The organism is Streptomyces olivochromogenes (genome assembly GCF_001514115.1).
GTDB classification, from domain to species: domain Bacteria; phylum Actinomycetota; class Actinomycetes; order Streptomycetales; family Streptomycetaceae; genus Streptomyces; species Streptomyces olivochromogenes.
The window spans coordinates 419,425-477,095 of the sequence record NZ_KQ948454.1; the positions used below are offsets into that span (position 1 = coordinate 419,425).

Sequence of the window (57,671 nt, forward strand, 5' to 3'; positions counted from 1 at the left end):
GGCGGGGGTGAGCGGGGTTGGGGGGTGGGGTGTTTCTCGCCCCCGCCGCCCCTACCCGTCCCATCCCCGGGGGCTCCGCCCCCGACCCCCCGGCGGGGCTCCGCCCCTGCACCCCGTCAGGGGCGCTGCCCCTGCCCCCCCGCGGGGCGGAGCAGCCCGCACCCACCCACAGACGTCGCCTCTGACCCCCACGGGGCTCCGCCCGCGTACCCCCACCACAAGCAGCGCCTCTGACCCCCACGGGGTCCGCCCCCGCACCCCCACCACAAGCAGCGCCTCTGACCCACACGAGGTCCGCCCCCGCACCCCCACCACAGGCGGCTCCTGTGGCCCCCGCGGGAGCCCGCCCCACACGCCACAGGGGCGCAGCCCCGAACCCCGACCGGGCTCGGCCCCCAACCCAGCGGGGCTCCGCCGCCGAACCTCACCACGCGCGTACCCCCAGCCCCCGCAGGACTCCACCCCCGCCAAGCGCCCTCCCCCACGGACCCCTCCCCCTGCGCCCTGGTCCCTGCCCCCGCTCCCCACCACCAGCCCGAAATCCCCACCCCCTAAACCCCACCCCGGAGCCAAAAGTGCGCCCCCCGCATTCCCCCATCCCCCTCCCTCTGATTCCCCTTGGTCGGGGGCAGGTGGGTCCGAATGCTGGGATGCTGTGGGCTGATGCATGAGCGGGGACGCGGCCGGCGTGGGTCGGGGAATGGTGTGGGGGGCCGGGAATCGTGGAGGACAGGGTGCGGGTGGTCATCGCCGAGGATTCAGTGCTGCTCAGGGAGGGCCTGACCCGGTTGTTGACCGACCGCGGGCACGACGTCGTGGCCGGTGTCGGAGACGGCGACGCGCTGATCAAGACCATCACCGACCTGGCGGCGCAGGGCTCGCTGCCGGACGTCGTGGTCGCCGACGTACGAATGCCGCCGACGCACACCGACGAGGGCGTGAAGGCGGCCGTGCAGCTGCGCAAGCAGCACCCGGGGGTGGGGGTGCTGGTGCTGTCGCAGTACGTGGAGGAGCGCTACGCCACCGAACTGCTGGCCGGTTCGACCCGTGGCGTCGGCTACCTGCTCAAGGACCGCGTCGCGGAGGTGCGCGAGTTCGTGGACGCGGTGGTGCGGGTGGCCCAGGGGGGTACCGCTCTGGACCCGGAGGTGGTCGCGCAGCTGCTCGGGCGCAGTCGTAAGCAGGACGTACTGGCCGGGCTCACGCCGCGGGAGCGGGAGGTCCTAGGACTTATGGCCGAGGGACGCACCAACTCGGCGATCGCGCGGCAGCTCGTGGTGAGTGACGGAGCGGTCGAGAAACACGTCAGCAATATCTTCCTGAAACTCGGACTTTCCCCGAGCGACGGCGATCATCGGCGTGTTCTCGCGGTCCTCACCTATCTGAACTCCTGAGGGACTGACACTGGGTCAGCCGAACGCACTGGTTCAGCCGAACGGAATCACCCTCGAAGGACAGGGGGCCCGACACGGCACCAGAGCGGCGCGAGACCGGCACGAGAACCAAAGGATGAGGTAGAAGCGTCTTCCAGAGGAGCGTCGGGGGCGAGTAAGTCATGACAAGTCAGGGCGTCGAACCATCTCAAAATGGTGTCCATCATGCGAACGGCCGAGGGAAGGCGACCCTTACAGACGTAGGGTTGATCCCGGGAAGGCCTGCGGGAAGGCCGCTCCCAGACAGCCGCCTCGAAGGAGGTCCAGTTAAGTGACCAGCCAGGTCAGTAGCCCAGCGGAGCAGGCCGACGAAGCCGTCGTAGGAGAACAGCGCAAACCGGCGGGGGCAAAGGAAACACGCCGGCTCAACCGGGTGATCATCCGATTCGCGGGTGACTCCGGTGATGGAATGCAACTCACCGGCGACCGCTTCACCTCCGAGACGGCGTCCTTCGGCAATGATCTTTCGACGCTGCCGAACTTCCCCGCCGAAATCCGAGCGCCCGCAGGCACCCTGCCGGGCGTTTCTTCATTTCAGCTGCATTTCGCTGACCATGACATCCTCACGCCCGGTGACGCGCCGAATGTGCTGGTGGCCATGAATCCGGCGGCGCTCAAGGCGAACATCGGTGATGTGCCGCGCGGCGCGGAGATCATCGTCAACACGGACGAGTTCACGAAGCGGGCGATGGCGAAGGTCGGTTACGCGGCCAGCCCGCTGGAGGACGGTTCGCTGGACGGGTACGCCGTCCATCCGGTCCCGCTGACGACGATGACGGTCGAGGCGCTCAAGGAGTTCGAGCTGTCCCGCAAGGAGGCCGAGCGCAGCAAGAACATGTTCGCGCTGGGCCTGCTGTCCTGGATGTACCACCGGCCCACCGAGGGCACCGAGAAGTTCCTGAAGTCGAAGTTCGCGAAGAAGCCCGAGATCGCCGCCGCCAACATCGCCGCGTTCCGGGCGGGCTGGAACTTCGGCGAGACGACCGAGGACTTCGCGGTCTCCTACGAGGTCGCCCCGGCCGCCAAGACCTTCCCGACCGGCACCTACCGCAACATCTCCGGGAACCTGGCCCTGTCGTACGGCCTGATCGCCGCCTCCAAACAGGCGGATCTGCCCCTCTACCTGGGCTCCTACCCGATCACCCCGGCCTCCGACATCCTGCACGAGCTCAGCAAGCACAAGAACTTCGGAGTGCGCACCTTCCAGGCCGAGGACGAGATCGCGGGCATCGGCGCGGCCCTGGGCGCAGCCTTCGGCGGCTCCCTCGCCGTCACCACCACCTCCGGGCCGGGCGTGGCGCTGAAGTCGGAGACCATCGGGCTCGCGGTCTCCCTCGAACTGCCACTGCTGGTCATCGACATCCAGCGCGGCGGGCCTTCCACGGGGCTGCCGACGAAGACGGAGCAGGCGGACCTGCTCCAGGCGATGTACGGGCGCAACGGAGAGGCCCCGGTCCCGGTGGTCGCCCCGTGCACGCCGGCCGACTGCTTCGACGCCGCCCTGGAAGCCGCCCGGATCGCCCTCACCTACCGCACCCCCGTCCTGCTCCTCTCCGACGGCTACCTGGCCAACGGCTCCGAGCCGTGGCGGATCCCGGAGGTCGACGGACTTCCGGACCTGCGGGTGCAGTTCGCACAGGGTCCGAACCACACCCTGGACGACGGCACCGAGGTGTTCTGGCCGTACAAGCGCGACCCGGGGACCCTGGCCCGCCCGTGGGCCATCCCCGGCACGCCCGGCCTGGAACACCGCATCGGCGGCATCGAGAAGCAGGACGGCACGGGCAACATCTCCTACGACCCCGCCAACCACGACTTCATGGTCCGCACCCGCCAGGCGAAGATCGACGGCATCGACGTACCTGACATCGAGGTCGACGACCCCTCCGGCGAGGCCAACACCCTGGTTCTGGGCTGGGGTTCGACGTACGGACCCATCACCGCGGCGGTACGGCGGCTGCGGGCGGCCGGGGAGAACATCGCGCAGGCCCATCTGCGCCACCTCAACCCCTTCCCCCGGAATCTCGGCGCGGTGCTGGGGCGTTACGAGAAGGTGGTGATCCCTGAGATGAACCTCGGCCAGCTCGCCACGCTCGTCCGGGCGAAGTACCTGGTCGACGCGCACTCCTACAACCAGGTCAACGGCATGCCGTTCAAGGCCGAACAGCTCGCCACGGCGCTCAAGGAGGCCATCGATGGCTGAGACGACCACAGGAAGCGCGGACACGATCGAGGCCCTCACCCTGGTGCCCAAGGCCGAGGCCAGGCAGTCCATGAAGGACTTCAAGTCCGATCAGGAAGTGCGCTGGTGCCCCGGCTGCGGTGACTACGCGGTCCTGGCCGCCGTACAGGGCTTCATGCCCGAGCTCGGCCTCGCCAAGGAGAACATCGTCTTCGTGTCGGGCATCGGCTGCTCGTCCCGCTTCCCGTACTACATGAACACCTACGGGATGCACTCCATCCATGGCCGCGCGCCCGCCATCGCGACGGGCCTCGCCTCCAGCAGGCGGGACCTGAGCGTGTGGGTGGTCACCGGTGACGGGGACGCCCTCTCCATCGGCGGCAACCATCTGATCCACGCGCTGCGCCGCAACGTGAACCTGAAGATCCTGCTGTTCAACAACCGGATCTACGGCCTCACCAAGGGGCAGTACTCGCCGACCTCCGAGGTCGGCAAGATCACCAAGTCGACGCCGATGGGCTCGCTGGACGCGCCCTTCAACCCGGTGTCCCTGGCCATCGGCGCGGAGGCGTCCTTCGTGGCCCGGACCGTGGACTCCGACCGCAAGCACCTCACCGACGTACTGCGGCAGGCCGCCGCCCACCCGGGCACGGCACTGGTGGAGATCTACCAGAACTGCAACATCTTCAACGACGGCGCCTTCGAGGTCCTCAAGGACAAGCAGCAGGCCGAGGAGGCGGTGATCCGTCTCGAACACGGGCAGCAGATCCGCTTCGGCGCGGACCGCGCCAAGGGTGTCGTACGGGATCAGCTGACCGGTGACCTGAAGGTCGTCACCGTCACCCCGGAGAACGAGGCACAGATTCTGGTCCACGACGCCCACTCCGCGTCCCCGACCACGGCCTTCGCGCTCTCCCGGCTGGCCGACCCGGACACCCTGCACCACACCCCGATCGGCGTCCTGCGCTCCGTGGAGCGGCCGGTCTACGACACCCAGATGGCCGACCAGCTGGACACAGCCATCGAACAGAACGGCAAGGGCGACCTCGCCTCACTCCTCGCGGGCGGGGACACCTGGACGGTCGTCGGCTGAGCGAGCCGACCGTCCGAGGCGTTCTTCGAGGCGTTCTTCGAGGCGTTCTTCGAGGCGTTCAAGAAGTTCCAGGGGCCCGGGTGGCAGACGCCCGGGCCTCGTCGTATGCGTGGCGGGACCTCTCCACGTCGTCCATCCGGTCCTTGGTCCAGACGGCCAGCGTGCGCACCTGCTCGGCGGCCTCGCGGCCCAGTTCGGTGAGCGAGTAGTCGACGCGGGGCGGGATCACGGGCTTCGCGTCACGGTGGACAAGACCGTCGCGCTCCAGGGTCTGGAGGGTCTGGGTGAGCATCTTCTCGCTGACCCGGCCGATCGCCCGGCGCAGCTCGCTGAAGCGGTAGGGGCGGTCGAGGAGCTCGATCAGCACGAGCACGCCCCAGCGGCTGGTGACGTGCTCCAGGACGAGGCGGTACGGGCACATCGCCTCGCCCGTGTCGTACTTGGAGACGGCCGCGGGCCTGGAGACGGCCGGGGGCTTGGACGCGGCCGGGGTGTCGGTGGATACCTCTGTACTTACTCCCATGCCAGTACCTTACTTCAAAGTGGGTACTTTCGCAGAGTTAGCGCACCTCCTAGGGTTAGTGACAGACCTACCCCACAAGGAGCCAAGCCATGAGCATCGTCGTCACCGGAGCCACCGGACACCTCGGCCGCCACGTCATCGAGGGACTGCTGGAGAAGGTTCCGGCCGACCAGATCACCGCCGTCGTCCGCGACGCGGACAAGGCCGCCGGCTTCGCGGCCCGCGGCGTGAAGATCGCGGTCGCCAACTACAACGAGCCCGAGACCTTCGGGCCCCTCTTCGCCGCCGGCGACAAGGTGCTGCTCATCTCCGGCAACGAGTTCGACAAGGGCCGCGTGGCCCAGCACCAGGTCGTCCTGGACGCCACCAAGGCCGCCGGGGTCGCGCTCTTCGCGTACACCAGCGCGCCGGGCACCCTCACCGCCGCCCTCGCCGACGACCACAAGGGCACCGAGAAGGCGATCCTGGAGTCGGGTGTGCCCTACGCCCTGCTGCGCAACGGCTGGTACAACGAGAACTACACCGAGAACCTCGCCCCGGTCCTCGAGTACGGCGCCGTCACCCAGGCCGCCGGCGACGGCAAGGTCGCCTCCGCCGCCCGCGCCGACTACGCGGCCGCCGCCGTGGCCGTACTGACCGGCGAGGGCCACGAGAACAAGACGTACGAGCTGAGCGGCGACACCGCGTGGAGCTTCGCCGAGTACGCCGCCCTGGTGGCCGAGCGGTCCGGCAAGGAGATCGTCTACAACGCCGTCTCCGTCGAGGCGCTCACCGGCATCCTGACCGGCGCCGGACTGCCCGGCCCCCTCGCCGCGATCCTGGCGGGCGTCGACGCGTCCATCGAGAAGGGCGAGCTCGCGGGCACCAGCGGTGACCTGTCCCGGCTGACCGGCCGCCCGACCACGCCGGTCGCCGAGTCGATCGCGGCGGCGCTGAAGGGCTGACTCCCCCTCGGGCCCCGGCGCCGTCGCCCTCCGAACCTCCGCCTGTCATGACCGTATAGCGATACGGGCATGACAGGCGGGGGCGCTCGGCGCTACCTTCTTGGAGGCTGCGCGGGAGCAGCTGTGCGAGAGGGAGGGCCGGTGGCCGTGCAGCAGGCGAAGAATTCGATGGGTGCGACCGGCTCGACGGGTTCCAGTGGCCCCGTCGGCTCCGCGAGTTCCAGTGGCCCCGTCGGCTCGACGGATTCCCGGATATCCAAGGCCGAGCAGCGCATCGGACTGTTGAACGGCTTCGCCGCGTACGGAATGTGGGGGCTCGTTCCCCTCTTCTGGCCGCTGCTGAAGCCGGCCGGAGCCCTCGAGATCCTCGCCCACCGGATGGTGTGGTCCCTCGCCGTGGTCGGCGTCGCCCTGCTGGTCATGCGGCGCTGGGCCTGGCTCGGCGAACTGCTGCGACAGCCGCGCAAGCTGGCGCTGATCAGCGTCGCGGCGGCCGTCATCACGGTCAACTGGGGCGTCTACATCTGGGCCGTGAACAGCGAGCACGTCGTCGAGGCGTCCCTCGGCTACTTCATCAACCCGCTCGTCACCATCGCCATGGGCGTCCTGCTGCTGAAGGAACGGCTGCGCCCCCTGCAGTGGACGGCGGTCGGCGTCGGCTTCTCCGCGGTGCTCGTCCTCGCCATCGGGTACGGCCGGCCGCCGTGGATCTCCCTCACCCTCGCCTTCTCCTTCGCCACGTACGGGCTGGTGAAGAAGAAGGTCAACCTCGGCGGGATCGAGTCGCTCGCCGCCGAGACGGCGATCCAGTTCCTGCCCGCGCTCGCCTATCTGCTGTGGCTGGGTTCGAGCGGGAGCGCGACCTTCGGCACGGAGGGCGCGGGGCACGCGACGTTGCTCGCGGCGACGGGCGTCGTCACGGCACTTCCGCTGGTGTGCTTCGGCGCGGCCGCGATACGGGTGCCGTTGTCCACGCTGGGGCTGTTGCAGTACCTCGCCCCGGTGTTCCAGTTCCTGCTCGGCATCCTCTACTTCCACGAGGCCATGCCGCCGGAGCGGTGGGCCGGGTTCGCGCTGGTCTGGCTCGCGCTGTCGCTGCTCACCTTCGACGCGCTGCGGACCGCGCGGCGGGCGGCTCGGGCGCTCAGGGCCGGGGCGGTCGCGAGTGCCGTCGCCGGCGCGCGGGGCGCCGCCGCCGTGGAGGCCAAGTCGTAGAGAGTTGTTCGACGGCACGTGCGCAAATCCGTTGCACCTCTCATCAGGCAACCACTATGAGTGGCTGTATGACGCCTACGCCCGTGCACTGGAAGCTGGTCATCGACGCCACCGACCCGCACGCCCAAGCCGACTTCTGGGCCGCCGCCCTCGGTTACGAGGTCGAGGACAACAGCGCGCTCGTCGAACGACTGCTGGGCCTCGGTGCCCTGCCTGCCGAGGCCACCGTCGGCTTCCACGGCCGCCCGGCCTTCCGGGACCTGATCGCCGTACGGCATCCCGACGACCCGTACGACAAGGAGCGCGGCATCGGGCTGGGACGACGCCTGCTCTTCCAGCGCGTCCCCGAGCCGAAGACCGTCAAGAACCGGCTCCACCTCGATCTGCACCCGGGCGAGGGCCGACGCGCGGACGAGGTCGCCCGGTTGGAGGGGCTGGGCGCGGAGGCGCTGCGGCACGTGAAGGAACCGGCCGGCGAGTGGGTGGTGATGGCCGACCCGGAGGGGAACGAGTTCTGCGTGCAGTGAGCGTGCGTGCAGTGAGCGTGCGGGCTGCGAGCGTCACCCACCCCGGCGGCCCGGGTTCGCTATGCGAACCAGCCTGACCGGATTGCGCTCTTGACGGAACGTCAGCCTCAGAAACACCATCAGGCACCTCATTCCCACAAGGAATCCGGAGCCCCCCACATGAAGCTCTCCGTTCCCGGGCGTGCCGCCGGCGTCGTCGTCGCGGCCGTCACGCTCCTCACCACCGGCGCGATAACCGGCGCGGCGCCCGCCCCCACCGCCGCGGCCGCCGCACCCGACATCCCCGTGGCCAACGTCAAGTCCCATCTCGCACAGCTGCAGTCCATCGCCACCGCCAACGGCGGCAACCGCGCACACGGCCGCACCGGCTACAAGGCCTCCATCGACTATGTGAAGGCGAAGCTGGACGCGGCCGGATTCACCACGACCCTCCAGCAGTTCACGTCCTCCGGCCGCACCGGGTACAACCTGATCGCCGACTGGCCGGGCGGCGACGCCAACCAGGTCGTCATGGCGGGCTCGCACCTCGACAGCGTGACCGCGGGACCCGGCATCAACGACAACGGTTCCGGGTCCGCCGCGATCCTGGAGACCGCGCTCGCCGTCTCCCGGGCTCAGTACCAGCCCACCAAGCACCTGCGGTTCGCCTGGTGGGGCGCTGAGGAGCTGGGGATGGTCGGCTCGAAGTACTACGTGAACAACCTGTCCTCCGCGAACCGGGCGAAGATCAGCGACTACCTGAACTTCGACATGATCGGCTCACCGAACCCCGGCTACTTCGTCTACGACGACGACCCCACGATCGAGAAGACCTTCAAGGACTACTTCGCGGGCGTCGGCATCGCCACGGAGCCGGAGACCGAGGGCGACGGCCGCTCGGACCACTCCCCCTTCAAGAACGTGGGCATCCCGGTCGGCGGTCTCTTCAGCGGCGCCGACTACATCAAGACGGCCGCCCAGGCCACCAAGTGGGGCGGCACCTCCGGCCAGGCCTTCGACCGCTGCTACCACGCCTCCTGCGACACGGCGTCCAACATCGACGACACGGCCCTGAACCGGAACGCGGACGCGCTGGCGTACGCCGTGTGGACGCTGTCCTCCTAGGACTCCTGAGCTCCTGGCCCGCTGAGGCCCCCCTAGGCCCCCCTAGGGCCCACTGAGGCTCCCAGGGCCCACTGAGGCTCCTGGGGCTCACTGGGGCTCCTCGTTCTCCCAGCCCTCCTAGGGGGTGTACGGGTTGTCCGCCAGGGAGCGGGCCCGGGCCCGGTCCGCGAGGCGGGTCATGCGAGTGCGGGCCGACTCGAGCTGTTCGAGGTCGTCGGCGGCGGGGCCGCCGTCGGCGACGAGCTCGGTCCACAGCGTGATCAGGTCCTGCCCCAGGTTCAGCCCCTGCAAGGGGTCGCGCACGGCGCGCCAGGCCGCGGCGGCGCTCTGTACGTTGCCGTACGCGGCCTCGGGGTCCTGGTGCCGCCTGCGGACCCGGGCGAGGTCGAGGGACAGGTGGAACGCCCGGAGCGGGTCACCGGCCAAATAGGCGATGTACGAGGTCAGCTCGCGCAGCCGCAGCACCTCCGGGTGCTCGGGGCCCAGTGACCGCGACGCGTCCGCGCCGACCCGCTCCGCCATCCCCGTGGCCTCTTCGATGCGGCCCATCTTCACGGCCTCGTTGATCCGCGCCACGGGCTCCACGAGGAACGCCGCGCCCTCCGTCTCCTGAACCGGTGCCAGCACGGACTCGGCGACGGCGTCGAAGCCGCGCGCGGGCGTGGGCTTCGGTTCCGGCTCCGGCTCGGGGTCCATGACGGACATGGCCTCCATCGCGGGGGCCGGACGCTCAGGAGTCAGCCCCACGGGCGGCGGGCCGAACTCGCCCGTCGGAGCCACCGCTACGCCGGGGGTGGCGTCCCGCGTCGGCTCCGGCAGCGCCCGCAGCACATGCGTCGCCGCGGCCCCGGGCAGGGGCTGAGGCTCCGACACCGGCACCCGCGGCGCCGCGGGCATCGCGGGAGGGGCCGCGGGCATCGCGGGAGGGGTTGCCGACGCCCCGGGCACCTCGGCCGGCGGCCCCACCCGTACGGGCTCGCCCGTGTAACGGCTCGACCCGTCCCCGTACACCTCCAGCGGTACGACGAAGCCGATCCGCTCGTCGTGGATGGTGGCGAGGACGGAGTGACCGGCGGCGAGGGCGAGTCGGTGGAGGTGGTTCAGGACGGCGGCCTGGACGGTCTGGCCGTGCACGACGCCGACCGGCACACCACCGACCGTGACGCCGCCCCCGCTTTCCCCCGCGGGCGCGGTGACCCACACCTCCAACGGGCCGGCGCCGGGGCCGACCGCCGAGCGCTGCCGCTTGGATTCCCGCTTCTGTTCGCGGCTGAGTCGAGACATCGCTTCCCTCACTCGGGTCGTACTTCCATGCGTCGACCTTGCCTCAAGATCCCGTCAGGTACATACAGTCAAGTCTCTCGGCTCACCACCGCTGCATGCGTCACTACGGCGTCACAGCCTCGTAAGAGTGGCCGACAACGCCGACAACGACCGAGGAGAGTGGTCAGGTGACGCAGGGGAGCATGCGGCAGGGAGCGGAAGGGCCCGAGATCTGGCTCCGCGGGCCCGTCGCCGACACGGTGGAACCCACTCGGTGGCCCGAACCCGCCGGGGACGAACCCGACCACCTCGACGTCGGGCCACGGCGGTACGCCTGGGTCGCGACGCACGGCGGGGCCGGCACCACCACGCTCGCCGCGGTCTTCGGCGGCCATGACGCCGGGCGGAACTGGCCCCGGCCCGACCAGGGAGAACCGGGGTCGGTGCTCCTCGTCGGGCGTACGCACGCGGCGGGACTGGACGCCGTCTCGCACACCCTGGACACCTTCCGCCGGGGTGAGGCGCCCCCGGGTCTCGACCTCGACGCCGTGGTACTGGTCGCGGACGCACCCGGGCGGCTGCCCCGCCCGCTCGCCCAGCGCGTCAAGGTGATCGATTCGATGATCGACGTGTATCAGGTGCCGTGGATCCCGGCGTGGCGCATCGGCGACCTCACCTCGGCGCCGCCCCGCGAGACGGCCGCGCTGGCCCGGCTGACGGGCGCCGCGCGTCTGCCCTGAACCCCGGCCCCGGCAGAACCCCGGTAGAACCCCGGCGGCCGACAGCCCGCAGTCGGCGTCCGGCGTCCGCCATCCCCGTCTCTCGGCATGGACGTCGCATGCGTATGCATATATTGTGCACGCATGCAGTTGCGGGTCGTGGCGTTCCGCGACCCGTCGCACACGCACCCAGGGGGACCCATGAGCCGTCACTTCCTGTTCCTGCTCGGCAGCAGCCGCCCCGACGGCAACACCGAGCTGCTGGCCCGTCGGGCCGCCGAACAGTTGCCCGCGGATGTCGAGCAGCGCTGGCTGAGCCTCGCCGAGCACCCGCTGCCCGACTTCGTGGACCTGCGGCGCGACAGCGACCACGTACACCCGGCCGCCGGGAGCAATCCGGCGCTGCTGCTCGACGCCACCCTGGCGGCCACCGACATCGTGATCGCCTCGCCGCTGTACTGGTACTCGGTGTCCGGCCTCACCAAGCGCTACCTGGACTACTGGTCGGGCTGGCTGCGCATGCCCGGCGTCGACTTCAAGGCCAGGATGGCGGGGCGCACCCTCTGGGGCGTCACCGCACTGGCGCACGAGGAGGAAGAGGTCGCCGACCCGCTGATCGGCACTCTCCACCACTCGGCCGCGTACCTGGGCATGCGTTTCGGCGGGGTCCTGCTCGGCAACGGCAGCAAGCCCGGTGACGTACTGAAGGACACGGCAGCGCTGGCGCAAGCGAAGACGTTCTTCGCAGGGGAGGCACCGCTCGCCCGCTACCCCTACGAGAAGCAGGTCACCGACGGCGCGCGCGACACGCAGGGCGTGGCAGCCGCGCGTTGACGGCTACGCGGTGATGTCCTTCGCCGTGAACCGCGCCCAGGCCGCCGAGCCGAACACCGCCGCGTACAGGCCCTGGAGCCCGAGGTTGCGGACCAGGTCGTCCCAGTACACCGGGTCGCGCATGAGGTCGGCGAAGGACAGCCAGTAGTGGGAGAAGAAGTACGGCTGGAGGGCGTGGAGCTGGGGGATCTGGTCGAGGATCTGGATGGTGATGAGGAGGCCGACCGTCGTCGCCATCGCCGCGATGCCGCTGTTGGTCAGCGTCGAGACGAACAGGCCGAGGGCCGCGACGCCGATCAGTGACGCGGCGACGACCAGCGCGATGAGGAACGCCCGTCCGAGCCCCTCGGTGAAGCTGATCCGGGTCCCGGAGATCGTCGTCAGCTCGCCCAGGGGGAAGAGCAACGCGCCGACCGTGAGCGCCGAGAGCGCCACCACCAGGGTCGCGACCAGGCAGAACGTCATGGTCGTCGCGTACTTGGTGAGCAGCAGGCGGGTACGGCCCGCGGGCGCGACCAGCAGGTAGCGCAGCGTCCCCGCGTTCGCCTCGCCCGCGATCGCGTCGCCCGCGATGACGCCGATGGCCATCGGCAGGAAGAAGGGGAGGGTCGCGGCGAGCGCCGTGAACACCAGGAACAGGCCGTTGTTGGTGATCTGCGAGATGAACGCCGGTCCTTCGCCGCCGCCACCGCCCGCCGTCGAGCCGTCACGTGTCTCGATCTTGATCGCGATGCCGATGAGGATCGGCACGGCCGCGAGCACGGCGAGCAGCGCGATGGTCCGCCAGCGCCGGAAGGTGGTGAGGAGCTCGCTGCGGAAGAGTCCGAAGGTCCACAGGGGGCTCGGTTTCCGTATCGCCGTGTCCTCGACGCGTACCGCCTCGGCCCCGGCCTCAGCCCGCGACATCGAACCCCTCCCCCGTCAGCGCCACGAACGCGTCCTCCAGTGAGGCCCGTTCGACGCCGAAGCCGCGGACGCGGACGCCCGCCGTGACCAACGCGGCGTTCAGTTCGGCGAGTTCGCGGTCCGGAGGTTCGGCACTCACGCCTGTCTCCGTCACGACGAGATCCGCGACTCCCTGTTCCTTCAGTACGCGCGCCGCGTCCCCGGGGTCCGGGGTGGTCACGACCAGCCGCCCCCGCGCCCCCGCCGCGAGCTCCGCCACCGGGCCCTGGGTGATCAGCCGGCCCTGTGCCATCACGGCGGCGTGCGTGCACACCTGCTCGATCTCGTCGAGCAGGTGTGAGGAGAGGAAGACGGTCGTGCCGTCCGAGGCCAGCTCCCGCACGAGGGAACGGATCTCGCGCATGCCCTGCGGGTCGAGGCCGTTGGTCGGCTCGTCCAGGACGAGCAGGCGGCGGGGCTGGAGCAGCGCGGCCGCGAGCCCGAGCCGCTGCTTCATGCCGAGCGAGTACGCCTTCGCCTTCTTGCCCGCGGCCGCGGTGAGTCCGACCCGGTCGAGGGCGGCCGCGACGCGGGTACGCCGGGTGCGCGGGTCGGCGGTCGGGTCGGCGGCGTCGTACCGGAGGAGGTTGTCGCGGCCGGAGAGGAAGCCGTACAGCGCGGGGCCCTCGATGAGGGCGCCCACGTGCGGGAGCACGGCGCGGGTGGCGCGGGGCATGGGCTGCCCCAGCACACGCGCCGTGCCCGAGGTCGGCTCGATCAGGCCCATCAGCATGCGGATGGTGGTGGTCTTGCCCGAGCCGTTGGGTCCGAGGAAGCCGAAGACGCTGCCCGCCGGAACGGTCAGATCGAGGCCGTCCACGGCGAGCTGTCCGCCGCGGAAGCGCTTGGTGAGCGCCCGGGTGGCGATCACCGTGCCCTCGGCGGACGCGCTGGCGGTGCCCGCCACAGACGGGTCCGTACCCTCGGCGGACCGCTCCTCCATGGGCTCCCTCGTTTCGGCTTCGTCCCTACGTCGGTTCCGTACCTCAGTTCCGTACGTCAGTTCCGTACGTACGGTACTCAGTGGGCCTCGTTGGCCGCCTTCACCAGCGCGTCCTTGGTGACCGCACCGGCGTACACCTTGCCGTCGTCCGTGATCAGCGCGTTGACCAGGCGGGTCGAGAAGACCGTGCCCGAGCCGAACTTGCCCTTGACGTGGTCGCCGAGGGAGTTCAGGAACCCGGAGACGTCGCCGCCCTGGGACGACGAACCGGAGGGTATGCCCTGGCCGCCCGTGTCGAACTCCGCGATGGTGCTCCAGCCCTCGCCGATGGTCTTCAGACCGTCGAGCCCCTTGCCGAGGTCATCGCGGCTCGGAGCGGACTCCGGGGCCTTGGTGCCCTTGGTGTCCTCGCCGTCCTTGCCCTCGGTGACCTTCGCACCCTTCGGCGGGGTGAAGTCGAAGGTCGAGGCGGCCGGCTTGGCGAAGGCGACCTGGGTGAACCCGGCGTCCACGACGGCCGCGCCGCCGCTCTTCGGGACCAGCGTGAACTTCAGCGGCACCCCGGTCTTCGCGTCCACCGCGACAGTGATCGCGCCGACCGTGGAACCGGACTGCTTCGGCTTGATCAGCAGCTTGTAGGCGTCACGGCCCGCGACCTGCGCCGTGCCGTCGACCGTCACGGAAGTCGTGTCGTCGACCGACTTCAGGGCCTCGTCGGCGAGCTCCTTGGGCGTCGTCGGGACGTCCTTCGGGGCCTTCTCCCGGCCCTTTTCGGCTGCGGGGGCCGTCGAGTGGTACACCTCGTTCGACTTGCTGTCGTACGCCCACACGTCGTTGCCGTTGTGGATGATGCTGTACTCGGCGGCGTTCTCCAGGACGGAGACCTTGGCCTTGTCCGGGCCGTCGGCCGCGACGCGCACCGTGTGCGTGCCGGAGGCCAGCTCCATGAGCTTGGACTGCGGGTCGGCGGAGGAACCGTCGGACCCGTTGGCAGCGCCGGACAGCATGCCGCTCTCCAGGCCGCCCAGGCTGGGCAGTCCAAGATCGGTGCTGACCTTGACTGTGCCGGACAGCTGCTGGACGTCCGACTTGGCGATCTTCTCGATGAGCTGCTCTGCGGTGATCTTCGGCAGGCTGGGGTCGCCGGAGTCGGCGAGCGCCGGGACGAGCCCGATGGTCGCGGCCGCCACCCCCACCACTGCGACCGGAACGACGTAACGAGCCGCCTTGCGCCGGCCGGTGCGGACGTCGTCGGCCTCGTCGGGCAGACCTTCCGCCCCGGCGGTCCTGTCGGATTCGTACGGTGCCATGTGTGCCTTACCTCCGTCGTCGGCGGCGGCCTACCGTCCTCACTTCTCCACCCCTATAGCCGCCATTCTCACCCGAACCGGTGAGGAGTGGTGTTCTCAATCTGACCAAATCGGCCGACGAGAAGCGTCAGACCCCGGACTCAACTCCACGTAGTCCTGCGGTATGACATGAGAAGGCGGTGGCTCCCCCGACCCGTAGGGGTTGGGGAAACCACCGCCTGGGCCTCACTGAGCCCCGGTACCCGTCAGCGCTGCACGAACACGTAGTCCGCCTGGTAGGGCACGCCCACGATCGCGCCCGGCGAGCAGGAGCCGGCCGGGGCGACGCCGCCCACGGTGTTGAGCCGCAGGATCTCCTGCGTGTCGGCCAGCAGACCGCGGTGCTTGCCGGACTGTGTGGCCTTGAGGTCCAGCTCGGCGATGTTCTTGTCGCCGTTCGGAGTCTTGGAGATCACCGCTCCGGTGACCGCACTGCGGTCGGGCGCGACCCACTGCGGCGTACCGGAGTTGGGCTTCACGAACGTATGCACGATATTGCCACCAAGCAGCGCCGCGACGTCACGCTGAGCGAAGGCGTAGCCACCGCCCTCGGCGGGCTTGCACTCGTAGATCTGCTTGCCCTTGACCACGGACGCCTGGAAGTTGCCGAGGGCGTCACGGAAGTCGAAGGAGCCGGTGACCTTGTGGAGCTGGCCGCGGACGGCTCCACCCGGGAACTCGGCGGTGTGCAGATTGGCGTAGAACGCTCCCGGGTCGTTCTTCAGCCGCTGCAGCAGGGCGGCGTCCTTCACCTTCACGGTGCCGACCACGTGGTGACCCTTGATCCTGCCGAGCAGCTCGGTGAAGTCGATCTTGATGCCGCCGTTGGTGCCCTTGGCGCCCTGGTGGATGTGGAGCATGGTCGGCCTGCCGGTGCCGCGCCAGGTCACGGCGACGGACACCTTGTCCCCCTTGACCTTGATGAACTCCAGCGCCGCACCGTCCTTGTCGCCGACGGCGGGGCCGCCCTGGACGGGCACCTCGTTGGCGCCACGGAGGCTGGTGGCGAGGATGGCGCCGCTGCCGCCGACGACTCCGCTCTGCGCGACGATGGTCTGGTCGCCGTGCGTCGAGTGGCTCATGCCGCCGTGGTCACTGTGGTGGCCGCCGCCTGCGGCGACCGCCGGGATGACGGCGGCTGCGACACCGGCCGCGGCTGCCACCGCGACACCGGCCATGACCAGGCCCTTGCGGCGCGCGTCCGACATGGTCTTGAACGTGACGTTCGATTCCATGATTCTTTTTTCTCCCCGTAATGCAGCCGACGCCCCCTGCGTCAGCTTCTGCCCGGGAGTACGGACCGATTCCTATCCTGGACTCAATCCAACAATGTGACGTGCGTCACGACGGGGAGCGCCTACGTCGGGACCCGGGGAGGGCGCACGCCGACACCTGAGGAGGGCCGCACGCCGACACCTGAGGAGGGCGTACGTAGGCACCCGAGGAGGGCGTACGTCAGCACCCGAGGAGGGCGTACGCCGGTGGCTCGCTCCGGGCGCCTATCCGGCCCGGTGCACGACCGCGTCCACCAGCTCCATGAGCGCCGCCTTCGCATCGCACTCGCGGAGCGGGACGAGCGCGGCGCGGGCCTCCTCCGCGTACCGCACGGTGTCACGGCGGGCCTGCTCCAGCGCCGGATGCGCCCGCAGCAGAGCCAGCGCCTCCGCGTGCCGGTCGTCGTCCGTGAGGTCGGAGTCGAGCAGCTCGCACAGCGCGATGTCCTCGGCGAGACCGAGCCGCTCCGCCCGCTCACGCAGTCGCAGCACCGGCAGCGTGGCGATGCCCTCGCGCAGGTCCGTACCCGGCGTCTTCCCGGACTCGTGCGAGTCGGAGGCGATGTCCAGCACATCGTCCGCGAGCTGGAAGGCGACACCCAGCCGCTCCCCGTACTGCGTCAGCACGTCCACGACCGTCTCGTCGGCGCCCGACATCATCGCGCCGAACCGGCACGCCACGGCGACCAGCGAGCCGGTCTTGCCGCCGAGCACGTCGAGGTAGTGGTCGACCGGGTCGCGTCCGTCGCGCGGCCCCGCCGTCTCCAGGATCTGTCCGGTGACGAGCCGCTCGAACGCCTCGGCCTGGATACGGACGGCCTCGGGCCCGAGGTCGGCCAGGGTGTGGGACGCGCGCGCGAAGAGGAAGTCGCCGGTGAGAACGGCGACCGAGTTGCCCCAGCGGGTGTTCGCGCTGGGCACGCCGCGCCGCGCGTCGGCCTCGTCCATCACGTCGTCGTGGTACAGGGTGGCGAGATGGGTCAGTTCGACGACCACGGCCGAGGGCACGACACCCGGCGCGTAGGGGTCACCGAACTGCGCGGCGAGCATCACGAGCAGCGGACGGAACCGCTTTCCGCCGGCGCGCAGCAGGTGCTGCGCGGCCTCTGTGATGAAGGGGACCTCGCTCTTGGTGACTTCGAGCAAGCCCTCCTCCACAGCCGTCAATCCGGCCTGGACATCGGCTTCGAGAGCCTGGTCCCGCACGCTCAGCCCGAACGGCCCGACGACGGTCACGAGAGGTTCTCCTGTCTGCTGACGATCACATGGCGAACTCGGTCGATCATTCGGTCGATGACACGGTTTGTCGATGTGTCGCTGCCATCACTCAAGTCAGCGTATCCGGTCACGTTTCGATCACCACGAGCGCCCACCGTCCCCACTGCCGACTTCCTCCCGACTTCCCTCTCCCCCGCCATCCGATGTCCCCCGAGCGGCAGACAGTCCCACACCCGGGCGGTACTGGATCACGGACGGTATGTTCTTGATCGCTCGATATGACCTGATATAAGACGTATTGACTGCTCAGACGGGGATCTGTGGGTCCCTCTCCCGGACGGCACCCGCCTGCACGCGCGTGTGTGGCGCGCGCTGGCCTACGCGCCCGTCCCCGCGCTCCTCGAATATCTCCCGGACCGGCTCACCGACAGGACCGCGCCACGCGACTGGCAGCGCCACCCCTGGTACGCGGGTCACGGCTACGCCTCCGTCCGGGTGGATGCCCGCGGTCACGGCGACTCGGAGGGCGTGCCGGCGGACCCGTACGGGGAGAGTGAGCGGGCCGACGGGGTGGAAGTGATCCACTGGCTGGCGGACCGGCCCTGGTGCAGCGGCGCGGTGGGCATGTTCGGCATCTCCCGGGGCGGCTTCACCTCCCTTCGGATCGCGGCCCTCGCGCCCGAACCGCTCAAGGCGATCGTCGCGGTCTGTTCGACCGACGATCCCTGTGACAACGACGGGCACCGCACGGGAGGTTCCGTCCTCGCCGTCGAGACGCACGCCCGGGCGGCCACGGCGCTCGCCGACGTCGCCCGTCCCGCCGGATCCGGCGCACGTGGCCAGGTGATGTGGTGCGACATGTGGGTGAAGCGCCTGCTGGAGACGGTGGAGCCGTTCATCCATACGTGGCTGTCCCACCCGACACGGGACGAGTACCGGCAACACGCCGGTGTGCGCGAGGACGGGGGATGAGGACGGGGGATACGGAGGGATCCGGGCCGCCGCGCTTGCGGTGGGCGGTGGCACGACCCGTACCGCGACACGGTGCTGCGTCTGGTCGAGAGCCTTCCCGCCGACCGCGTGCGCGGCCTGATCGGCCCCTGGTGCCACCAGTACCCGGACCGGGGCCTGCCACCGGGCCCGGCGATCGGCTTCCTCCAGGAGACGCCGAGGTGGTGGGACCGCTGGCTCAGGCCGACCGTTACGAGCGTCGCCGAGTCCGAGTCCGAGTCCAGCCCCGGCCCTGATCCCGATCCCGAGCCCGACGCGATCGGCCATCCCGACCTCGGTGTGCTCAATCCCGACCTCGGCGTGATCAACAATCCCGGCCCCGACGCGACGACCGATCCTGACCCCGGCGTGAACGGCGATCCAGGGCCCGGCGTGAACGGCCATCCGGACCCCGGTATGAACGACGATCCGGACCCCGGTGTGAACAACGATCCGGACCCCGGCGTGCGCAACCGTGACGTCATGGCGCAGCCCCTCCTGCGCTCCTACGTCATGGCCCCCCGGCGACGACGTACCCGTCCCTCCCCGGCCGCTGGGCGGGCGACACCGCCTGGCCCTCCCCCTCCGTGACCCCGATCGCGTACGCGACGCGGGGCGCACCGGTGCTGGTGTGCTCCCCTCAGCACACGGGCGTGGACGCGGGCCGTTTCCGACCCGTCGGGAACGACGCGGACCTGCCGTCGAACCAGCGGGAGGAGGTCGCGAGGTCGGCCTGCTTCGAGTTCGACGTCCCGGGGGAGACCTGGATCCTGGGGTGCCCCGGGGTCCTCCTGCGTCTGACGTCCCACTCCCCCTGGGGCCAGGTGATCGCCCGGGTGTGCGACGTCGCTGCCGACGGTTCCTCGACGCTGGTGACCCGGGGTGCTCTGAACCTGTCAGCGCGCTACGGCCCCGACCGGGCGGTCTCCTGGAAACCGGGCTCTACGGAGGACGTGGTTTTCGACATGACCGCCCTCGGCTACGCATTCCCCTCCGGCCACCGCATCCGGCTCTCCCTGTCCTGCGCCTACTGGTCGTGGATCTGGCCCCAGCCGGGCTCGGCGGCGGGGTTCGTCCTGGACCCGGCGGGCAGTTCGCTCGAACTTCCGGTGCGAGCAAGGGAGTCGGACCCGAGGATCACCTTCGAGGAGCCGGAGCGGTCCGAACCCCTGGGAGTGACGTCCCCGGCCACCCTGGACGAGCCCCGCCCCGAACGCCTGGTCGTCCGAGACGTGGCGAGGGGCGAGTGGCGCCTGGAGGCCGACCCTCACCAGGACGCCACCCGTGTTTACCCGGACGGCCTCGAATGCACGGAGGACGCCCCGGACACGTACACCATCGACGAATCGGACCCGCTTTCCGCCCGTACCCGCTCGACGAGGTCGATCCGTCCGCACCGCCCGGAGCCGCCCTGGGACGCCCGGGACGAGACACGCTCCGAACTCGGCTGCGACGCCCGGGAGTTCATCACCGCGAACGAGCTGATCTGCAAGGACGGCAACGAGGTGGTCTTCCATCGGACGCGGGAGAGAAGAATCCCCCGGACGGCGGACTGGAGTCCCGGCGGCGGCATGGGCAACCCTGAGGAGCATGGCGCGGACCGGTGAGTTCCTGATGGCCCTGGACGAGGGGATGCTCGCGTACTTCCGCGAGATGGCCGACGAGATGGTCGCGCGTTTCGGGATCCCCCGGGCCGAGGCGGTGGCGAGGATCAACAGGGCTTACGCGGGGCAGGAGTTCGAGCCTTACCCAGACCTTATGTGCCACGAACTCCCCGAATACTGGGCCTACGGCCTCTACTTCAAGCCCAACGCCGGCCGGCTCCCCGACGACGACCCCGACACGGACCTGTCCGCGTGGGAGGTCCGCCCGGCTCCGCCCGCGGGCTCACCGGCCTGGACACTCGAAGCATGATGTCCGATTTGCCGCCAGTGCCGCTTTATTTCTGCTTGGTCGCGTGAATTGGGTCACGCCCATGTCGGGTGGACTCTTTATCCCCTCTTGACGACTCCCCCTTTGCATAAGGCAAGTTGAGCGTCACGTTCCGGATTAATCGGGCATTTTCACCCTCGGATCTCCCAGGTGAAAGCGATCTACACCGGGAAATGAGGGCTTGTTCCGGACATGTGCTCTCGCATACGTTCACGTCAATCCGGACGGACCGCCCAATCCTGCCGCCGACCGGAATAACCCAGCCACCCACACACACGCACGGCAGGAGCGGGGGACCCAGGTAAGCCGCCGAACCGGACACCGGAACGGCTAGGGGTGAAGTCGCACACACCGTGCGGCCGGGCAGCTCCCGCCCGAACCCGACAGCTCACTTCGCAGGCGCCGGAGAGGAATTCGCCATGTCCGCACGAGGCAAGCACCGCAGCTTCAAGATCCACGGCATGCTCACTCGGGGCATCCTCGCCGCGGGAATGGGCGGAGTCGCACTCGCCCTTCCGCTCGTGAGCGCGACCTGCGCGCAGGCCGCCACGGCCACCACCACTGATGTCCAGCTCATCACGTACAAGGTGGTCGCGGGCGACACCCTGGCCAAGATCGCGCAGAAGTACCCCAAGAGCGGCGGCGCGGCGAAGCTGTACGCCGCCAACCGCGCGGTCATAGGCCCCGACCCGACGACGCTCCGGCCGGGCCTCACCCTGACCGTAGGCACCAGAACCGTCCAAACCCCCACCAAGGCGACCCCGGCGAAGACGGCGCCCACCAGCTCGAAGACGTACGCGAACAACCTCGACGGTTGGATCAAGCACTCGCTGGACATCATGGCCCGCAACAAGATCCCCGGCACCTACAACGGCATCCACCGCAACGTCATGCGCGAGTCCTCCGGCAACCCCCTGGCCATCAACAACTGGGACTCCAACGCCAAGGCCGGCATCCCCTCCAAGGGCCTGCTCCAGGTCATCGACCCGACGTTCAAGGCCTACCACGTGCCGGGCACGTCGATGAACCCCTACGACCCGGTCGCGAACATCACGGCGGCCTGCAACTACGCGGCGGCGAAGTACGGCTCGATCGACAACGTCAACGGGGCCTACTGACAGGGCTGGTGGGGCTGGTTGGGCCGGTAGGGCTGGTACGCCTGCCAGGACTGATGCGGCTGATACGGCTGATGAGGTCGGAGAGACTCGGAGAGCCCCCGGGACCCACCGGGCTCTCCGGACTCCCGGAACCGATTCGACCGGCACGGGAACAGCCGCTCCAGCACCACCGCGATCCCGTCCTCCTCGTTCGACAGCGTCACCTCGTCGGCCATCGCCTTCAGCTCCGGATGTGCGTTGGCCATGGCGACCCCCCGGGCGGCCCAGTCGAACATGGGGATGTCGTTGGGCATGTCGCCGAAGGCGATGGTGGCGGCCGGAGTGAGACCGAGGTGGTCGGCGGCGAGCGCCAGACCGGTCGCCTTGGTCACGCCGCATGGCTGGAGTTCGACGGTCCCGGGTCCCGACATGGTGACGGTGGCCAGCGAGCCCACCACTCCCCGGGCCGCCGAGGCCAACTCGTCGTCGGACAGTGACGGATGGCGGAGCAACACCTTGCTGATCGGCTCCGTCCACAGGTCGTCACGGTGACGCACCCGCACCGCCGGAAGCGTCGGATGCGGCATCACGTACCCCGGCTCGATGAGCGTCAGCCCGTCCACGCCGTCCTGGTCCACCGCGGCGTAGAGCAGCCCGACTTCCGCCTCGATCTTGCCGAGCGCGGTCTCCGCGAGTTCCCTGTCCAGGGTCACCGACCACAGCAGCCGGTCCGTCGCCGCGTCGTACAGCTGCGCCCCCTGCCCGCACACCGCCAGTCCCGCGCCGCCGAGTTCGTCGAGCAGCGGTCGTACTCTCGGCGCCGGGCGCCCCGTCACGACCAGGTGCCGGGCACCCGCCTCGGCCACCCTCTCCAACGCGGCCCGAGACCGGTCGGAGAGGGTGTCGTCGCCGCGGAGCAGCGTTCCGTCCAGGTCAGTGGCGATAAGTGAATATGCAGTCGGAGCGGCCATGATCCGAAGAATACGGATCGAACGACTCATCGGCCCGGCGTGAACCGGACGACGTCCGGTATCCCGTCAGCAACGCCGTTGACCGTACGGGCCGTACTGGGCGTACAAAGTGCACTTCGGCCCCTGTCCACCGAATCGGGCGGTACGAAAAGACTCCGAGCGGAATGTCACTCCAGAGGATGACGCGGCAGCGGTGACTGTGGCCGCCCGAGCCCAACACGAGCTCCGACGCGGCGGGTTGGACCCGCCCACGGCGTGGCCCACCAGTCACCGACCCCTCCGACCGCACGGACCCCGGTCACCTCATCCGTGCGCGCCCGCCAAGTGCTTGGCCAGCCGCGGCGAAGCGAACTCCGTACCGCACACGAACCGCATCACCGGCCCGTACGAAGCCGCCGCCGGCAACCCCGTGAAGTACAGCCCGGGCACCGAGGAGCAGTACCCCGCACCGAGCTTGGGAGTACCGCGGCTCACCGCGAGTGCCGTGCGCAACTCGTGCCCCAGGAAGTCCATCGCGGCGATGTCGACGCGATAACCGGTCGCCGCGATGACATGGTCGGCGGCGAGCTCCTCGCCCCGGCCGCCCAGGGTCTGCACGGAGAGGACCGGACGCCCGTCGGAGACGTCGGCGCGAACGATCCCGGACACCTCACTGACCTCGACCTTGCCCTCGAAGCGGTCGCGCAGCCACCACGCCCCGAGGGGGCCGAGCACCCGGCGGACCAGGTAGTGCCGGGCCTCGGCGGGCAGATAGCGGTAGGGGTGCGGGTAGTAGCTGAGCGCCCACAGGGACCAGGCGCGGCCGAAGGGCGACTCGGGACGCAGCTTCGGCTGCTTCCAGGGCGGTGCGCCGAAGGCGACCCTGCCCCGCCCCCGGGACACCACCCGGACCTGCGCCCCCGCCTCCGCCGCGAGCGCCGCCGTCTCCAGCGCGGACTGGCCCGCGCCGACGACGATCAGTTCCTTGCCGGAGAACCGGGCGAGGTCGTGGTGCTGGGAGCTGTGCGAGACGAGGCCGGTGGGTGTGGGTCCATCCGCCGCCGCGCCGCCGAGCTCGGGTGGCAGATGGGCGAGTCCGTACAGTCCCGTGGCCACGACGACCGCCCGCGCCGTGAACGACTCCCCCGAGTCCAGCTTGAGTTCGAAGCCCTCGCTGCCCCGGCGGTCGACCGACACCACCCGCACCCGCTCCAGCTCGGGCACCAACTTCTGCTGGAACCACTCGCCGTACGCGATGAACGTCTCGACCGGAATGATGTCCTCGTCCGTGACGAGCCGGCGGATCCCCGCCGCATCGCAGTAGTCGGCGATCGTGTGGCCGGGCTGCGGGGCGTCGAGGCTGGACGCGACCGGGGTCGACTTGAGGAGCATCCCCTCGGGCATGTGGTCACGCCAACTCACCATGGGCTCGCCGAACACACGCACCGGGATGCCACGCGCCCGCAGATGAGCGGCGGTGGACAGGCCGAACGGGCCGGCACCGATGACTGCTACCGGATAAATCACGAAGTCCCTCCCCAGGACGTACTTTCGTCACTTCGTGGTCGTACTGGTGCTGCCGCCACGGCGGTTGGTCCGCCACAGCTGATACAGATGCCTCGCGCCCGGCCGCACGAAGCGCGCGAGCATCGTGAAGAACGGCCGCAGGTCGTCACCCGCGAGCCAGGCCAGCTCCGTACCGCTCGCGCGAGTCGGCGCGTGCGGGGTCGTGTAGCCGCTGCGCCGGTAGGCGAGCAGGGCCGGCAGGTCGATGTTCTCCACGATGTACCGATGACCGGCCCGCTGTTCCCCTTCGGGAACGGTGCGCCCGGTCAGGTCGAGATGCATGGCCCGGACGACGTCGATCCCCGACTCGTTCTCGAAGAGCCGGAACTGCGCGCCCATCCGGGGGTTGAAGTCGAGGAGTTTGTACTGTCCGTCGCGCCGGTCGAAGCGCAGATCGAGGTCGATGACGCCGCTGAAGCCGATCTGTTTGATGAAACGCGCGGCGAGGTCCGCGAGTTCCGGATTGTCGACGACGTACGCGTTCGCCGTCATTCCCGCGTGCGGCGGCCAGGAGCGGACCTTCACGCCCGTGAACATCGCGAGCGGCGTCGAGTCCGCGTCGAAGTACGCGTGCACGATCCAGTCCTCCGCCTCCTCCCTGGGCAGGTACTCCTGGAGGATCACGCCCGGCTGATCACCCCAGTCCCGGGCGAGTGACAGCAGCCCCTCCCGGGTCGCGATCCTCGTCGTCCCGTTCACCGCCGGCTGGCTGCGACGTACGAACGCCTCCCGGTTCTTGGCGACGATCGGAAACCGGGCGTTCTCGGCGAACGCCACGATCTCCTCGTACGACTGAGGAAAGGCCGCCGCCGGACTGGGGATGCCGTGCTCCACGCAGAGTTCGTGCAGGCCCTGCTTGCTGGCGAGGCGCCGGGGCAGTTTGGCGTCCACCCGGGGGAAGAGGAACCGCTCCCCCAACTCCTCCTGGTGTTCGGCGATCAGGACGGCCGCCTCCTCGTCCGTCGGGACGAGCACCGTCGGCCGCCCGATGCGAGCCCCGATCCGCAGCAACCCCTCGACGAGAAGCTCCGGCTCCTCCGTCCCCGTCGTCGGCCAGACAAAGGCACGGCGCAGATAACGCGAGGCCGCGGCAGGCGTGTAACGGTCCTCGGTGATCGCATACATCGGTATGCCGAGGCGGCCCAGACTTCGGATGGCGCCCACACCGCCGTGGTGCAGCGGATAGTCGCCAAACTTCACGATCAGGCCCGGAACGTTCCGATCGGCGTCGACCGGCACTCCGCTGACGCTCCCGGCCACGGGTCCCCCCACGTGTCCCCCCTACGGACCGGACCCACCCCGTCCATGTCCCCAAAGGACGCTAAGCCGGAACTACCGCGTCCGACAAGGCCTATTCGGACATTGCGAACTCTTTAGGCACTGTCGAGGCAACTCTTCGGATACCGCCCCGGCGACTCACGACAACTCGCGGCAACTCTGCGGGCACTGCCACAGCACGTCACTCCCCCGTAACCTGTGCCGCGACCACACGGAGCACGTGAAACACCCACACATGCACCGCGCGGATCACACGGCCAAGACAGTCACACGGACCACACAGCGCGCACGACCACGAAAGCGAGGCACCACCCGATGCCCCCCTTCGATGTCCCCGAGGGCGATCCCTTCGGCCCGCACAACCTCCCCTACGGCGTCTTCTCCCGGGCCGGAGCGTCCGAGCGGAGCGTCGGCGTCCGGCTCGGCGACCACGTCCTCGACGCGGGAGCGACCGCCCGGGCACTCGGCTCCCCGTACGCCGGACTGCTCGCGCAGCCCACCCTGAACCCGCTGCTCGCCGCCGGCCGCACGGCCTGGTCCGACGTACGCCGCGCACTCACCGCCTGGGTGACGGTCCCGGCCCACCGGGAGACCATCGCGCCCCTCCTGCACCCCCTCTCCGAGGTGACCCTGCACCTCCCCTTCGAGGTCGCGGACTACGTCGACTTCTACGCCTCCGAGAACCACGCCCGGAACGTCGGACAGATCTTCCGCCCCGACGCCACCGACTCCCTCACCCCCAACTGGAAGCACCTGCCGATCGGTTACCACGGTCGCTCCGGCACGGTCGTGGTGTCGGGCACGGAGGTGGTCCGCCCCTCGGGCCAGCGCAAGGCCCCTTCCGACACCGCCCCCGTCTTCGGCCCCTCCGTCCGGCTCGACATCGAGGCGGAGGTCGGCTTCGTCGTCGGCGCACCCTCGACCAGGGGCACGCCCGTCCCGCTCTCCTCCTTCCGCGACCACGTCTTCGGCCTCTGCCTCCTCAACGACTGGTCGGCGCGCGACATCCAGGCCTGGGAGTACGTCCCTCTCGGCCCCTTCCTCGGCAAGTCCTTCGCCACCTCGGTGTCCGCCTGGATCACCCCGCTCGACGCCCTGGACGACGCACGGGTCGCGCCCCCGGCCCGCACGCACCCCCTCCTCCCCTACCTGGACGACTCCGAGGACGAGCCCGGCGGCTACGACCTCCGTATCTCCGTCGCCGTCAACGGCCACGTCGTCTCCGAACCCCCCTTCTCCACCATGTACTGGACGGCCGCCCAGCAACTGGCCCACATGACGGTCAACGGAGCCTCTCTGCGCACCGGCGACCTGTACGGCTCGGGAACGGTCAGCGGCCCCTCCGAGCACGAGCGCGGCTCCCTCCTGGAACTCACCTGGAACGGCCGCGACACCCTCGACCTCCCCGACGGCAAGCGGGCCTTCCTGGAGGACGGCGACGAGGTCACCCTGACTGCCTGGGCCCCGGGCCCCGGCGGCACGCGGGTGGGACTGGGCGAGGTGAGGGGCCGCATCACCCCGGCACCCAACCCCTCCTGACTCCGGGAGGTCCGGGGGGGGGTGGGGGCGGAGCCCCTGGATGGGACGGGTAGGGGCGGCGGGGGCGGAGACCCCTACCCGTCGGCCCCACGCGCCCGCACCCCCACACCCCCAAGACACCCCCGCCCCACACCGCGCCCCCACGGGTGGCAGAACTCCCCTCCTCCCGACCAAAGCCGCAGGCCAACCCCCGACCCTCACCATCGACAGGTGGCGCAACACTCCAGCAACACCACCGGCCGCACCCCGTCGGTATGGTCCGTCGCATGCCCACCGAACGCGTCCGAGAACACGCCGGCCCCGGCGCGACCACCGTCGCCGCCCACCGGCGTCGGCTGCGCGCGGACCGGGCGAGGCAACTCGCCGACCTGCTCCGCCACCAGGTGCTGACCGGCGGTTTCCCGGACGGCACCCTGCCGCACGAGGCCGCCCTCGGCACCGACTACCGCGCCTCGCGCAACACCGTCCGCCAGGCCCTGGACCTGCTCCGCGCGGAGGGCCTGGTGGAACGCCTTCCCGGCGTCGGCACCGTCGTCGTCGCCCAGAAGTACCCGCACGGACTCGACCGGCTGATGGGACTCGCGGAAACCCTGCGCGAACACGGCCAGGTCACCAACGAGGTCCGCACGGTCGGCCCCGTGGCCGCGCCCACCCCCGTGGCCGACCGCCTCCGTATCGCCCCCGGCGCCGACGTCCTCTACATCGAACGCCTCCGCCGCCTCGACGGACTCCCCCTCTCGCTCGACCTCACCTACATCCCGCTCGACCTCGGCTCCGCCCTGCTCGGCGCCGACCTGGAGAACACCGATGTCTTCCGTCTCCTGGAAGCCATCGCCGGCCAGCCGCTGGGGCACGCCGAGATCACCCTGGAGGCGGTCAACTCCGACGCACACTCGGCGGCCGTCCTGCAAGCACCCCGCGGTGCGGCCCTCCTCATGCTGGAGCGGCTCACTCACCTCGCCGACGGCCGCCCCGTGGACCTGGAGTTCATCCGCTTCCGCGGCGACCGCATCACGATGAGCGGCCAGCTCCGCCGCGCGCTCTGACGCCTCTCTTCACCACGTCACCGTCACCCCCCTTCCGCACCGCGCCCCTCACCACAGCTCCCTTTCACCCCAGCTCCCTTCACCACCGCGCCCCCTCACCGCCGCCGCGCCCCTCCACCCCTTCATCGTTTCGAAGGGTCCTTCCGGTTCATCCCACGCACGACTTTTCTGGAGACAGCCATGCCCTTGGCGCCCCAGCGGGCCGACGTGCCCGTGACCATCGACGAGTCGAAGTGCATCGACGGCTGCACGCTCTGCATGGACATGTGCCCGTTGGACTCCCTCGCCATCGACGAGAGCAACGGCAAGGCGTACATGCACGTCGACGAGTGCTGGTACTGCGGCCCCTGCGCGGCCCGCTGCCCCACCGGGGCCGTCACGGTCAACATGCCCTACCTCCTCCGGTGAGAGGACCGAACTCCCATGAAACTCAAGGCATTCGCCGCCCTGGCCACGGCCGCCCTCGTGCTTCCTCTCACCGCCTGCGGCAGCGGCACCACGACCGGTTCCGGCTCCACGGTCACTATCACGGTCGGCTACCAGTCCAAGACCATCAACACCGTCACGGCGGGAACCCTGCTTCGTTCCCTCGGCTCCTTCGAGAGGGAGCTCAAGGCCCTCGGGGACGGCACGACGTACAAGGTGAACTGGCAGGACTACGCGACCGGCGCCCCCATCACCGCCCAGATGACCGCCGGGAAGATCGACATCGGCTCGATGGGCGACTTCCCACTGCTGATCAACGCGGCCCGCGGCAAACAGCTCGGCCGCCCCACCCGCCTCGTCTCCGTCACCGGCTACAACCTCCGAGGCGGCCTCAACACCATCGTCACGGCACCGGACTCGAAACTCGCCGCCCTCGACGACCTACGGGGCAAGAAGGTGTCGACCAGCATCGGTTCGGCGGCCGACGGCACCCTCGTACGAGCTCTGCAGCGCGCCGGAATCGACCCGGACAAGGGCATCCAGAAGCTCAACCAGCAGCCCGCGGTGGGCGCCTCGGCCCTCTCCGCGGGCAGCACCGACGCGCTCTCGCAGTTCGTCGCCTGGCCCGGCCTGCTCGCCTTCCAGGGCAAGGCGAAGGCCCTGTACGACGGCGCCGCGCTCGATCTGCCGACCTTCCACGGCGTCACCGCCCGCGAGGACTTCGCGACGAAGCGCCCGGCCGTGCTGGAGGCCTTCCTCCGGGCGCAGTCGGAGGCGACGACCTACCTGCACGACCACCCACTGGCCGCCGCCCAGGAGGTCGCGAAGGCGACCGATCTGCCCGCCGAGGTCGTCTACCTCTACAACGGCGCTCACGGCATCGCCGCCTTCGACCCGGCCCTCAAGCCCCGACTGATCTCCGCGCTGAAGAAGGACGTCTCCGTCCTGAAGTCGGCGAAGCTCGTGGGCGACGTCGACGTGGACGCCTTCGTCGACGACCAGTACGTGAAGCGCGCCCTCGGCCCGACCGCGTACGCCGATCAGCTCGCCGCGTCACCTCCACCGGCCGCGAGCGAGGTGTGGCCCAAGGGCGCCTCCTCGACCCGTACCTTCGCCTCCCCCTCCGCTCTCCTCCACTACGTGTCCTCCCACCGCGACACCGTCCGCGCCGCGTACGTCCCCGACGCCACGACCGGCACCCCGTGGTTCGCCGACCGGGCGGTGTGGGTGGCCGACGGCAACGACCTGCGCCCCTTCGTCACGGCGGCGACAGCCCAGGCGTACCTCGCCGGCCACCTGGGCGCGCACACGATCTCGTACGCCTCCGCGCTGGAGCGGGCGTCATGACCCGGTATCTCGTCAGGGCCGCGTCGCTCGCCGCGGCCCTGACCGCCTGGCAGCTGCTGACCAGCCTGAACATCGACCTCTGGCTGCGCTTCTCGCAGTTCCCCACCGTCGCCGACGTGGCCCGTGCCTTCGGTGACCGGCTCGGCGGCCACGACTACTGGACGGACCTCACCGACAGCCTCACCCGGATCCTCACCGGCTTCCTGCTGGCGGCCGTCCTGGGGGTGGCCACGGGCGTGCTCGTGGCCCGCTCGCGCCTCGCCGAGGACCTGCTCGGCCCGCTGGTGGAGGTGCTCAGGCCGATCCCCGCGATCGCGCTCGTCCCGGTCGCGATCCTCCTCTTCCCCAGCAACGAACAGGGCATCGTCTTCATCACCTGCGCCGCCGCCTTCTTCCCGGTCCTGGTCTCCACCCGGCACGCGGTTCGGGCCCTGGTCCCCGTGTGGGAGGAAGCGGTGCGCACCATGGGCGGCGGCCGATGGCGGATCCTCGGCTCGGTCGTCCTGCCCGGCGCCCTCCCCGGGATCTTCGGCGGCCTCTCGGTCGGCATCGGCGTCTCGTGGATCTGTGTGATCTCCGCCGAGATGATCTCCGGCCAGTACGGCGTCGGCTACCGCACCTGGCAGGACTACACCGTCGTCGACTATCCCGGTGTCTTCGTCGGCATGGTCACGATCGGTGTGCTGGGCTGGGTCACCTCCACGGCCGTCGAGCGCGTGGGGCGATGGCTCACCCGGTGGCTGCCACGCACCGAGTACGTCGCCGGGGCGCGCCTGCGCAGCGCCCCCGCCCCGGTCCCGTCCGTCCCAGAACCTGTCCGCGAGGAGGGGGTGCGCGATGAGCACCTCGTCTGAGACCGGGACGCCCGTCGCCGCGCGCGGCACCCGGCTGTCCCTCACCCGCGCCTCGCTCGGCCGCCCCGGCGCCCCCGTCATCGAAGGCGTCGACCTGGACATCACCCCCGGCGAGATCCTCACCGTCGTCGGCCCCTCCGGCTGCGGCAAGTCGACCCTCCTGCGCACCCTCGCCGGGCTGCTGCCCGCACTCGCCGGAACCATCACCCAGGACGGTCGTCCCCTGGCAGGCCCAGGTGCCGACCGGGCACTCGTCTTCCAGGAAGATGCCCTCCTTCCCTGGCGCACCCTGCGCGCCAACGTCGAACTCCCGCTGGCCATCAAGGGCTCGTCCCGCACCGAGCGACGCGCGCAGGCCTCGGCCTGGCTCGCCCGCGTCGGACTCGCCGACCGCGAAAGGCAGTTGCCGCACCGCGTCTCCGGCGGCCAGCGCCAGCGCGTCCAACTGGCCCGCGCCCTCGCCGGAGCACCCCGCGCCGTCCTCATGGACGAACCCTTCGGCGCCCTCGACGCCCAGACCCGCGCCGGCATGCAGGACCTCCTCGTCGAGGTACTGCACGGCACCGGAGCGACCGTCGTCTTCGTCACCCACGACGTGGACGAGGCGCTGTTCCTGGGCGACCGGGTCGCACTCCTCGGCTCCGGGCACCCGGCCGACGACGGCGGTCCCGGCAGCCCCGGCCGGCTTCTCGCCGTACGTGAAGTACCGCGCCCGCGTGATCGCTCCGCACTCGACGACCCGGCGCGGCTCACCCTGCGCCGCGAGGTCCTCACGTCCCTCAGCACCTGAAAGGCACCCTCGTGGACACCCCCGTCGACACTCCCGTGGAGATCCCCGCGCTCGCGGACGCCGAAGAGCTGTCCTGCGACGTCCTCGTCATCGGCGGCGGCACGGCCGGCACCATGGCGGCGCTCACCGCCGCCGAGCACGGGGCCGATGTCCTCCTCCTGGAGAAGGCGCACGTCCGCCACTCCGGCGCTCTCGCCATGGGCATGGACGGCGTCAACAACGCGGTCATCCCCGGCCGCGCCGAGCCCGACGACTACGTCGCCGAGATCACCCGCGCCAACGACGGCATAGTCGACCAGTCCACCGTCCGCCAGACCGCGACCCGCGGCTTCGCGATGGTGCAGCGCCTGGAGTCGTACGGCGTGAAGTTCGAAAAGGACGAGCACGGCGAGTACGCGGTCCGCCAGGTGCACCGCTCCGGCTCGTACGTGCTGCCGATGCCCGAGGGCAAGGACGTCAAGAAGGTCCTCTACCGGCAGTTGCGGCGCCGCGAGATGCGCGAGCGCATCCGCATCGAGAACCGGGTCATGCCGGTACGGGTCCTCACGGCGGAGGGGCGTGCGGTGGGTGCCGCGGGCTTCAACACCCGCACCGGGCGGTTCGTCTCCGTACGTGCCGGGGCGGTGATCCTCGCGACCGGCGCCTGCGGCCGCCTCGGCCTGCCCGCATCGGGCTACCTCTACGGCACGTACGAGAACCCCACCAACGCCGGTGACGGCTACGCCATGGCCTACCACGCCGGGGCCGAACTCACCGGCATCGAGTGCTTCCAGATCAACCCACTGATCAAGGACTACAACGGTCCCGCCTGCGCCTACGTCGCCAACCCCTTCGGCGGCTACCAGGTCAACCGGCACGGCGAACGCTTCGTCGACTCCGACTACTGGTCGGGCCAGATGATGGCCGAGTTCGCCGCCGAGATCGCCTCGGACCGGGGCCCGGTGTACCTCAAGCTCAGCCACCTCCCCGAGGAGTCGATCAGCGCCCTCGAGTCCATTCTGCACACCACCGAACGCCCCACGCGCGGTACCTTCCACGCCGGTCGCGGCCACGACTACCGCACCCATGACATCGAGATGCACATCTCCGAGATCGGCCTGTGCGGCGGCCACTCCGCTTCGGGCGTACGGGTCGACGACCACGCCCGTACGACCGTGCCCCGTCTGTACGCCGCCGGGGACCTGGCCTGTGTCCCCCACAACTACATGATCGGCGCGTTCGTCTTCGGCGACCTCGCGGGAGCGGACGCCGCCCAGTACAAGCCCTACGAGGGCGAGTTGCCGCAGGACCAGCTGCGCGACGCACACAAACTGGTGTACCGCCCGCTGCACCACCCGGACGGCCCCCCGCAGTCCCAGGTCGAGTACAAACTCCGCCGCTTCGTGAACGACTACGTGGCGCCGCCGAAGTCCGGCGCCCGGCTCTCCCTCGCCCTGGAGGCGTTCGAGCGGATGCGTGCGGACATCGCGGAGATGGGTGCCCGCACCCCGCACGAGCTGATGCGATGCGCCGAGGTCACGTTCATCCGCGACTGCGCGGAGATGGCGGCCCGCGCCTCCCTGGCCCGCACCGAGTCCCGCTGGGGCCTGTACCACGACCGCACGGACCATCCAGCGCGCGACGACGACTCCTGGTTCCACCACCTCGACCTGCACAAGTCCCCCTCCGGCTCCATGGAGTTCACGGCCCGTCCCGTGGCCCCCTATCTCGTCCCGGTTCCCGACTTCGCCCCGACGGGCGGCGCCTCCCGACACCTCGGCGAGGTCCACCCGGAGGCGGTCGCCACCGCGGGGGCACGGGACGCCGCGCCGGTGTCCTCGGCGCGCCCTTCCGGCACGGTCCCCGTCACCGATCCCGACCGCAGGGGACCCGACCGCACCGGCGCCGGCACCTCGCCCCGCCTCCTCGAACTACTCGCCCTCACGGAGCAGGAGCCCGAACTCACCGCGCTGCTGCCCTACTTGGACGATCCGTCCCCCGCTGTCCGACGCTCGGCCGTCGACGTCCTCACCGAGACCGTGCCGCCCGGCACCGGTCCCGCCCTCGCCGCCGCACTCCGGGACCCGCACGGCGACGTACGGGCCACCGCCGCGGCCTCGCTGCGCGAGCTGGTGGAGGCCCTGCCGGCCGAGCCGGACCTGCGCGAGGGCCTCGCCGCCGCCCTCGCCGAGGACGATCCCGTCGTACGCGCCGCCGCCCTGGACGTCCTGCGCGCGCTGCGCCTGGGCGACGCAAAACTGTTCGCGGACGCCCTCGCCGATCCCGAAACCGCGGTCCGCGTCGAGGCCGTGCGCGCCCTGGTCTCCGTCGACGCCGCGGAGCCCCTGAGCCGGGCCGCGGCCGACCCCTCCCGCGAGGTCCGCGTCACGGTGGCCAAGGCCCTCGCCAACGTGACCCCGGGAAAGCTCGTCGCTGATGCCCTCGACCGGCTCACGACGGACCCGGACGCCCTGGTCCGGGCAGCGGCCTTCGCGACGCTGGCCGTCACCGGCTGCTCGACGTCCCTGGCCGTGCGTGCCGTCGCCGCCCAGGCCGATCCCGCCTGGCAGGTCCGCTCCGGCGCCGCGACCGCGCTGTCGGCCGCCGAGGCCCGGGTCGCCGTCCCGGCGCTCGCCCGGGCCCTGGAAGACCCGAACGCCGACGTCCGCAAGGCGGCGGTCCTGGCCCTCGTACGGCACTCCGCGATCGACGAGAACGCCCACGCGGCCCTGGCCACGGCCACCGCGGACTCCGACGCGGACGTCAGGGCGTACGCGTCACGGGCCCTGTGACCACGGGGCTGAGCAGAGAGCTGGACAGAGGGCCGGGGCGCCCTATATCCAGTCCTCCGGGGGCGGCTCCGCGTCCAACTCGGGCCAGTCCGGGTCCGGTGCCTCACCGGTCGCGGCGGTCGGCGTGGCTCCGGGGGCGGCGGTCGGCCCGGCTCCCGGGGCGGCAGTCGGCGCGGCTCCGGGGGCGCCGCCGCCCAGGGAGGCGAGCACTCCGATCACGCCCTCTCCGTACGTCGCGAGCTTCTTCTCGCCCACCCCGCTGATGCCGCCGAGGCCTTCGACCGAGGTGGGCCACACCGTGGCGATCTCCCGGAGCGTGGCGTCGTGGAAGATGACGTACGCCGGGACGCCCTGTTCCTTCGCCTGTTCGGCGCGCCAGGAGCGCAGGGCCTCGAAGGCGGGGACGAGTTCCTGGGGCAGGTCGGCCGCGGCGGCCTTGGCCTTGCGATCGCCCCGCGAGGACGAGGAGGACGAGCGGGAGACGGTGGGCTTCGGTGGCTCCTTGCGGAGCGGCACCTCGCGCTCGCGCCGCAGCACCGTCCCGCTCTCCTCGGTCAGCACCAGCGTCCCGTACTCGCCCTCGACCGCGAGCAGGCCCTGCGCCAGCAGCTGCCGCACCACGCCGCGCCATTCGGACTCGGCGAGGTCCTCACCGATGCCGAACACGGACAGCTGGTCGTGATCGAACTGGATCACCTTGGCGGTGCGCCGCCCCAGCAGGATGTCGATGATCTGTCCGGCGCCGAACTTCTGTCCGCGCTCGCGCTGCAGCCGTACCACCGTGGACAGCAGCTTCTGTGCCACGACCGTGCCGTCCGAGGTCTCGGGCGGTGCGAGGCACGTGTCGCAGTTGCCGCATGCCGGGGTGTGCGGGTCCTGGCCGAAGTAGGCGAGGAGCTGGGAGCGCCGGCACTGGACCGTCTCGCACAGGGCCAGCATCGAGTCCAGGTGGGCGGCGGCCCGGCGGCGGAACGCCTCGTCGCCCTCCGAGCCCTGGATCATCTTGCGCTGCTGGACGACGTCCTGAAGCCCGTACGCCATCCATGCCGTGGACGGCAGTCCGTCACGGCCCGCGCGTCCCGTCTCCTGGTAGTAGCCCTCGACCGACTTGGGCAGGTCGAGGTGGGCGACGAACCGCACGTCCGGCTTGTCGATACCCATGCCGAAGGCGATGGTGGCGACCACGACCAGGCCCTCTTCGCGCAGGAAGCGCGACTGGTGGGTGGCGCGGGTGCCCGCGTCAAGACCCGCGTGGTACGGCACCGCCTCGACGCCGTTGCGGGAGAGGAACTCGGCCGTCTTCTCCACCGAGTTGCGCGAAAGGCAGTACACGATGCCCGCGTCGCCCGCGTGCTCGTCGCGCAGGAAGGACAGCAGCTGCTTCTTGGGGTCGGCCTTCGGGACGATCCGGTACTGGATGTTGGGACGGTCGAAGCTCGCCTCGAAGTGGCGGGCGGTCGGCATGGCCAGGCGCTGGGTGATCTCCTTGTGCGTCGCGCGGGTGGCCGTGGCCGTCAGTGCGATGCGCGGGACGTCCGGCCAGCGCTCGCCGAGCAGCGAGAGCGCCAGATAGTCGGGGCGGAAGTCGTGGCCCCACTGGGCCACGCAGTGCGCCTCGTCGATCGCGAAGACGGAGATCTTCCCGCGGGACAGCAGGTCCAGCGTGGTCTCCAGGCGCAGCCGCTCCGGGGCCAGGTAGAGCACGTCGAGCTCCCCTGACAGGAACTCGGCCTCCACCACGCGCCGCTCGTCGAAGTCCTGCGTGGAGTTCATGAACCCGGCACGCACGCCCAGCGCGCGCAGCGCGTCCACCTGATCCTGCATCAGCGCGATGAGGGGGGAGACCACGACTCCCGTACCCGGTCTGACCAGGGCCGGAATCTGGTAGCAGAGCGACTTGCCGCCACCCGTCGGCATCAGGACGACAGCGTCACCGCCCGCCACCACGTGCTCGATGATCGCTTCCTGCTCGCCGCGGAAGGCGTCGTACCCGAAGACCCGGTGGAGCGTGGCCAGTGCCTCGCTCTCTCCCAGCGTCTCCGTCGCGTCCGCTTCGGTCATCACACCCGTCCCGCCCATCGTCCTGTCCCCCGTACGTCGCGCCTCGACCACTGCGTCCACGATAGGGGTCCGCGCCGACAGTCTCGGAGTTATCCACAGGCTGCGACCGGCCGACTTCCCTACGCATCGGCGCCCGGCCCGTCCAGCCCGCACAGCCCCCTGATGCACGCGGGACACACGGGGCACGCGGCCGACCGGACATGGCTCGGGCCCCGCTGCCTCACGAGGAGAGAGCGGGGCCCGGACCGTGCGTGGTTCAGCGGACGAAGACTCCCGCCTGGCTCGCCAGGTTCAGGAAGTACTGCGGCGCCACACCGAGCACCAGCGTGACCGCCACGCCGAACCCGATCGCCGTCATGGTCAGCGGCGAGGGCACGGCGACCGTCGGTCCCTCCGGCCGGGGCTCGCTGAAGAACATGAGCACGATCACGCGGATGTAGAAGAACGCCGCGATCGCCGACGAGATCACACCGACCACGACCAGCGCGCCCGCGCCGCCCTCCGCCGCCGCCTTGAAGACGGCGAACTTCCCGGCGAAGCCGGAGGTCAGCGGAATACCCGCGAACGCCAGCAGGAAGACCGCGAAGACGGCCGCCACCAGCGGTGACCTGCGTCCGAGGCCCGCCCACTTGGACAGGTGCGTGGCCTCGCCGCCCGCGTCGCGGACCAGGGTCACGACCGCGAAGGCCCCGATCGTCACGAACGAGTACGCGCCCAGATAGAAGAGGACCGACGAGACGCCGTCCGGCGAGGTCGCGATGACGCCCGCGAGGATGAATCCGGCGTGCGCGATGGACGAGTACGCCAGGAGCCGCTTGATGTCGGTCTGGGTGATCGCGACGATCGCACCGCCCAGCATGGTGACGATCGCGACGGCCCACATGACCGGCCGCCAGTCCCAGCGCAGGCCCGGCAGGACGACGTACAGCAGTCGCAGCAGCGCCCCGAAGGCGGCCACCTTCGTCGCCGCGGCCATGAAGCCGGTGACCGGTGTCGGCGCGCCCTGGTAGACGTCGGGGGTCCACATGTGGAACGGCACCGCGCCGACCTTGAAGAGCAGGCCCATGACGACCATCGCGGCGCCGATGAGCAGCAGCACGTCGTTGCCCATGGTGCCGGCGAGCGCCGGGTCGACGTTCGGGATCGTGCCGTCCACGACCTGCGCGATCGTCGCGTACGACACGGAGCCCGCGTAGCCGTAGAGCAGGGCGATGCCGAAGAGGGTGAACGCGGAGGCGAAGGCGCCGAGCAGGAAGTACTTGACCGCGGCCTCCTGCGACATGAGCCGCTTGCGGCGGGCCACGGCGCACAGCAGGTAGAGGGGCAGCGAGAAGACTTCCAGCGCGATGAACAGTGTCAGCAGGTCGTTGGCCGACGGGAAGACCAGCATGCCGCCGATCGCGAAGAGCAGCAGCGGGAACACTTCGGTGGTGGTGAACCCGGCCCTCACCGCGGCCTTCTCGCTGTCGCTGCCGGGCACGGAGGCGGCCTGCGCGGCGAACGAGTCGACGCGGTTGCCGTGCGCCTCCGGGTCGAGCCGTCGCTCGGCGAAGGTGAAGACACCGAGGATGCCCGCCAGCAGGATCGTGCCCTGCAGGAACAGGGACGGTCCGTCGACGGCGATCGCGCCCATGGCCGCGATGTGCGCCTTCGTGGTGCCGTATCCGCCTGCCGCCAGTGCGATCACCGCGGCGAAGGCGGCGGCGAGCGCGACGACGGACAGGAAGACCTGCGTGTAGTAGCGGGACTTGCGCGGCACGAAGGCCTCGACGAGCACCCCTACGAGCGCCGCCCCGATCACGATCAGGGTGGGCGACAATTGCCCGTATTCGATCTTCGGCGCGTCGATCTTGGAGATCGGTTCGGCCGCGGTTGTCCACAGGCTGTGGACAGCTGCTGTGCTCACTTGGCCGCCTCCACCTCGGGCTTGGGGTCCGTCTTATGGACGTCGGACATGGTCTGCTGGACCGCCGGGTTGACGATGTCGGTGACCGGCTTCGGATAGACACCCAGGAAGATCAGCAGGGCGATCAGCGGGGCGACCACCAGAAGCTCACGCACCCTGAGGTCGGGCATCTCGGCGACCTCCGCCTTCACCGGGCCCGTCATCGTCCGCTGATAGAGGACGAGTGTGTAGAGCGCGGCGAGGACGATGCCGAAGGTGGCGACGATGCCGACGGCGGGGTAGCGCTCGAACGCGCCCACCAGGACCAGGAATTCACTCACGAAGGGCGCGAGCCCGGGGAGCGAGAGGGTCGCGAGGCCGCCGATCAGGAAGGTGCCCGCGAGCACCGGGGCGACCTTCTGCACCCCTCCGTAGTCGGCGATCAGACGCGAGCCGCGCCGCGAGATCAGGAAGCCCGCCACCAGCATCAGGGCGGCGGTCGAGATCCCGTGGTTGACCATGTAGAGCGTCGCGCCCGACTGGCCCTGGCTGGTCATCGCGAAGATGCCCAGGATGATGAACCCGAAGTGCGAGATCGACGCGTACGCCACCAGCCGTTTGATGTCCCGCTGGCCGACCGCGAGCAGCGCCCCGTAGATGATGCTGATGAGGGCGAGGACGAGGATGACCGGCGTCGCCCACTTGCTCGCCTCCGGGAAGAGCTGGAGGCAGAAGCGGAGCATGGCGAAGGTACCGACCTTGTCGACCACCGCCGTGATCAGTACCGCGACCGGGGCCGTGGCCTCTCCCATGGCGTTGGGCAGCCAGGTGTGCAGCGGCCACAGGGGCGCCTTCACGGCGAACGCGAAGAAGAAGCCGAGGAAAAGCCACCGCTCCGTGTTGGTCGCCATGTGCAGCGAGCCGTTGGCGCGGGCCTGGACGATCTCCTGGAGCGAGAAGTTTCCGGCCACTACGTAGAGGCCGATGACGGCGGCCAGCATGATCAGGCCGCCGACCAGGTTGTAGAGGAGGAACTTCACCGCGGCGTACGAGCGTTGGGTCGCCGCCGCGTCGTCGCCGTGCTCGTGGGCACGGTCCCCGAAGCCGCCGATGAGGAAGTACATCGGGATCAGCATGGCTTCGAAGAAGATGTAGAAGAGGAAGACGTCGGTGGCCTCGAAGGAGATGATCACCATCGCCTCGACGGCCAGGATCAGGGCGAAGAAGCCCTGGGTCGGCCGCCAGCGCTTGCTTCCTGTCTCCTGCGGGTCGGCGTCGTGCCAGCCCGCCAGGATCACGAACGGGATCAGCAGCGCGGTCAGCGCGACGAGCGCCACCCCGATGCCGTCCACGCCCAGCTCGTACCGCACACCGAAGTCCTTGATCCAGGCGTGGGATTCGGTGAGCTGGTAGCGGTCGCCGCCGGGGTCGAAGCGTACGAGCACGATCGCGGCCAGGACGAGCGTGGCGAGCGAGACGAGCAGCGCCAGCCACTTGGCGGCGACGCGTTGCGCGGCCGGCACGGCGGCCGTGGCGATCGCCCCGACCGCCGGGAGCGCCGCCGTCGCTGTCAGCAGAGGAAAGGACATCGGTATCAGACCGCCCTCATCAGCAGGGTCGCGGCGACGAGGATCGCCACACCGCCGAACATCGAGACCGCGTAACTGCGCGCATAGCCGTTCTGCAGTTTGCGCAACCGCCCGGAGAGGCCGCCCATGGAGGCCGCGGTGCCGTTGACGACCCCGTCGACCAGGGTGTGGTCGACGTACACCAGGGAGCGTGTGAGGTGCTCCCCGCCGCGCACCAGCACGACGTGGTTGAAGTCGTCCTGGAGCAGGTCGCGCCGGGCGGCCCGGGTGAGCAGGGAACCGCGCGGGGCGACGACCGGGACGGGGCTGCGCCCGTACTGGGCGTACGCGATTCCGGCGCCGACGACGAGCAGCACCATGGTGGCCAGCGTGACCGTGAGGGCGCTGACGGGCGAGTTGCCCTCCGAGTGCCCGGTGACCGGCTCCAGCCAGTTGAGGAAGCGGTCGCCGATACTGAAGAAACCGCCCGCGAAGACCGATCCGAAGGCCAGCACGATCATGGGGATCGTCATGGACCTCGGGGACTCGTGCGGGTGCGGCTCATGGCCTTCGGCGTCCGGCTGCCAGCGCTTCTCCCCGAAGAACGTCATGATCATCACGCGGGTCATGTAGTACGCCGTGATGGCCGCGCCCAGCAGGGCCGCGCCGCCGAGGATCCAGCCCTCGGTGCCGCCCTTCGCGAAGGCCGCCTCGATGATCTTGTCCTTGGAGAAGAAGCCGGACAGGCCCGGGAAGCCGATGATGGCGAGGTAGCCGAGGCCGAAGGTGACGAAGGTGATCGGCATGTACGTGCGCAGACCGCCGTACTTGCGCATGTCGACCTCGTCGTTCATGCCGTGCATGACCGAGCCGGCGCCGAGGAACAGTCCGGCCTTGAAGAAGCCGTGCGTCACCAGGTGCATGATCGCGAAGACGTAGCCGATGGGGCCGAGGCCCGCGGCCAGCACCATGTAGCCGATCTGCGACATCGTCGATCCGGCGAGCGCCTTCTTGATGTCGTCCTTCGCGCAACCGACGATCGCACCGAACAGGAGCGTGACGGCGCCGACCACGGTGACGACGAGCTGGGCGTCGGGCGCGGCGTTGAAGATGGCGGCGGAGCGGACGATCAGGTAGACACCCGCGGTCACCATGGTCGCGGCGTGGATGAGGGCCGAGACCGGGGTCGGGCCCTCCATCGCGTCCCCGAGCCAGGACTGCAGCGGCACCTGGGCGGACTTGCCGCAGGCGGCGAGCAGCAGCATCAGGGCGACGGCGGTGAGCTTGCCCTCGGTCGCGCCGCCGACGAGCCCCGGGTGCCCCTCGGTACCGAGCACCGGCCCGAAGGCGAAGGACCCGAAGGTGGTGAACATCAGCATGATGGCGATCGACAGGCCCATGTCGCCGACTCGGTTGACCAGGAAGGCCTTCTTCGCGGCGGTGGCGGCGCTGGGCTTGTGCTGCCAGAAGCCGATCAGCAGGTACGAGGCGAGACCGACGCCCTCCCAGCCGACGTACAGCAGCAGGTAGTTGTCGGCGAGGACGAGCAGCAGCATCGCCGCGAGGAACAGGTTCAGGTAGCCGAAGAAGCGGCGGCGCCGCTCGTCGTGCTCCATGTATCCGATCGAGTACAGGTGGATCAGTGAGCCGACGCCGGTGATCAGCAGGACGAACGTCATCGACAGCTGGTCGAGCTGGAAGGAGACGTCCGCCTGGAAGCCCTCGACGGGGATCCAGCTGAACAGGTACTGGCTCATGGCCCGGTGGTCCGCGCTCTTGCCCAGCATGTCGGCGAAGAGGATCGCGCCGATCACGAAGGACGCGGCCGCGAGCGCCGTGCCGATCCAGTGGCCGACGGCATCGAGCCGCCTACCGCCGCACAGCAGTACGGCCGCTCCGAGCAGAGGCGCCGCTACCAGCAGCGCAATCAGGTTCTCCACGATTCAGCGACCCCTTACAGCTTCATCAGGCTGGCGTCGTCGACCGAGGCCGAGTGGCGGGAACGGAAGAGCGACACGATGATCGCGAGCCCGACCACGACCTCCGCGGCGGCGACGACCATCGTGAAGAAGGCGATGATCTGGCCGTCGAGATTGCCGTGCAGGCGGGAGAAGACGACGAAGGCGAGGTTGCAGGCGTTGAGCATGAGCTCGACGCACATGAACACCACGATCGCGTTGCGTCTGATCAGCACGCCGGTGGCGCCGATCGTGAACAACAGGGCGGAGAGATAGAGGTAGTTGACCGGGTTCACTTGGACGCCTCCTCCGTCTTCGTGCGCTCCAGGCGTTCTTCGGCCCGCTGCTCCAGCGCCTTCAGATCGCTCAGCGCCTCGGTGGACACGTCACGGACCTGGCCGCGGTCCCGCAGCGTCTTGCTGACGGTCAGCTCGGACGGGCTGCCGTCCGGGAGGAGGCCCGCGATGTCCACCGCGTTGTGCCGGGCGTAGACACCGGGGGCCGGCAGCGGCGGTACGTGCTTGCCTTCCCGTACGCGCTGCTCGGACAGCTCGCGCTGGGTCTTGGCGCGCTCGGTGCGCTCGCGGTGCGTGAGCACCATGGCGCCGACGGCGGCCGTGATGAGCAGGGCGCCGGTGATTTCGAAGGCGAACACGTACTTCGTGAAGATGAGAGCGGCGAGGCCCTCCACGTTCCCGTTGGCGTTGGCCTTGCTCAGGCCGTTGAAGTCCTTCAGGGACGCGTTGCCGATGCCCGCGATCAGCAGGACACCGAAGCCGAGTCCGCACACCAGGGCCAGCCAGCGCTGACCCTTGATGGTCTCCTTCAGGGAGTCCGCCGCGGTGACACCGACGAGCATGACCACGAAGAGGAACAGCATCATGATCGCGCCGGTGTAGACCACGATCTGCACGACGCCCAGGAAGTAGGCGCCGTTGGCGAGGTAGAACACCGCCAGGACGATCATGGTGCCGGCGAGACAGAGCGCGCTGTGCACGGCCTTCTTCATGAAGACGGTGCACAGGGCGCCGATCACGGCGACCGTGCCGAGGACCCAGAACTGGAAGGCCTCTCCGGTGGAGGTGGAGTAGGCGGCGAGCTGCGCGCTCATGCCTCCACCCCCTCTTCCGTGGGCTTCTCACCCTTGGAGACGGCGACTTGGCGCTCCGTGCCCGGCGCCGCCTCGGTCACCAGACCCCGGTAGTAGTCCTGCTCGTCCGTGCCGGGGAAGATCGAGTGCGGTGTGTCGACCATGCCCTCGTCGAGCCCGGCGAGCAGCTGCTCCTTGGTGTAGATGAGGTTGGCGCGGCTGGAGTCGGCGAGCTCGAACTCGTTCGTCATCGTGAGCGCGCGGGTGGGGCACGCCTCGATGCACAGGCCGCACAGGATGCAGCGGGCGTAGTTGATCTGGTAGACGCGGCCGTACCGCTCGCCCGGCGAGTAGCGCTCCTCTTCGGTGTTGTCCGCGCCCTCCACATAGATGGCGTCCGCGGGGCAGGCCCAGGCGCACAGCTCGCAGCCGATGCACTTCTCCAGACCGTCCGGGTGGCGGTTGAGCTGGTGCCGGCCGTGGAACCGCGGGGCGGTGGTCTTCTGCTGCTCCGGGTACTGCTCCGTCAGGCGCTTCTTGAACATGGCCTTGAAGGTCACGCCGAAGCCTGCGACGGGGTTCTGGAAACCGGGCTTGGTCTCCTTCGGCTCCTCAGCCATCGGACCCCTCCTTTCCGTCACGAGTTCCGCCATTCGATCCGTCACTCGCAGTATCGGACCCACCACTGACAATCAACTCGCGCTCGCGGCGCGGACGGCGCCGCGGCACGGGTGGGAGCTCCTGTCCCGGCAGTGGCGGCACCGGGAATCCACCGGCCATCGGATCGAAGGCGGCGGGCTCGGCGGGCGCTTCCTGGGCGCCCTGCTTGTCGCGGAAGATGTCCGCGGCGAACGAGAGCAGCAGCAGGACGAGGACACCGCCGCCGACGTACAGGGCGATGTCGGCGAAGTCGTAGTTCTCGTTCCTGAGGGTCCGTACGGTCGCGACGAGCATCAGCCAGACCACGGAGACCGGGATGAGGACCTTCCAGCCGAGCTTCATCAGCTGGTCGTAGCGGACGCGCGGCAGCGTGCCGCGCAGCCAGATGAAGAAGAACAGCAGCAGCTGCACCTTCACCACGAACCAGAGCATCGGCCACCAGCCGTGGTTGGCACCCTCCCAGAAGGTGCTGATGGGCCACGGGGCCCGCCAGCCGCCCAGGAAGAGCGTGGTCGACACGGCCGAGACCGTCACCATGTTCACGTACTCGGCGAGCATGAACAGCGCGAACTTGATGGACGAGTACTCGGTGTTGAAACCGCCGACGAGGTCGCCCTCGGACTCCGGCATGTCGAAGGGGGCGCGGTTGGTCTCGCCGACCATCGTGATGATGTAGATCAGGAACGAGACCGGCAGCAGGATGATGTACCAGCGGTCGTGCTGCTGTTCGACGATCGTCGAGGTCGACATCGACCCGGAGTAGAGGAACACCGAGGCGAAAGAGGCGCCCATGGCGATCTCGTACGAGATCATCTGCGCGCAGGACCGCAGACCGCCCAGCAACGGGTAGGTGGATCCAGAACTCCAACCCGCGAGCACGATCCCGTAGATGCCCACCGAGGCGACCGCGAGGATGTAGAGCATCGCGATCGGCAGGTCCGTGAGCTGCATCGTGGTGCGGTGGCCGAAGATCGAGATCTCGTTGCCTGCGGGCCCGAAGGGGATCACCGCGATCGCCATGAAGGCCGGGATGGCCGCGACGATCGGCGCGAGGATGTAGACCACCTTGTCCGCGCGTTTGACGATGAGGTCTTCCTTGAGCATCAGTTTGACGCCGTCGGCGAGCGACTGGAGCATGCCCCAGGGGCCGTGCCGGTTGGGTCCGATGCGCAGCTGCATCCAGGCGACGACCTTGCGCTCCCACACGATGGAGAAGAGCACGGTCACCATCAGGAAGGCGAAGCAGAAGACCGCCTTGACGAGGACCAGCCACCAGGGGTCGCGGCCGAACATGGAGAGGTCTTCAGCGGCGAGGTACGGCGTCATGCCTCCACCTCCTTGGGGGCCTCGGTGGCGAGCGTCGCCGGGCCGATGCGGACGAGTGCGCCGGGCAGCGCCCCCGTGTCGGAGGCGACGCCCCCTCCGGTGGAGTTCAGCGGGAGCCAGACCACGCGGTCGGGCATCTCGGTGATCTGCAGCGGGAGTTCGACGGTTCCGGCGCTGCTGGTGACCGCGAGGAGGTCGCCTTCCTTGACGCCCGCCTCGGCGGCCGTGGCGGCCGACACACGCGCGCGTGCGGCATGCCGGGTCCCGGCGAGTGCGTCGTCGCCCTCCTGGAGGCGGCCCTGGTCGAGCAGCAGCCGGTGGCCCGCGAGCACGGCCTCCCCCGCGGCGGGACGCGGCAGCGATGCCGCGATCTCCACGGGCCCGGTGGCCCGCAGGCCGCCCCAGGGACCGAGCCGGTCCAGCTCCCCGCGCGTGGTGCGCAGATCCGGCAGACCCAGGTGTACGTCCATGGCGTCGGCGAGCATCTGCAGGACGCGCGCGTCGGTGGGCGCCAGACGACGGGTCATCTGGTCGGGCTTGAGCGCGGCCTCGAAGAAGCGCAACCTGCCCTCCCAGTTCATGAAGGTGCCCGCCTTCTCGGCGACCGCGGCCACCGGGAGGACGACATCCGCGTGCTCGGTGACCTCACCGGGCCGCAGTTCGAGCGACACCAGGAAGCCGACTTCGGAAAGGGCCGCACGCGCGCGTGCCGGGTCGGGAAGGTCGGCGACCTCCACGCCCGCCACCACCAGGGCCCGCAGCTCCCCGCCGACGGCGGCCTCGACGATCTGGCCGGTGTCGCGCCCGTAGCGGTGCGGGAGATCGGAGACGCCCCAGGCGGTCGCGACCTCCTCCCGCGCGCGGGGGTCGGTGGCCGGACGCCCGCCCGGCAGCAGCGACGGCAGCGCGCCCGCCTCGATCGCGCCGCGTTCTCCGGCCCGGCGCGGGATCCACACCAGCGTGGCGCCGGTCGCGGACGCGGCCCGTACGGCGGCGGTGAGCCCGCCCGCCACGCCCGCGAGCCGCTCGCCGACGATGATCACCGCACCCTCGGTGCGCAGCGCCTCGGCGGCCTTGGCACCGTCGCCCTCCAGGCCGACGCCGCTCGCGAGGGCGTCCAGCCATTCGGTCTCGGTACCGGGCGCGGCGGGCAGCAGCGTGCCGCCCGCCTTGTCCAGGCCGCGTGTCGCGTACGTGGCGAGCGAGAAGGTCTTCTGTCCGTGTCCGCGCCAGGCCTTGCGCAGCCGCAGGAAGACTCCGGGCGCCTCCTCCTCGGACTCGAAGCCGACGAGCAGGACGGCGGGCGCCTTCTCCAAAGAGGTGTACGTGAGGCCCGTACCGTCGAGGTCCCGTCCGTGTCCGGCGACCCGGGAGGCCAGGAAGTCGGCCTCCTCGGCGCTGTGCACGCGCGCGCGGAAGTCGATGTCGTTGGTGTCGAGGGCCACGCGCGCGAACTTGCTGTAGGCGTAGGCGTCCTCGACGGTGAGACGGCCACCGGTCAGGACGCCGGTCCGGCCGCGGGCCGCCGACAGGCCCCGAGCCGCCGCCTCCAGGGCCTCGGGCCAGGAAGCGGGCTCCAGCTCACCCGACTCACCCCGTACAAGAGGAGTGTCGAGCCGGTCCCGCTGCTGCGCGTACCGGAACCCGAACCGTCCCTTGTCGCAGAGCCACTCCTCGTTGACCTCGGGGTCGGGGGAGGCCAGGCGCCGCATGACCTTGCCGCGCCGGTGGTCGGTGCGGGTCGCGCAGCCGCCCGCGCAGTGCTCGCACACCGAGTGCGAGGAGACGAGGTCGAACGGACGCGAGCGGAAGCGATACGCCGCCGAGGTCAGGGCGCCCACCGGGCAGATCTGGATGGTGTTCCCGGAGAAGTACGACTCGAACGGGTCGCCCTCGCCGGTGCCGACCTGCTGGAGCGCGCCCCGCTCGATCAGCTCGATCATCGGGTCGCCCGCGATCTGGTTGGAGAAGCGGGTGCAGCGGGCGCACAGCACGCACCGCTCGCGGTCGAGCAGTACCTGCGTGGAGATCGGGACCGGCTTCTCGTAGGTCCGCTTCTTGCCCTCGAAGCGGGATTCGGCGTTGCCGTGCGACATCGCCTGGTTCTGCAGCGGGCACTCGCCGCCCTTGTCGCAGACCGGGCAGTCCAGCGGGTGGTTGATGAGCAGCAGCTCCATCACACCGTGCTGGGCCTTTTCGGCGGCGGGCGAGGTGAGGTGAGTCTTCACCACCATTCCGTCCGTACACGTGATCGTGCAGGACGCCATGGGCTTGCGCTGGCCCTCGACCTCGACGATGCACTGGCGGCAGGCGCCGGCCGGGTCGAGCAGCGGATGGTCGCAGAATCGGGGGATTTCGATGCCGAGCTGTTCGGCGGCCCGGATGACCAGGGTGCCCTTGGGCACGCTGATCTCGGCTCCGTCGATCGTCAGCGAGACGAGATCCTCCGGCGGAACCGCCGCCTCTCCCCCTCCCGAGGGAGCGCTGGTGGTCACCGTCATGCGTTCACCTCCGTGCGGTCGGCCCAAGCCGTGGACTTGGCCGGGTCAAAGGGGCAGCCGCGGCCCGTGATGTGCTCCTCGTACTCCTCGCGGAAGTACTTGAGCGAGGAGAAGATCGGCGAGGCGGCGCCGTCGCCGAGGGCGCAGAACGACTTGCCGTTGATGTTGTCGGCGATGTCGTTGAGCTTGTCGAGGTCCGACATGACGCCCTTGCCGGCCTCGATGTCGCGCAGCAACTGCACGAGCCAGTACGTCCCTTCGCGGCAGGGCGTGCACTTGCCGCAGGACTCGTGGGCGTAGAACTCGGTCCACCGGGTGACCGCTCGCACGACGCAGGTCGTCTCGTCGAAGCACTGGAGTGCTTTTGTGCCGAGCATGGAACCCGCGGCACCCACTCCTTCGTAATCAAGAGGGACGTCGAGGTGCTCGTCGGTGAACATCGGGGTCGAGGAGCCGCCCGGCGTCCAGAACTTCAACCGGTGGCCGGGGCGCATCCCGCCGCTCATCTCGAGGAGTTGACGCAGGGTGATGCCGAGCGGAGCCTCGTACTGGCCGGGGCTGGCGACGTGGCCGCTGAGCGAGTACAGCGTGAAGCCCGGGGACTTCTCGCTGCCCATCGACCTGAACCATTCCTTGCCTTTTCGGAGGATTGCGGGAACTGACGCGATCGACTCGACGTTATTCACCACAGTCGGGCACGCGTAGAGGCCCGCGACGGCTGGGAAGGGGGGACGGAGCCGCGGTTGACCACGGCGGCCTTCGAGCGAGTCGAGCAGTGCGGTCTCCTCACCGCAGATGTACGCGCCCGCGCCCGCGTGCACGGTGAGCTTGAGGTCGAGTCCGCTGCCGAGGATGTTCTCGCCCAGGTAGCCCGCCGCGTAGGCCTCTCGAACGGCCTCGTGCAACCGCCGCAACACGGGGACGACTTCACCGCGGAGATAGATGAACGCATGCGAAGACCGGATGGCATAACACGCGATCACAATGCCCTCGATGAGGCTGTGCGGGTTCGCGAAGAGGAGCGGGATGTCCTTGCAGGTTCCCGGCTCCGATTCGTCGGCGTTGACAACTAGATAGTGAGGTTTGCCATCGCCCTGAGGAATGAACTGCCACTTCATTCCGGTGGGGAATCCCGCGCCGCCCCGGCCGCGCAGACCGGAGTCCTTGACGTACGCGATCAGGTCGTCCGGCGACATGGCCAGCGCCTTGCGCAGCCCCTCGTACCCCTCGTGCCTCCGGTAGACGTCCAGCGACCAGGACTTCTCCTCGTCCCAGAAGGCCGACAGCACGGGTGCGAGCAGCTTCTCCGGGCTGGTCTCGTCGATCTCGGGTGCCAACGTCATCACTCCCCCTCCTCGGCTGCGGGACCCGCCGGGTGCGACGGGTCGGAGGCCGATGTGTCCTGCGGCGCGTCGTGCGAGCTCAGGTGCTCGGCCGGCGGCTGGTCCTGCGGTGCCCCACCGCCTCGTGGGTGGACCACGCGCGCGTGGACGCTCTCCCCCTTGGCCAGGCGGAGACCGATGAGTGAGGCGGGGCCCGCGCTGCCGCCCGCCTCCACGGCTCCCTCGCGCTCGTCGGGGAAGCCCGCCAGGATCCGCGCGGTGTCCTTGAAGGTGCACAAGGGGGCGCCGCGGGTGGGTGCGACCTGTGCTCCCGTGCGCAGGTCGTCCACGAGCCGCTTCGCGGAGGCCACGGTCTGGTTGTCGAAGAACTCCCAGTTGACCATCACGACCGGTGCGAAGTCGCAGGCCGCGTTGCACTCGATGTGCTCCAGCGTGACCTTGCCGTCGTCGGTGGTCTCGCCGTTGCCGACGCCCAGGTGGTCCTGCAGGGCCTCGAAGATCGCGTCGCCGCCCATGACCGCGCACAGGGTGTTGGTGCACACACCCACCTGGTAGTCACCGCTCGGCTTGCGCCGGTACATCGAGTAGAAGGTCGCGACGGCGGTGACCTCGGCCGTGGTCAGGTTCAGTACGTCCGCGCAGAACCGCTGCCCCGTGCGCGTGACATGGCCCTCCTCCGACTGCACGAGATGCAGCAACGGAAGGAGCGCCGAACGGGAGTCCGGGTAGCGGGCGACGATCTCGCGCGCGTCCGCCTCGAGCCGGGCTCGGACGTCGTCCGGATAGTCGGGCGCGGGCAGTTGGGGCATGCCCAGGCTGACGCCCTCGGGGGTCGTGGTCACCGGTCGACGCCTCCCATCACGGGGTCGATGGACGCGACGGCGACGATGACGTCGGCGACCTGGCCGCCCTCGCACATCGCCGCCATGGCCTGCAGATTGGTGAAGGACGGGTCGCGGAAGTGGACCCGGTAGGGGCGGGTGCCTCCGTCGGACACGGCGTGCACCCCGAGCTCGCCCTTGGGCGACTCGACCGCCGCGTACGTCTGTCCCGGCGGGACGCGGAAGCCCTCGGTCACCAGCTTGAAGTGGTGGATCAGGGCCTCCATGGAGGTGCCCATGATCTTCTTGATGTGGTCGAGGGAGTTGCCGAGACCGTCGGGGCCCAGTGCGAGCTGGGCGGGCCAGGCGATCTTCTTGTCGGCGACCATGACCGGGCCGGGCTGCAGCCGGTCCAGGCACTGCTCGACGATGTGCAGCGACTGGCGCATTTCCTCCAGGCGGATCAGGAAGCGCCCGTAGGAGTCGCAGGTGTCGGCAGTCGGGATCTCGAAGTCGTACGTCTCGTAGCCGCAGTACGGCTGGGCCTTGCGCAGGTCGTGCGGCAGGCCCGCGGAGCGCAGGACCGGGCCGGTGGCGCCGAGGGCCATGCAGCCGGCGAGGTCGAGGTAGCCGACGTCCTGCATACGTGCCTTGAAGATGGGGTTCCCGGTGGCGAGCTTGTCGTACTCGGGAAGGTTCTTGCGCATCTTCTTCACGAACTCGCGGATCTGGTCCACCGCGCCGGGCGGCAGGTCCTGGGCGAGTCCGCCGGGGCGGATGTACGCGTGGTTCATCCGCAGGCCGGTGATCAGCTCGTAGATGTCGAGAATGAGTTCACGATCACGGAACCCGTAGATCATGATCGTGGTGGCACCGAGTTCCATGCCTCCGGTGGCGATGCACACCAGATGGGAGGAGAGTCGGTTCAGCTCCATCAGGAGGACGCGGATGATCGAGGCGCGGTCGGGGATCTGGTCCTCGATGCCGAGGAGCTTCTCGACGGCGAGGCAGTAGGCCGTCTCGTTGAAGAACGGCGTCAGATAGTCCATGCGCGTCACGAACGTGGTGCCCTGGGTCCACGTACGGAACTCGAGGTTCTTCTCGATGCCGGTGTGGAGGTAGCCGATGCCGCAGCGGGCCTCGGTGACCGTCTCACCGTCGATCTCCAGGATGAGCCGGAGCACGCCGTGGGTGGACGGGTGCTGCGGGCCCATGTTGACGATGATGCGTTCGTCGTCGGACTTCGCCGCGGACTGGGCGATCTCGTCCCAGTCGCCACCGGTGACCGTATATACGGTGCCCTCGGTCGTCTCCCGCGCCGCCGCGGCGGACGCGCCGGAAGAAGGGGTCTGCGTGCTCATGAGTACGACCTCCGCTGGTCCGGAGCAGGGATCTGGGCGCCCTTGTACTCGATGGGGATGCCACCGAGGGGGTAGTCCTTGCGCTGCGGGTGGCCCTGCCAGTCGTCCGGCATCATGATCCGCGTCAGTGCCGGGTGGCCGTCGAAGATCAGGCCGAAGAAGTCGTACGTCTCGCGCTCGTGCCAGTCGTTCGTCGGGTAGACGGAGACGAGCGAGGGGACGTGCGGGTCGGCGTCGGGGGCGCTGACTTCGAGGCGGATCAGCCGGTTGTGGGTGATCGAGCGCAGGTGGTAGACGGCGTGCAGCTCCCGGCCCTTGTCGCTGAGGTAGTGCACTCCGCTCACGCCCGTGCACAGTTCGAAGCGCAGGGCCGGGTCGTCGCGGAGGGTCTGGGCGACCCGGACCAGGTACTCGCGTTCGATGTGGAAGGTGAGCTCGTCGCGGTCGACGATCGTCTTCTCGATGGCGTTGTCGGGGACGAGTCCCTGTTCCTCCAGGGCGCCTTCCAGCTCGTCGGCGACCTCGTCGAACCAGCCGCCGTAGGGGCGGGTGGCCGGGCCGGGGAGCCGGACGGAGCGGACCAGGCCTCCGTAGCCGGTGGTGTCGCCACCGTTGTTGGCGCCGAACATGCCGCGCTGGACGCGGATCTCCTCGCCGCCCTCGCCGCGCTGGCCGGGGAGGTTCGAGGCGCCGAGGTCCTTCTCGGGGTTCACCCCGTTGCCGTTCGCGTCGCTCACCGCAGCAGGCCCTTCATCTCGATGGTGGGGAGCGCCTTGAGCGCCGCTTCCTCCGCCTCGCGGGCCGCCTCCTCGGCGTTCACACCGAGCTTGGAGGTCTGGATCTTCTGGTGGAGCTTGAGGATCGCGTCGATCAGCATCTCGGGCCGCGGCGGACAGCCGGGCAAATAGATGTCGACCGGGACGATATGGTCGACGCCCTGCACAATGGCGTAGTTGTTGAACATTCCGCCCGATGAGGCACAGACCCCCATGGAGATCACCCACTTGGGGTTGGGCATCTGGTCATAGACCTGCCGCAGCACCGGCGCCATCTTCTGGCTGACGCGGCCGGCGACGATCATGAGGTCGGCCTGGCGCGGTGAGCCGCGGAAGACCTCCATGCCGAAGCGCGCGAGGTCGTAGCGGCCCGCACCGGTCGTCATCATCTCGATGGCGCAGCAGGCGAGTCCGAACGTGGCGGGGAAGACGGACGCCTTGCGCACCCAGCCTGCGGCCTGCTCGACGGTGGTCAGCAGGAATCCGCTCGGCAGCTTTTCTTCGAGTCCCATGTCTTAAAGGCCCCTCAGTCCCATTCCAGGCCGCCGCGCCGCCATACGTACGCGTACGCGACGAAGACGGTGAGCACGAAGAGCAGCATCTCCACGAGCCCGAAAACACCCAGGGCGTCGAAGGTGACGGCCCAGGGGTAGAGGAAGACGATCTCGATATCGAAGACGATGAAGAGCATCGCCGTCAGGTAGTACTTGATGGGGAAGCGCCCGCCGCCGGCCGGCGTGGGGGTCGGCTCGATACCGCATTCGTAGGCCTCGAGCTTGGCCCGGTTGTATCGCTTTGGACCGATAAGCGTGGCCATGACCACGGAGAAGATCGCAAAGCCTGCCCCGAGGGCTCCCAGTACGAGGATCGGCGCATACGCGTTCACGCTCCTCGCTCCTCTCAGTCGGCACTGACTGCTGGCGGTTGCGTCGGGCAAGCACTTCCGCCCCACCCGTCCCACGAACCCCGTGCGTCCCGACGAAGATCGCGGACATGTGAAGCAGGTCACAAGCCCAACTGCCTCGCATCTTATGCCCGCCGGTCTGTGATCTGCGACACGGGGTATTGCACAAGCTTTGTGATCTCCACCACCTGACGAAGGATCATGAAGTCGGATGAGCAGTGATCTTCATACGCGAAGCGTCCGCGCGATCACCAGATGTGACATTTCCGCTCGTCATCACAGGTCCGGGGCGGCGTCTCAATATCAAGAGACTTCCGACGCATGCAAATTGGTGCTGGACGCGGGGGCTTGATAGAGGCGCACGTTCACACATCAGAGGGAGGGGTGTGGACGGATGTGGACGGACATCGGCGCGTGCATGCATTCACGAGCACGGGGCAGTCGAGAGGTGCGCGCGAGACGCCGCTGCGCCGGTGACCGTTCCGTGACCTGTGTCACATCGATCTATGGGTCAGATAAGCCGGCCTTGGCCACAGGCTGCAACCAATGGTAGGCAGAGGGCAATTCGGACGTAATGCGGAAAGCACATGATCACAGGCTTGATCATCTCTGTCCGGAATGCCCGTTACGGCGTCAATAAGAAGTGACGCGCCGCGGATTCGGCCGCGGATTGAACAACTGTGGCGCACCACACGTTTCTTGAAGGTATGAGGGAGTCCCTGATACCGGTTGTACCCATGTCCCACACCGCTCACATACGCAACCACCGGAAGCCCCGCCGCAACGCGTCGACGCTAGCGATGCGCGCCGGAGTTGCCGGTGGCGTTCTCAGCACCTTGGCCGTGGCCGGTGCGGCTGGTTCGGCGAACGCGGCCGAGCCCGTTACTCAGACCCTCGAACTGCCCACCCTGACGGCCGACCTGGCCACTCAGCTGGCGCAGTCCGCGGATGCCACGCAGCAGGCAGCCGCGAACTACGAGCTGCAGGCCGAGCGCGACGCGGCCGCCGCAAAGGCCGCGAAGCAGGCCAAGGCGGACCTCGCGGACGCCAAGAAGAAGGCCGAGGCCAAGAAGAAGGCCGAGGACGCGCGGAAGGCCGCGGCCGCCCAGGCCGCCTCTCGGTCGTCCACGCGGACCGTCCTGTCCAGCTCCGTGGGCTCCTCGGGCTCCTCGAGTTCGACCGTCTCCGCCCCGGCCAGCGGCAGTGTCGCCACTGTCATCGCCTTCCTCAAGGCTCAGGTCGGCGACGCGTACGTGATGGGCGGTACGGGCCCCAACGCTTGGGACTGCTCCGGCCTCGTGCAGGCCGCGTTCCGGCAGGTCGGTGTCGACCTGCCGCGCGTCTCGCAGGACCAGTCGACGTCCGGTACGCCGGTCTCGCTGTCCAACATCCAGGTCGGCGACATCCTGTACTGGGGTTCGGCCGGTTCGGCGTACCACGTGGGTGTGTACATCGGTAACGGCCAGTACCTGGACGCGGCCAACCCCTCCAAGGGTGTGGTGATTCAGGACCTTTCGGGCTACCCGGCCACGGGCGCGGTACGCGTTCTCTGAGTCGCGGGACCTTGTGAGTCATACGGCATGAAGGCCGCCACCCGAGTGGGTGGCGGCCTCGTCGTGCTGTCCCGGAGGGGGCAAGACCGTCCCCGGAGGCCGCCCGGGCCCCCGGGCGACCCCGTGATGGCGTCAGGCCTTCGGTGCCACCTTCGAGAGGCCGTTGATGATGCGGTCCATCGCGTCGCCGCCGGTCGGGTCCGTGAGGTTCGCGAGCATCTTGAGGGTGAACTTCATCAGGAGCGGGTGGGTCAGGCCGCGCTGGGCCGCGATCTTCATGACCTTCGGGTTGCCGATGAGCTTCACGAAAGCGCGGCCGAGCGTGTAGTAGCCGCCGTAGGTGTCCTTGAGGACACGGGGGTAGCGCTGGAGGGCCAGTTCTCGCTGGGCGGGCGTCGAGCGGGCGTGGGCCTGCACGATGACGTCCGCGGCGATCTGGCCGGACTCCATGGCGTAGGCGATGCCCTCGCCGTTGAAGGGGTTGACCAGGCCGCCGGCGTCGCCGACCAGCAGCAGACCCTTGGTGTAGTGGGGTTGGCGGTTGAAGGCCATGGGGAGGGCGGCGCCGCGGATCGGGCCGGTCATGTTCTCCGGCGTGTAGCCCCAGTCCTCCGGCATGGACGCGCACCAGGCCTTCAGGACCTCGCGCCAGTCCAGCTCCTTGAAGGAGTCGGAGGTGTTGAGCACGCCGAGGCCGACGTTCGAGGTGCCGTCGCCCATGCCGAAGATCCAGCCGTAGCCGGGCAGCAGACGGTCCTCGGCGCCCCGGCGGTCCCACAGCTCCAGCCAGGACTCCAGGTAGTCGTCCTCGTGGCGCGGGGACGTGAAGTACGTACGGACCGCGACACCCATCGGGCGGTCCTCGCGGCGGTGCAGGCCCATCGCCAGGGACAGGCGGGTGGAGTTGCCGTCGGCGGCGACGACCAGCGGCGCGTGGAAGGTGACCTCGCGCTTCTCCCCCGCGTCGCCCAGCTTCGCGTGCACGCCCGTGATGCGGCCGGTGCGGTCGTCGATGATGGGGGCACCGACGTTGCAGCGCTCGTACAGCCGCGCGCCCGCCTTCTGCGCCTGCCGGGCCAGCTGCTCGTCGAAGTCGTCGCGCTTGCGGACGAGTCCGTAGTCCGGGTAGGAGGCGAGATCCGGCCAGTCCAGCTGGAGGCGGACGCCGCCGCCGATGATGCGCAGGCCCTTGTTGCGCAGCCAGCCGGCCTCTTCGGAGATGTCGATCCCCATGGAGACGAGCTGCTTGGTGGCGCGCGGGGTCAGGCCGTCACCGCAGACCTTCTCCCTCGGGAACGCGGTCTTCTCCAGGAGCAGGACGTCGAGTCCGGCCTTCGCCAGGTAGTACGCGGTCGTGGAACCGGCTGGTCCAGCCCCGACGACGATCACATCTGCGGTGTTTTCGGAGAGGGGTTGGGGCTCGGTCACGGCGGGGTCTCCCCAAGACTCGAAATCTGCGTGCTGACGGGCACTGGACATGGGCAGTCTATGCAGCGGTACTGATCACCTGGCTGAAGGGTTGCCCCGTGAACCGAGCTCTGCCCGACGTACGGCTGCGTGTCCCCACCGACGAGGACGCGTTCGCCTGGCACCGGATCTTCGCCGACCCCGAGGTCATGGAGTTCCACGGTGGGAAGGCGGCCGAACTGTCGGTGTACGAGGAGCTCACCGCGCGGCAGCGCCGGCACGACGCCGAACTGGGTTTCTGTCTGTGGACCATGGTCGGCCCGGAGGACGAGGTGCTGGGCTTCACCGGCGCGCAGCCGTGGCCGCGCGCGTGGGGGCCGGAGGGGGAGATCGAGATCGGGTGGCGGCTCGGCAGGGCGCATTGGGGCAAGGGGTACGTCACCGCCGCCGCGCTCACCACCCTGGAGCGGGTGCGCGCCGCGGGCGTCTCGGATGTCGTCGCCATGGTCAGACCCGGCAACGAGCGCTCCATCGCCGTGACCCGACGCGTCGGCATGGAACTGGCCGAGGTCTTCACCCGCCCCACGACGGGTGAGCCCGCGCACTGCTACCGCCTCGCCCTCTGACGGCTTCCGGAAGGCCGCCTCACGGTTTCTGGCAGCCACCCGACGGCTTCCGGAAGGGCCGGGCCCTGGCTTACCCTTCCGATACCGCTGGGGGTGACGTCCGTGCGCCAGACACCCAAGACACCCGAAGTGCGCGTGCCGCGGCTCATCGGCCTGATGGCCGTGGACGCACGCGAGACGGCCGACGCGCGAGGTGTGCTGCTCGTCGCGCCCGACCGGCCCGACTTCCATCTCACCGTCGTCGACTACGTCGTACGCCAATATCCGCCGCCCGGCTCCGAGGTGCCGCGCGGGGCCGTGGTCACCGTGTGGTTCGACCTCGGTGACGGGGAGGGCGGCGCGGGTGTGCGGGAGCCTCGGCTGCCGGGTCCGCCGTCGGGCGGCATGCGCCGTGAGCTCGACGAGCCCGGGGACCCGTTCGAAGTGCTCAGGTGAGACAGCCGCTCTCCGGAACCGGGAGCGGCGGCTCGCCAGGAGAAGGCATCGGGCGGCGCTTGCCCGGGGTGCGCGTCACGCGGTGCTTGCCCGACAGGCGGCGTCAGGCGGTGCGCTTGCCCGGAGGTGGCGTCAGGCGGTCTTGAAGCCCCGGTGCAGGGCCACCACGCCGCCCGTCAGGTTCCGCCAGGCCACCTTCGACCAGCCTGCCTTGCGCAGCTTCTCGGCGAGCTCGGGCTGGTTCGGCCAGGCGCGGATGGACTCGGCGAGATAGACGTACGCGTCGGGGTTGGAGGACACGGCACGGGCGACCGGCGGCAGCGCGCGCATCAGGTACTCGGTGTAGACCGTGCGGAACGGCGCCCAGGTGGGGTGCGAGAACTCGCAGATCACGACCCGGCCGCCGGGCTTGGTCACCCGGTACAGCTCGCTCAGCGCCGTGTCGGTCTCCTGGACGTTGCGCAGGCCGAAGGAGATCGTCACCGCGTCGAAGGTGTCGTCCTTGAAGGGCAGCTTCGTCGCGTCGCCCGCGGTCAGCGGCAGCCAGGGGTGGTTCCTCTTTCCGACCCGCAGCATGCCGAGGGAGAAGTCGCAGGGCACGACGTACGCGCCGGTGCGGGCGAAGGGGAGGGACGAGGTCGCCGTACCGGCCGCCAGGTCCAGGATCTTCTGCGCGGGGCGCGCGTCGACCGCCTTCGCGACCTCCCTGCGCCACACCCGGTCCTGGCCGAGCGACAGCACGTCGTTCGTCAGGTCGTACCGTTCCGCCACGTCGTCGAACATCGAGGCGACTTCGTGCGGCTGCTTGTCCAGGGATGCGCGGGTCACTCCCCCATTGTGGCAGCACGGGCCGGGCGACTCTGCGGCGCCCGGCCCGTACGCCGGTCTCACACGCCCCCTTCAGGGGAGCAGCTTCGGCTTCTTCCTGGCGGCCACGTCCTCGACCCAGCCGACCAGTGGGATGGCGACCCAGATCAGCACCCAGCCGATGCCGAACATGAACCACTGGCTCTCCAGCGGCAGCCACTTCTCGAAGGCGGGCACCTTCCAGAACTGGTCGATCAGCGGGACCGCGAGCACGAGGGCGATCTCGTGCCAGAGGTAGATCGTCACCGCCCGCCCGTTGAAGATCGTCACGATCCGGTCGAGCCGCTTGAAGCGGGCGAGCCAGGCGAAGTCGACGTTGTAGTACGCCTTGAAGTACATCAGCAGCGTCACGAAGCCGGCCGACCAGAAGGTCTGCG

The 57,671-nt window shown here is 69.7% G+C and carries 48 protein-coding genes, 2 pseudogenes and 1 riboswitch (1 of these 51 running past the window's edge); of the genes and pseudogenes, 22 read left to right on the forward strand and 28 right to left on the reverse strand.

Annotated features, from left to right (window positions below; all coding sequences use genetic code 11):
* Positions 1-734: 734 nt before the first annotated feature.
* The 3 genes from AQJ27_RS14365 (at position 735) to AQJ27_RS14375 (ending at position 4,708) form a co-directional block, all read left to right on the forward strand.
* On the forward strand, positions 735-1,394 hold the full coding sequence (locus AQJ27_RS14365) for a response regulator transcription factor (RefSeq protein ID WP_067367365.1): 660 nt from the start codon (positions 735-737) through the stop codon (positions 1,392-1,394).
* 310 nt (positions 1,395-1,704) lie between these two features.
* A complete protein-coding gene (locus AQJ27_RS14370) occupies positions 1,705-3,636 on the forward strand; it encodes a 2-oxoacid:acceptor oxidoreductase subunit alpha (RefSeq protein ID WP_067367368.1) in 1,932 nt (643 codons plus the stop codon).
* A complete protein-coding gene (locus tag AQJ27_RS14375; protein ID WP_067367371.1) occupies positions 3,629-4,708 on the forward strand; it encodes a 2-oxoacid:ferredoxin oxidoreductase subunit beta in 1,080 nt (359 codons plus the stop codon). Before AQJ27_RS14370 ends, AQJ27_RS14375 begins: the two co-directional genes overlap by 8 nt.
* 58 nt (positions 4,709-4,766) lie before the next feature.
* Here AQJ27_RS14375 and AQJ27_RS14380 read toward each other — a convergent pair whose 3' ends face one another.
* Positions 4,767-5,129 carry a winged helix-turn-helix transcriptional regulator gene (locus AQJ27_RS14380; RefSeq protein WP_235613604.1) on the reverse strand — a complete coding sequence of 121 codons (363 nt, stop codon included), beginning with the start codon at positions 5,127-5,129 and terminating at the stop codon, positions 4,767-4,769.
* Positions 5,130-5,320: 191 nt separating this feature from the next.
* Between AQJ27_RS14380 and AQJ27_RS14385 the strand changes: the two genes are divergently transcribed.
* The 4 genes from AQJ27_RS14385 to AQJ27_RS14400 all read left to right on the forward strand — a co-directional run bounded on the left by AQJ27_RS14385 (position 5,321) and on the right by AQJ27_RS14400 (position 9,021).
* Positions 5,321-6,175: an SDR family oxidoreductase gene (locus AQJ27_RS14385; protein WP_067367377.1), complete on the forward strand. Its 855-nt coding sequence runs from the start codon at positions 5,321-5,323 to the stop codon at positions 6,173-6,175.
* A gap of 141 nt (positions 6,176-6,316) precedes the next feature.
* Positions 6,317-7,390 (forward strand): EamA family transporter RarD, encoded by a 1,074-nt coding sequence (gene rarD, locus AQJ27_RS14390; RefSeq protein ID WP_235613591.1) that lies wholly within the window; start codon positions 6,317-6,319, stop codon positions 7,388-7,390.
* Between the two features lie 68 nt (positions 7,391-7,458).
* Positions 7,459-7,917 carry a VOC family protein gene (locus AQJ27_RS14395; RefSeq protein ID WP_067367380.1) on the forward strand — a complete coding sequence of 153 codons (459 nt, stop codon included), beginning with the start codon at positions 7,459-7,461 and terminating at the stop codon, positions 7,915-7,917.
* Between the two features lie 159 nt (positions 7,918-8,076).
* Positions 8,077-9,021 (forward strand): M28 family metallopeptidase, encoded by a 945-nt coding sequence (locus AQJ27_RS14400; protein WP_067367383.1) that lies wholly within the window; start codon positions 8,077-8,079, stop codon positions 9,019-9,021.
* A 117-nt stretch (positions 9,022-9,138) separates the two neighbouring features.
* Here AQJ27_RS14400 and AQJ27_RS14405 read toward each other — a convergent pair whose 3' ends face one another.
* A complete protein-coding gene (locus AQJ27_RS14405) occupies positions 9,139-10,305 on the reverse strand; it encodes a hypothetical protein (protein ID WP_067367386.1) in 1,167 nt (388 codons plus the stop codon).
* Between the two features lie 182 nt (positions 10,306-10,487).
* Between AQJ27_RS14405 and AQJ27_RS14410 the strand changes: the two genes are divergently transcribed.
* Both AQJ27_RS14410 and AQJ27_RS14415 read left to right on the forward strand, forming a co-directional pair.
* Entirely contained in the window at positions 10,488-11,024 is a 537-nt protein-coding gene (locus AQJ27_RS14410; RefSeq protein WP_067367899.1) for a DUF6668 family protein, read from the forward strand.
* Between the two features lie 180 nt (positions 11,025-11,204).
* Complete coding sequence (locus tag AQJ27_RS14415; protein WP_067367389.1) at positions 11,205-11,837, forward strand: flavodoxin family protein; 633 nt, start codon at positions 11,205-11,207, stop codon at positions 11,835-11,837.
* A gap of 3 nt (positions 11,838-11,840) precedes the next feature.
* Here AQJ27_RS14415 and AQJ27_RS14420 read toward each other — a convergent pair whose 3' ends face one another.
* From AQJ27_RS14420 to AQJ27_RS14440, 5 genes are all read right to left on the reverse strand, one after another.
* A complete protein-coding gene (locus AQJ27_RS14420; RefSeq protein ID WP_067367391.1) occupies positions 11,841-12,743 on the reverse strand; it encodes an ABC transporter permease in 903 nt (300 codons plus the stop codon).
* Positions 12,730-13,725: an ABC transporter ATP-binding protein gene (locus AQJ27_RS14425; protein WP_067367393.1), complete on the reverse strand. Its 996-nt coding sequence runs from the start codon at positions 13,723-13,725 to the stop codon at positions 12,730-12,732. The genes AQJ27_RS14420 and AQJ27_RS14425 overlap by 14 nt, the downstream gene beginning before the upstream one ends.
* Positions 13,726-13,802: 77 nt before the next feature.
* A complete protein-coding gene (locus AQJ27_RS14430; protein ID WP_067367396.1) occupies positions 13,803-15,035 on the reverse strand; it encodes a LolA family protein in 1,233 nt (410 codons plus the stop codon).
* 245 nt (positions 15,036-15,280) lie between these two features.
* Positions 15,281-16,309, reverse strand: a complete 1,029-nt coding sequence (locus AQJ27_RS14435; RefSeq protein ID WP_079064973.1) for a CHRD domain-containing protein — start codon at positions 16,307-16,309, stop codon at positions 15,281-15,283.
* A 264-nt stretch (positions 16,310-16,573) separates the two neighbouring features.
* The gene (locus AQJ27_RS14440) at positions 16,574-17,584 is read right to left on the reverse strand and encodes a polyprenyl synthetase family protein (RefSeq protein WP_067367400.1); all 1,011 of its coding nucleotides are present in this window, start codon (positions 17,582-17,584) and stop codon (positions 16,574-16,576) included.
* Positions 17,585-17,854: 270 nt separating this feature from the next.
* Between AQJ27_RS14440 and AQJ27_RS58640 the strand changes: the two are divergent.
* The 3 genes and pseudogenes from AQJ27_RS58640 (at position 17,855) to AQJ27_RS14460 (ending at position 21,606) form a co-directional block, all read left to right on the forward strand.
* Positions 17,855-20,163 (forward strand): annotated as a pseudogene (locus AQJ27_RS58640) (CocE/NonD family hydrolase).
* Entirely contained in the window at positions 20,147-20,470 is a 324-nt protein-coding gene (locus AQJ27_RS14455; RefSeq protein ID WP_067367407.1) for a hypothetical protein, read from the forward strand. The pseudogene AQJ27_RS58640 and the gene AQJ27_RS14455 overlap by 17 nt, the downstream one beginning before the upstream one ends.
* Positions 20,471-20,742: 272 nt before the next feature.
* Positions 20,743-20,903, forward strand: a riboswitch (cyclic di-AMP (ydaO/yuaA leader).
* 4 nt (positions 20,904-20,907) lie between these two features.
* Complete coding sequence (locus AQJ27_RS14460) at positions 20,908-21,606, forward strand: LysM peptidoglycan-binding domain-containing protein (RefSeq protein WP_067367411.1); 699 nt, start codon at positions 20,908-20,910, stop codon at positions 21,604-21,606.
* Between the two features lie 146 nt (positions 21,607-21,752).
* On the opposite strand, the pseudogene AQJ27_RS14465 reads toward AQJ27_RS14460, so the two are convergent.
* From AQJ27_RS14465 to AQJ27_RS14475, 3 genes and pseudogenes are all read right to left on the reverse strand, one after another.
* A pseudogene (locus AQJ27_RS14465) lies at positions 21,753-22,556 on the reverse strand (HAD family hydrolase); the annotation flags it as partial.
* 303 nt (positions 22,557-22,859) lie between these two features.
* Positions 22,860-24,062: an FAD-dependent oxidoreductase gene (locus AQJ27_RS14470; RefSeq protein ID WP_067367414.1), complete on the reverse strand. Its 1,203-nt coding sequence runs from the start codon at positions 24,060-24,062 to the stop codon at positions 22,860-22,862.
* A gap of 27 nt (positions 24,063-24,089) precedes the next feature.
* Complete coding sequence (locus AQJ27_RS14475; protein ID WP_067367417.1) at positions 24,090-25,340, reverse strand: carboxylate--amine ligase; 1,251 nt, start codon at positions 25,338-25,340, stop codon at positions 24,090-24,092.
* 354 nt (positions 25,341-25,694) lie between these two features.
* Here AQJ27_RS14475 and fahA point away from each other — a divergent pair, with 354 nt between their 5' ends.
* From fahA to AQJ27_RS14510, 7 genes are all read left to right on the forward strand, one after another.
* The gene (fahA, locus tag AQJ27_RS14480) at positions 25,695-26,918 is read left to right on the forward strand and encodes a fumarylacetoacetase (RefSeq protein WP_067367420.1); all 1,224 of its coding nucleotides are present in this window, start codon (positions 25,695-25,697) and stop codon (positions 26,916-26,918) included.
* A 266-nt stretch (positions 26,919-27,184) separates the two neighbouring features.
* Complete coding sequence (locus AQJ27_RS14485) at positions 27,185-27,964, forward strand: GntR family transcriptional regulator (RefSeq protein WP_201264338.1); 780 nt, start codon at positions 27,185-27,187, stop codon at positions 27,962-27,964.
* Positions 27,965-28,144: 180 nt separating this feature from the next.
* Positions 28,145-28,372: a 4Fe-4S dicluster domain-containing protein gene (locus AQJ27_RS14490; protein ID WP_067367426.1), complete on the forward strand. Its 228-nt coding sequence runs from the start codon at positions 28,145-28,147 to the stop codon at positions 28,370-28,372.
* Positions 28,373-28,387: 15 nt separating this feature from the next.
* Positions 28,388-29,737, forward strand: coding sequence for an ABC transporter substrate-binding protein (locus AQJ27_RS14495; protein ID WP_067367429.1), 1,350 nt, complete (start codon positions 28,388-28,390; stop codon positions 29,735-29,737).
* Entirely contained in the window at positions 29,734-30,591 is an 858-nt protein-coding gene (locus AQJ27_RS14500) for an ABC transporter permease (protein ID WP_067367432.1), read from the forward strand. Before AQJ27_RS14495 ends, AQJ27_RS14500 begins: the two co-directional genes overlap by 4 nt.
* Complete coding sequence (locus tag AQJ27_RS14505) at positions 30,575-31,381, forward strand: ABC transporter ATP-binding protein (RefSeq protein WP_067367435.1); 807 nt, start codon at positions 30,575-30,577, stop codon at positions 31,379-31,381. The genes AQJ27_RS14500 and AQJ27_RS14505 overlap by 17 nt, the downstream gene beginning before the upstream one ends.
* Positions 31,382-31,392: 11 nt before the next feature.
* Positions 31,393-34,152 carry a fumarate reductase/succinate dehydrogenase flavoprotein subunit gene (locus AQJ27_RS14510; protein ID WP_067367438.1) on the forward strand — a complete coding sequence of 920 codons (2,760 nt, stop codon included), beginning with the start codon at positions 31,393-31,395 and terminating at the stop codon, positions 34,150-34,152.
* A gap of 42 nt (positions 34,153-34,194) precedes the next feature.
* On the opposite strand, the gene recQ is transcribed toward AQJ27_RS14510, so the two are convergent.
* The 15 genes from recQ to AQJ27_RS14585 all read right to left on the reverse strand — a co-directional run bounded on the left by recQ (position 34,195) and on the right by AQJ27_RS14585 (position 52,388).
* Positions 34,195-36,231 (reverse strand): DNA helicase RecQ, encoded by a 2,037-nt coding sequence (gene recQ / locus AQJ27_RS14515; protein ID WP_067367442.1) that lies wholly within the window; start codon positions 36,229-36,231, stop codon positions 34,195-34,197.
* 238 nt (positions 36,232-36,469) lie between these two features.
* The gene (nuoN, locus tag AQJ27_RS14520) at positions 36,470-38,119 is read right to left on the reverse strand and encodes an NADH-quinone oxidoreductase subunit NuoN (protein WP_067367445.1); all 1,650 of its coding nucleotides are present in this window, start codon (positions 38,117-38,119) and stop codon (positions 36,470-36,472) included.
* Positions 38,116-39,687 (reverse strand): NADH-quinone oxidoreductase subunit M, encoded by a 1,572-nt coding sequence (locus AQJ27_RS14525; protein ID WP_067367448.1) that lies wholly within the window; start codon positions 39,685-39,687, stop codon positions 38,116-38,118. Before AQJ27_RS14525 ends, nuoN begins: the two co-directional genes overlap by 4 nt.
* Before the next feature lie 5 nt (positions 39,688-39,692).
* Positions 39,693-41,606, reverse strand: a complete 1,914-nt coding sequence (gene nuoL / locus AQJ27_RS14530; RefSeq protein WP_067367452.1) for an NADH-quinone oxidoreductase subunit L — start codon at positions 41,604-41,606, stop codon at positions 39,693-39,695.
* Positions 41,607-41,620: 14 nt separating this feature from the next.
* Positions 41,621-41,920: an NADH-quinone oxidoreductase subunit NuoK gene (gene nuoK / locus AQJ27_RS14535; RefSeq protein ID WP_067367455.1), complete on the reverse strand. Its 300-nt coding sequence runs from the start codon at positions 41,918-41,920 to the stop codon at positions 41,621-41,623.
* Entirely contained in the window at positions 41,917-42,735 is an 819-nt protein-coding gene (locus AQJ27_RS14540; protein ID WP_067367458.1) for an NADH-quinone oxidoreductase subunit J, read from the reverse strand. The genes nuoK and AQJ27_RS14540 overlap by 4 nt, the downstream gene beginning before the upstream one ends.
* The gene (gene nuoI / locus AQJ27_RS14545; RefSeq protein ID WP_067367461.1) at positions 42,732-43,334 is read right to left on the reverse strand and encodes an NADH-quinone oxidoreductase subunit NuoI; all 603 of its coding nucleotides are present in this window, start codon (positions 43,332-43,334) and stop codon (positions 42,732-42,734) included. The genes AQJ27_RS14540 and nuoI overlap by 4 nt, the downstream gene beginning before the upstream one ends.
* Positions 43,327-44,700 (reverse strand): NADH-quinone oxidoreductase subunit NuoH, encoded by a 1,374-nt coding sequence (nuoH, locus tag AQJ27_RS14550; protein WP_067367465.1) that lies wholly within the window; start codon positions 44,698-44,700, stop codon positions 43,327-43,329. Before nuoH ends, nuoI begins: the two co-directional genes overlap by 8 nt.
* A complete protein-coding gene (locus AQJ27_RS14555) occupies positions 44,697-47,201 on the reverse strand; it encodes an NADH-quinone oxidoreductase subunit G (protein ID WP_067367468.1) in 2,505 nt (834 codons plus the stop codon). Before AQJ27_RS14555 ends, nuoH begins: the two co-directional genes overlap by 4 nt.
* Positions 47,198-48,547: an NADH-quinone oxidoreductase subunit NuoF gene (gene nuoF, locus AQJ27_RS14560; RefSeq protein WP_177324079.1), complete on the reverse strand. Its 1,350-nt coding sequence runs from the start codon at positions 48,545-48,547 to the stop codon at positions 47,198-47,200. Before nuoF ends, AQJ27_RS14555 begins: the two co-directional genes overlap by 4 nt.
* Positions 48,544-49,353, reverse strand: a complete 810-nt coding sequence (gene nuoE, locus AQJ27_RS14565) for an NADH-quinone oxidoreductase subunit NuoE (RefSeq protein WP_067367904.1) — start codon at positions 49,351-49,353, stop codon at positions 48,544-48,546. Before nuoE ends, nuoF begins: the two co-directional genes overlap by 4 nt.
* Positions 49,354-49,382: 29 nt before the next feature.
* A complete protein-coding gene (locus AQJ27_RS14570; protein WP_067367471.1) occupies positions 49,383-50,726 on the reverse strand; it encodes an NADH-quinone oxidoreductase subunit D in 1,344 nt (447 codons plus the stop codon).
* The gene (locus AQJ27_RS14575) at positions 50,723-51,463 is read right to left on the reverse strand and encodes an NADH-quinone oxidoreductase subunit C (protein ID WP_067367474.1); all 741 of its coding nucleotides are present in this window, start codon (positions 51,461-51,463) and stop codon (positions 50,723-50,725) included. Before AQJ27_RS14575 ends, AQJ27_RS14570 begins: the two co-directional genes overlap by 4 nt.
* Positions 51,460-52,014: a NuoB/complex I 20 kDa subunit family protein gene (locus AQJ27_RS14580; RefSeq protein ID WP_053743379.1), complete on the reverse strand. Its 555-nt coding sequence runs from the start codon at positions 52,012-52,014 to the stop codon at positions 51,460-51,462. Before AQJ27_RS14580 ends, AQJ27_RS14575 begins: the two co-directional genes overlap by 4 nt.
* Before the next feature lie 14 nt (positions 52,015-52,028).
* Positions 52,029-52,388, reverse strand: a complete 360-nt coding sequence (locus AQJ27_RS14585; RefSeq protein ID WP_007383963.1) for an NADH-quinone oxidoreductase subunit A — start codon at positions 52,386-52,388, stop codon at positions 52,029-52,031.
* 725 nt (positions 52,389-53,113) lie between these two features.
* Between AQJ27_RS14585 and AQJ27_RS14590 the strand changes: the two genes are divergently transcribed.
* The gene (locus tag AQJ27_RS14590; RefSeq protein WP_079064975.1) at positions 53,114-53,959 is read left to right on the forward strand and encodes a C40 family peptidase; all 846 of its coding nucleotides are present in this window, start codon (positions 53,114-53,116) and stop codon (positions 53,957-53,959) included.
* Positions 53,960-54,091: 132 nt separating this feature from the next.
* Here AQJ27_RS14590 and AQJ27_RS14595 read toward each other — a convergent pair whose 3' ends face one another.
* Positions 54,092-55,387, reverse strand: coding sequence for a geranylgeranyl reductase family protein (locus AQJ27_RS14595; RefSeq protein WP_067367481.1), 1,296 nt, complete (start codon positions 55,385-55,387; stop codon positions 54,092-54,094).
* Positions 55,388-55,485: 98 nt separating this feature from the next.
* Here AQJ27_RS14595 and AQJ27_RS14600 point away from each other — a divergent pair, with 98 nt between their 5' ends.
* Positions 55,486-55,992: a GNAT family N-acetyltransferase gene (locus AQJ27_RS14600; RefSeq protein WP_067367484.1), complete on the forward strand. Its 507-nt coding sequence runs from the start codon at positions 55,486-55,488 to the stop codon at positions 55,990-55,992.
* A 102-nt stretch (positions 55,993-56,094) separates the two neighbouring features.
* Positions 56,095-56,427, forward strand: coding sequence for a PASTA domain-containing protein (locus AQJ27_RS14605; protein ID WP_079064995.1), 333 nt, complete (start codon positions 56,095-56,097; stop codon positions 56,425-56,427).
* Positions 56,428-56,559: 132 nt separating this feature from the next.
* Here AQJ27_RS14605 and AQJ27_RS14610 read toward each other — a convergent pair whose 3' ends face one another.
* Complete coding sequence (locus tag AQJ27_RS14610) at positions 56,560-57,255, reverse strand: demethylmenaquinone methyltransferase (protein ID WP_067367491.1); 696 nt, start codon at positions 57,253-57,255, stop codon at positions 56,560-56,562.
* 72 nt (positions 57,256-57,327) lie between these two features.
* Positions 57,328-57,671, reverse strand: partial view of an acyltransferase family protein gene (locus tag AQJ27_RS14615; RefSeq protein ID WP_067367495.1) — the 3' end only. It continues 1,069 nt past the right edge of the window; only the last 344 of its 1,413 coding nucleotides appear in the window; the start codon falls outside the window, past its right edge; it ends in the stop codon at positions 57,328-57,330.

Coding starts and splice junctions, on each gene's coding strand:
- AQJ27_RS14500 (WP_067367432.1), top strand. CDS start 29,734: ATGACCCGGTATCTCGTCAGGGCCGCGTCGCTCGCCGCGGCCCTGACC.
- AQJ27_RS14420 (WP_067367391.1), bottom strand. CDS start 12,743: ATGTCGCGGGCTGAGGCCGGGGCCGAGGCGGTACGCGTCGAGGACACG.
- nuoI (WP_067367461.1), bottom strand. CDS start 43,334: ATGGCTGAGGAGCCGAAGGAGACCAAGCCCGGTTTCCAGAACCCCGTC.
- AQJ27_RS14430 (WP_067367396.1), bottom strand. CDS start 15,035: ATGGCACCGTACGAATCCGACAGGACCGCCGGGGCGGAAGGTCTGCCC.
- AQJ27_RS14555 (WP_067367468.1), bottom strand. CDS start 47,201: ATGACGGTGACCACCAGCGCTCCCTCGGGAGGGGGAGAGGCGGCGGTT.
- AQJ27_RS14395 (WP_067367380.1), top strand. CDS start 7,459: ATGACGCCTACGCCCGTGCACTGGAAGCTGGTCATCGACGCCACCGAC.
- AQJ27_RS14590 (WP_079064975.1), top strand. CDS start 53,114: ATGAGGGAGTCCCTGATACCGGTTGTACCCATGTCCCACACCGCTCAC.
- AQJ27_RS14375 (WP_067367371.1), top strand. CDS start 3,629: ATGGCTGAGACGACCACAGGAAGCGCGGACACGATCGAGGCCCTCACC.
- AQJ27_RS14405 (WP_067367386.1), bottom strand. CDS start 10,305: ATGTCTCGACTCAGCCGCGAACAGAAGCGGGAATCCAAGCGGCAGCGC.
- AQJ27_RS14410 (WP_067367899.1), top strand. CDS start 10,488: ATGCGGCAGGGAGCGGAAGGGCCCGAGATCTGGCTCCGCGGGCCCGTC.
- nuoE (WP_067367904.1), bottom strand. CDS start 49,353: ATGCCCCAACTGCCCGCGCCCGACTATCCGGACGACGTCCGAGCCCGG.
- AQJ27_RS14495 (WP_067367429.1), top strand. CDS start 28,388: ATGAAACTCAAGGCATTCGCCGCCCTGGCCACGGCCGCCCTCGTGCTT.
- AQJ27_RS14505 (WP_067367435.1), top strand. CDS start 30,575: ATGAGCACCTCGTCTGAGACCGGGACGCCCGTCGCCGCGCGCGGCACC.
- AQJ27_RS14380 (WP_235613604.1), bottom strand. CDS start 5,129: ATGTGCCCGTACCGCCTCGTCCTGGAGCACGTCACCAGCCGCTGGGGC.
- AQJ27_RS14540 (WP_067367458.1), bottom strand. CDS start 42,735: ATGAGCGCGCAGCTCGCCGCCTACTCCACCTCCACCGGAGAGGCCTTC.
- AQJ27_RS14570 (WP_067367471.1), bottom strand. CDS start 50,726: ATGAGCACGCAGACCCCTTCTTCCGGCGCGTCCGCCGCGGCGGCGCGG.
- AQJ27_RS14385 (WP_067367377.1), top strand. CDS start 5,321: ATGAGCATCGTCGTCACCGGAGCCACCGGACACCTCGGCCGCCACGTC.
- AQJ27_RS14580 (WP_053743379.1), bottom strand. CDS start 52,014: ATGGGACTCGAAGAAAAGCTGCCGAGCGGATTCCTGCTGACCACCGTC.
- fahA (WP_067367420.1), top strand. CDS start 25,695: ATGCCCCCCTTCGATGTCCCCGAGGGCGATCCCTTCGGCCCGCACAAC.
- AQJ27_RS14435 (WP_079064973.1), bottom strand. CDS start 16,309: ATGGAATCGAACGTCACGTTCAAGACCATGTCGGACGCGCGCCGCAAG.
- AQJ27_RS14400 (WP_067367383.1), top strand. CDS start 8,077: ATGAAGCTCTCCGTTCCCGGGCGTGCCGCCGGCGTCGTCGTCGCGGCC.
- AQJ27_RS14490 (WP_067367426.1), top strand. CDS start 28,145: ATGCCCTTGGCGCCCCAGCGGGCCGACGTGCCCGTGACCATCGACGAG.
- recQ (WP_067367442.1), bottom strand. CDS start 36,231: ATGGGCGGGACGGGTGTGATGACCGAAGCGGACGCGACGGAGACGCTG.
- AQJ27_RS14425 (WP_067367393.1), bottom strand. CDS start 13,725: ATGGAGGAGCGGTCCGCCGAGGGTACGGACCCGTCTGTGGCGGGCACC.
- AQJ27_RS14455 (WP_067367407.1), top strand. CDS start 20,147: ATGGCGCGGACCGGTGAGTTCCTGATGGCCCTGGACGAGGGGATGCTC.
- AQJ27_RS14525 (WP_067367448.1), bottom strand. CDS start 39,687: ATGTCCTTTCCTCTGCTGACAGCGACGGCGGCGCTCCCGGCGGTCGGG.
- AQJ27_RS14485 (WP_201264338.1), top strand. CDS start 27,185: ATGCCCACCGAACGCGTCCGAGAACACGCCGGCCCCGGCGCGACCACC.
- AQJ27_RS14460 (WP_067367411.1), top strand. CDS start 20,908: ATGTCCGCACGAGGCAAGCACCGCAGCTTCAAGATCCACGGCATGCTC.
- nuoH (WP_067367465.1), bottom strand. CDS start 44,700: ATGACGCCGTACCTCGCCGCTGAAGACCTCTCCATGTTCGGCCGCGAC.
- AQJ27_RS14415 (WP_067367389.1), top strand. CDS start 11,205: ATGAGCCGTCACTTCCTGTTCCTGCTCGGCAGCAGCCGCCCCGACGGC.